This window comes from Streptomyces sp. ISL-96 (genome assembly GCF_018614035.1).
Classification (GTDB): Bacteria; Actinomycetota; Actinomycetes; order Streptomycetales; family Streptomycetaceae; genus Streptomyces.
On the sequence record NZ_JAGGPA010000027.1, the window covers coordinates 54,327 to 108,360 of the forward strand.

The window sequence follows — 54,034 nt, forward strand, 5'->3', positions numbered from 1 at the left end:
ATCACCGACCCGTCGTCCTTCATCTCGACCAGGGGCACGTGGTGCAGGAAGTGCCCGCCGTTGAACTTGTCGCACAGCTCGGCGTAGGCGACGGTGTCGAGGATGATCGTGTGGACGCCGATGTCCACGATCTTGCTCGGGGCAAGCCCCAGGCCCTCGCCCCGGTGGCTCATCGCGGTGAGCAGGTAGGCGTAGCCCTGGCCGAGGACACGGGTGGCCATGACCGAGTCGTACGGGTAGTCGCGCATCAGGAGTCCGACCTGCTTCTCCCAGAGGTCGGCCGGCACGATGTCGCGGGGGGAGCGGGCCGGGCCGGTCACCGGGTCGGTGACGAGGGGGGTTGCGGCTGCGGTTGCCATGGTGCCTCCGATGGACGGTGCCCCGCGAGTTCGGGGCGATGCATCGAGAACACCGCACCCCGCACCTTGATGGAGATCAACTCTCTTCTTGTGCAAGGCGTTTGCAGGATGTGCAAGCGGTCTCGACACCCTTGTTCCTGCGCCCATACCGTGGGTGGCCCCCGGTCGTGCAGCAGGGAGGGACCCGTGCCCGGTGACCCGCTCTGGAACAGCTCGAAGGCCAAAGAGTTAGTCGCGCGGCGTCATCCCGGAGGGCTCATCCGCCTGGGCCGCGAGCACCGAGGGTGGACGCTTGCCGACCTCGGTGGGCACCTGGGGTGCTCGGCCGCGACGGTCTCACGGATGGAGCGACGCAGCCACATCACCGACCTGACGCTGATTCACCGGGCGGCCTCTACGGTAGGCATCCCCCAACACGTCCTGGTGAGTTCCCTGGCGCCCCCGGCCCCAACGGCACCGGCCGCCACTAGAGTGTCGGCCAGTCCGCACGCCGAGGAGGACCCGATGCGCCGCCGCTCGCTGCTTGCCGCCACGGCGACCGTTCCGGCCGCCATGCTGCTCGGCATGGACCGGGCCCTGGCCGACACGCCGGCCCCCACCGGCAGGGGCGCGCTCGACCCCCGCATGGCCGCGGCCCGTGAGCTGTACGACAAGGGCGCCCACACCCAGCTCCTCGCCCTGCTTCCGGGCCTCATCGCCGACGGGCACGCCGCCGCCTCCTCGCGCCGTGAACTCGACCAGGCGCGGCTCTCATCCGCTTACAGCCTGAGTGCCGCCCTATTGATCAAGATCGGCTCGTACGAGCAGGCCCGCCTCACCGCCGACCGCGCCCGCACCTGGGCCGAGGTGTCCGGCTCCCCGCTCGCCGCAGCCGCCGCCTCTCGGGAACTTGCGATCGTGCTCCGTCACCAAGACCGTGGCGAGGAGGCGCAGCGCCTCATGGAGTCGGCGGCGGCCCGGGTGGAGGCCACGGGGCTACGTACCGAGGCGGCATCGTCGGCCTACGCGCAGATGCTGTGCACCCTGGCCTACACCGCCGCCCGGGGAGGGCAGCGCACCGAGGCCCTGGCCATGGCCGAGGAAGCCCGGCGCGCCGCCCGCCGGCTGCCACTCCTCGCACCTGCTGGACGCCTCTTCCCCCTCAGCCCGGCCGCCGTCGACCTTTACACCGTCGGCGTGCACTGGGCGCTCGGCGACGCGGGCGCCGCCCTGGAAGCGGGGCGAAACCTCCGCCCCGAGCATTTCCCGACGGCTGAGCGTAAGGCGCGGCTGGGCACCGACATGGCCCGCGCCTGGTGGGCATGGGGCCGCCCTGAGCAGACCGCCCGCGCACTGCTCGACGCCCACCGTGCCAGCCCCGGCGAGGTGAGGGACCGCCCCGCAATCCGACGTATCGTCACCGAGCTGGCGCAGCAGCACCTCCGGGCTGCCGGGGTGCGCGAACTGCACGCTGCCGTGTCAGCCCCCGCTGCCTGAACGGCTCCTCTACGGAGCAGAGCCGCACGGAACGTACGGTCTGCCGCCGCCCTCGCAATGGCGATGCCCCGGCACCGGGGGTGGGTGCCGGGGCATCGGTCTGCCCGCCGCGTGGGGGTTAGGCGGCGGGCGCGGCGGCGCTCTCCGGCAGGGGGACCTGGAGAACGCGGAGCATGTCGGCCGTCACGACGCGGAACAGGCGCCCGGTGCGGATGACGCGGCACGGGAACTCGTCGCTGCGGGCGAGGGCATAGGCGGTGGTGCGTCCAATCCCGAAGGCGCGGCCGGCGGTCTCCAGGTCGGTGGTCGGGGGGAGGTCCAGGAGGTCGCGTGTCGTCATCCCCTGGACTGCGGCGGTGGGTTGCTGGGTCATATTGGCGCAACTCCTGGTCTAAATCGGGGCGGCATTGGGTCCTGGAGGCGCACTGTACGTCATGGGTTGATACGGCACAACAGCGTCTGTACTTTGGGTCATCGTGGAGCAACTTGAGTGGTCGGCCCGAGTCAGCAAGACCGTGGCGCAGGAGGTGCGACGGCACCGCCAGGCGCGGCGCCTGAGCGCGCAGCAGCTCGCGGACGCGTGCGAGCGGCTGGGCGGCAACCTGCCCCGGACGGTCATCTCCAACATCGAGAACGGCCGGCGAGGCAACGTCACCGTCGCGGAGGTGCTGATCCTCGCCGCTGCGCTCGAGGTACCGCCGACCGCGCTGGTCTTCCCGGTCGGGTACGAGGCCGAGGTCGAGCACCTGCCCGGCAAGACGGCCTCTCCGCTGGAGGCCGCCGACTGGTGGAACGGTGAACCGGCCGCCGAGGAGTGGGCCCTGACCCTGCTCCGCAAGCACCGGCGGCTGGAATCCCAGATCCGCCGGCTCTACAAGCAGATCTGGGAACAGGCCATCGGGGACTACCGGTGGCAGGGGGAGCCGGGGGGCCCGGAGGCGGGCGCGGCCCGGGAGGTCGCGGAGGAGCTGACCCGCGAACTCCACGAGCTGCGCGACGAGATCGCCGGCCGCGGCCTGGTGCTCCCGCCGCTCCCTGGGCTGGACCGACCGGCCTAAGCGTCCAGGCGGGGACGGCCCGCCACGTACGGGCGCGGGGCGCGCCCTGGTCCTACGGAGGGATAGCCATGCCTGGAGCACGGCGTGCCGGTGGCATTACGAAGCGGTGTGAGTGCCGCGACGAGGGCGGCAAGCGGCTGGGGGTGCAGTGCCCGCAGCTGACCAAGAGGGCGCACGGCAACCACCAGTTGCGCCAAGAGCTACCGCCGGACGAGAAGGGGACGCGGCGCACGTTCCGGCGTACCGGGTACGCGACGGTGAAGGACGCCCAGACCGACCTGGACCGCATCCGCGCGATCCTCGACCTTGCGGAGGACGACGAGGACGCCGCGCGGCGGGTGGGCGACCTCCTGGCCGCCGTGATGCGGGACCGGGAGCCGATCCCGGACACCGCTGACGTGAAACGGCGCCTCGCCGGCGGCGTGCCCATGGACGTCTCCCTGACCGTCGGGGAGTGGCTGGAGACCTGGGTGGAGTCCAAGAAGACGAAGCGCACCACCACGGCCGGGTACCGGTCCCACATCCGCGTGCACCTGATCCCAGGGGTGGGGCGCTACCGCCTGGACCGCTTCAACGTCGCCCAGGCACAAGCCTTCTTCGACGGGATCACCGAGCAGAACGAGGTGATCGCGGCCGAGAACGCCGCTCGCCGGGAGCAGGAGGCGCGCTGCCGGTGGGGCAAGGCGTGCCGACCGCCGGCCGCGGAGTCCGCGCGCCTGGCGGTCGAGCGGGAGAAGCTGGCCGCGATGCCGCCATACCGGCTCATCACGGGGCCGGCGACCAAGCAGCGCATCCGGGCCACGCTGCGGACCGCGCTCAACGCCGCGATCCGCCGGCAGTACATCACGTTCAACCCGGCGGCCTGGGTGGAGCTGGAGTCCGGCAAGCGGCCGAAAGCCGTCCTGTGGACGGACCGGCACGTCGAGCACTGGCGGAAGACCGGCGAGAAGCCGAGCGCCGTCATGGTGTGGACGCCGACCCAGATCGGGGAATTCCTCGACGCCGCCGAGGAGTCCCGGCTTTACGCGTTCTTCCACCTGATCGCGTTCCGAGGCCTCCGCCGCGGCGAGGGTGTGGGCCAGGACGAGCGAAACGTGGACCTGGAGAACGGGTCCATCACCATCTCCAAGGAGATCGTGGTCGACAACTGGCAGGTGTTCGAGGACGACCCGAAGACCGACGGGTCGGCCGCGACGATCGCCCTGGACTCCCTCAACGTGTCCGTGCTCCGGGAGCACCGCATCCGGAAGGCCGCGGAGCGGGCGGCCTGGAACGAGCAGGCCGCGAAGGACCGCTCGGACGGCAAGGACACCCAGGACTGGGTCGACACGGGCAAGGAGTTCGTGGACGTCGACGGGTCATGGCTGCACCCGGAGAAGGTGAGCGAGGAGTTCCGGCGGATCTGCCGGAAGGCCGGCCTACCGTCGATCAACCTCCGGGACCTTCGCCACTGCGCGGCCACCCTCATCCACGGCGGCGGCGGCGACCTCCACGCGGTGAAGGAGACGCTACGGCACTCCTCCATTCAGCTCGCCGGCGATACGTACACGTCGCTGCTCCAGCAGGTCGACCAGGAGATCGCGGAGCGCGCGGCCGGGCTGGTGCCCAGGGCTCGGAAGCCGCTGGACCCGCCCCTGGAGGAGGTGCCGGAGCCGCCCGAGGACGAGCCCGAGGACGGGTCCGAAGATGGGCCGGAAGGCTCGCCCGCGCCCCCGGGCGAGTAGGCTCGTGGACGTCACCGACGGGTGGTGTTCCCGCAGGTGGCAGGAGGTCTCTGCTCGCCCGATGCTCGCCCGAACGCTCCATAACGGGGTGACCCGAGGCGACACGAGCCGACAGGAGCGGGGGAACGGCGCGGAGGGAATCCGGCCCGTGACCAGCACGTTCCGGCAGTGGCTAACATGGGGTGACATCAGCCGACACGAGGGGGAGCCCCCCGACAGGGGACTCATAATCCGTCGGCCGTGGGTTCGAGTCCCACCCGCCCCACCACGGAGTGGTCGCGCAGAATCGTTTCTACCTGGGGAAACGTAAGGACGGGAGCCACCGCGCAAGCCTTCGCGGCCCTCGCTGTAGCCCCGGATCAAGATCCAGTGGACATGCAGTGGACGCGGAGCGCCCGAAATGTCAACCATGCCTCCTAGGTCGCTTATGGCATGAAATGTGATCGCGAACGAGCGACTTGTCGCCCGCGGTGGGCGGAGCCTGCGGGTCTCGACTTCGTCCGGCGATCTCGTGCGTGCGTCGATCTTGCTCGAAGGGTGCCGCTGGGCGAATGTTGGTGATGTACCTTGAATATGTACGTCATGGACTCGTGGATGGGGTGGTCGGTATGTCCGTTACCCAGATTGACCTCGACGACGAGGCGCTGACTGAGGCGATGCGCCTGATGGGCGCGTCCACGAAGAAGGAGACCGTCAACGCTGCCCTGCGGGACTACGTTGCCCGTATCAAGAGGCTTGAGGCGGCCGAGAAGCTGGCCGCACGGGGCGAGCGGGGTGAGTTCGAGGCTGCGGCGGCCGCGCATGACGCTGCAAAGCGCGCGCGGCGGGCGGCCTTCGAGTGATCACGTATCTCCTCGACACGTCGGCTCTGTGGCACCTGTTCCGTACGCCGGGAGCCTTGCGGCCATGGGAAGGGCATATCGCCGCCGGCGTGTTCCATGTCTGTGAGCCCACGAGGGCGGAGTTCCTCTACTCGGCCACCAGTCCGGCTCACCGGGACGAGCTCGCTGAGGAGTTGGACGCCCTGTGTCAGCTCTCGCCAGTCCCGAAGAACGCGTGGCGCTGGGTCGACACCGCCCAGTACAAACTCACTCAACGCGGGCAGCATCGCGCCGCCGGCGCAATCGATCTCCTGGTGTGCGCGACAGCGATGCACCACGGTCACACCGTGCTCCACGTGGACAACGACTTTGTCGCCGTGGCGGCCGTACTCAAGGAAGTGCAGCAGCGGGACGTACGCGCCTGACCGCGGCACGCTTCAACAGCCCTACACTGTACGACGCTGAGACCGTCCAGGCGCTCAAAAAACGCAGCTCATCGACATGGAGGAGCCCCCGGGCGAGACGGAGTATGCACCCTCGTCTCGATGCGGGGCGCTGCCGGACCCGATGAACTAAGCGGCCTGTGCTCCAGGCCGTTTGAAGACCTGCGACCCGTGCCAGACGACGAAGTCGGGGTCGACGGCGGGTCGTCCGGGTTGGGGCGTGGACAGGGGCTGTCTGTGCAGGGCGTCGATGGTTTGTCCCGCCTGGCTACGGGCTACGTACATCTGGGAGACCTGGATTCGCAGGTCCGGCATCAGGCCGATGACGCCCAGGTCGAAGAGCGTGTGGTGCAGGGAGCACAGCGCGAGGCCGTTGTGCATCTCGTCCGGCCCGTCCTGGCTGTGCCATCGGACATGGGCGGCCTCGAGCCCCACAGGGTTTCGGCCGAGCGCGCCGTCGTAGCCGCACATGGCGCATGCGTACGCGTAGGCGTGCAGGACTTCTTCGGCGAACCCGGGCCGGCGCTTGCGGCGCTTCTTCGTGGTCGGCTGACAGGCGGCGTCCTCCAGGACTGCCAGATCGAGGCCGACGGCATCACAGATGGCGGCCTCCAGCGCGGGCGTGAAGTGTGGCTCCAGCAGGAGCCGGGCAGCCGCCGCGAGCGTGCCCGAGTCAGCCAGCAACTTCTCGACCGGGGTAAGCAGTTGGCCGTGAGCTCCCCGCATACGGAGCCAGCCCCCGCGCTCTGGGGCGTCCGGCCCGATGGGGTTGCCGTCGTGGTCGTGCAGGCCCCACAGCTCGCGCTCGAGATGTACGAAGGGCATCGCAGCCCGCTCCCGTGCCCTCGACCGGCTCATCACCGTGGGCCCGAAGTCGTTGATCAGACGGCTGACGGGCTCCTCAGCCTCGTCGTACGTCACTGTGGTACTGCCCGAGGTGCCGAACCGCCCGAGCAGCCACAGCAATAGCAGCGGCTTGTGCGGGGCGCGGCGACTACCTATCTGAGCACGCCGTAGCCCGGCCAAGGCGCTCATCAGTTCGTCACTGGTCACGGGACTCACTCTGCCATCCCACCGGAAGCGCGCACTGCCGCTCCGTGAGGGCGAGCGCGTCTGCGGCTGAGGGAGGGTGCCCTTCGCGCCAGGGTGCCGCAGGGGATGTTCAGGTGAGGGCTGGGGTGCCGTGACATTTCTTGTACTTGCGGCCTGATTCGCACCAGCACGGTCCGTTGCGGGGCGGGGGCCAGGACTTCGCTTGCCCTCGGGCTGCCAGGTCGGCGGTGAAGGAAGCACGCAGACCTTCGGCGGCGGGTCCTGGTCTTCGTCGCGGGCGTAGGCGGCGAAGTCGTCGACCGTACCGCGGACGGTAACCAGGCGCGGCTGTCCCTGGTCGGAGTAGGTACGCAGCAGCTCCTCCACCACACGCAGGTGGTGGACGTGGTCGGTGCCGTAGTCGTCGGCGAAGGCAGGCCAGCGGCGGAGCAGCTCGGCGAACTCCTGCTGCGGCCAGAACACCGCACAGGTCAACTGCGGTGCGCTCAGGGCGCTGCGACGCTGTTCGGCCTGCTCGGTGAGCCGGGCGATCTCGGCGCGCAGGACTTCAGGGGCGCCGTTGTCGAGCTGGGTGAGGCGCTTGGGGTCGTGGAGCTCGTTCAGGGTGTGAGTGCCGCGCATCAGCGGCGGGAGCTGGTCGTGGACCTGGTCGGCGACGTCGTCCCATCCGTCGTGTGGGTCGCCGAGTTGGCGTCGGACGCGGTGGCGGCCCGTGAGCAGCATGTCGAGGCCGGGCGGGCCGGTGCGTACGGTGTCGGCAGCGAGCTGGGCGGCGCAATCGAGGATGTCGGCGACCGTGGCGGGAGGCTTGAGCCGACTGTTGGCGATTTGCTGCACCTGGGAGTAGACGACGCGAGGATCAAGGTCAATCTGTGCGGTGACGGACGCGTCAGGATGCACGGCCTCTGCTTCCCGGGGCGAGAGATGTTCCGCTGGGAAGTCCTTCAGATTGAAGGTGACGACACCTGTGCTTTCGCACGTATTGCTGTCGGCGATGCCTGGCACTTCGTTGGCGAGACCTTCGAGGCCGCAGACGATCTGCACGCGGTCGCCGAGTGGTTCACCGCGGGAATCAGCCACATCCTCGGTGCCCTGGAGCGTGACGGACTCCTCGCCTTTGCAGTGCGAACCATGTGAAAACATCAGGTGCTCCCAGCGGCAGAGCCACCGGGTGGCACGCTGCACCGTGAAGCGTTGTGCGAACTGGACATCACCGTTGCCACCCGTGGCAGGAAAGTGCACAGCCCGGTCACAGAGCATTCGCCGTGCGGGCGCCGGACCTGGTGGGGCGCGAATTCGTTTGCGAAGGCCTCGAACCGGACCTGGACGAAGACTTCACGAGATCCGTCACGCACCGAACAATGAGGCACCCACCATAAGGAATGGCGTCTTTGGAAAGGATCCCTGCGCGGATTCCGAAAGGTCACCTTCCGCACGGGTTACGTCCTGGGACGTGGTGTACGGGTTCTGCCTGATCCGGGGGTCTGTTCCGACCACCCGGTGCCCCTCGATCGCGTCCAACCGGGACGCGTTCGGGCTAGCTGCAGGCCGTTCTTCCGGCACACCGATGCCAAAAGGGCCGCATGGAGTTCCGCATCCGCCACCGTAGATCCCCTCGGCGCAACTAGCCCGCCACCAGTGCGAACACTGATGCAACTCTGCAGCCCAGCACTCCACTTCACCCATCCCGTCCATGACCGGACAACAGCCGGAGCTCCACGTAAGCGGGTTCGCCGCCGCCGACGCGGGTCGAGGCTTCTGCGCCCCTGTCGTCGGGCGCCCGGCATTGGACGGTGTAAACGCCTTCCTCCTGGGCGGGGAACGAGAAGCGACCGTCTTCACCGGTCAGGGCGGCGATATCGAGGATCGACCCGGGTCCTTCGGCCAGGTACACACGTGCGTCCGGCACCGGCCCGCCGGCCTCGTCAAGCACGACACCGGTGATCAGCCGGCGGGCGGCGCTGCTGTGTGGAGTCATCGTGCACACCGCCGGGGCGACCGGCGACCTGGAAGAGGCGAGGTCATGCTTTCCAGGCCACGAGGTTGTCGTACACCGCTCTGGTGATCCGGGTTCCGGAGTTGGTGGTCGCGCCGCCGTAGGCGTGGACCGCGATCCCGTAGCGGCCGCCGTTGTGTAGACGGTAGACGGCGCTGCCGCTTTGTCCGCCAGCCGTGTCGATGTCGTAGTAGACCTTCAGCGGGTTCACCGAACTGATGCCTCGGCCGGCGTACCACTGGGTGCCGGTGGGCTGGTCGCCGGGATATCCGGAGATGTTGCCCGTGGTCTTTAGCAGGTCGGCGTCGGGCCAGACCCCGATTCCGAACCAACCGGTGGTGGAGCCCAGTTCGGTGGGGATGATGATCGCGCCGTAGTCGAAGTTCTCGTCGCCGGAGCCCGTCCAGCCGGTCACCGTCCGGAAGTTCGTGCTGGTGACGGAGCCGAAGGGCAGTGTCGCGCCATTGCGGCCTGGCATGACCTGGATGCTCTTGACCCAGCCGTCCCGTCCAGCCACGCCGCTGTTCTTGATGTAGACCACATGCCCGGCGGTCGCCAGCGTGTGGGGGCCGATGAACCACCCGGTGCCGATCCAGCGGGAGTTGTCGGCAGCGGTGATGAGCAGGGACGCGTGCACGCGCCACGGGTAGTTCGTCGTGTCCGCGATCTGGACACGATCGTCCGGTCCATGGACGGTCTCGGCGTGGGGCGCGGGGCCGTAGGACGCTTCGCCGATGTCCGGCAGCGGGGCGGTCGGCGGTGTCCACGTCTCGGCCGGGATGTTGTCGTACTCCGGGCGCTGGTAGCCCTCCACCGCTTCCAGGCCGTCGGGAGTGCCTTGGGCCGGTGTGCCCTGCACACCTTCGGAGGGGCCTTGGAAGACCGCTTGTTCCTGGGCGAGAGCGGCGAGCTCATCTGGCTGGTTGGAGACGGCTGTGTGCAGATCGCGTGTCATCAGAACTCCTTGGTGACCCCCCCGGCTTGATCCAGGTGGGGGTTACCTACGACGGAGGCAGCGGAAGGACTCCCGGAGCCGTTCACCGCCGAAAGGCTCCCCCTTCCATGAAACGGCGATCTCTCGTTGATCGCCATGCAGCCACGCTCGCTCCGGCGACCGCCGCGCGAGACTTCCCCGAAGTCCCGGCCACTCTGATCTGCCGGACAGGCTCCAGCGTTCCGCTCCGAGGCTTGGTGCGATGGGAACCCGCTGGCCAGCGGGTTCCCATCAGGCGGGCTTGGGCCGCACGGGCTAGCCTGGAAATGGACGGGAAGATCTACGTCCTGAAGTTTCAGACGCCAGGGGTAACTGTCGAGCCGGGAAACCAACTTGCTGTGGAACGCTTCGCCGTTGCGCGCCAGCACTTCCACAAGGAGATGGTGGATAATGTCGCACCAGCACGCAGGATTGGGAAGCGAACAGACCGAGGGACACCGTAAGAGCGCGGAACCGGAGAGGATCCCGTCCGGAAAGGCCGAGGGGTTGTCCACGCGGCCGGTACCCATCGGGCGTAAGCGTGAGTTCAAGCCCGACGTTCCCGTTGTTCTCGACGGAGAAGTTGTCGAGGACCTTGAGCGTATGAAGGCAGAAGCGACGGGGCCCTTGTCCATGACGCGCCTGGCGTACGGCTCGTCCCTGGCACTGGGGGCTTTCACCGACCGCGAGGCGATGCTCGCGGAGGTGGGCAGGATGTATCCCGACGCTGAGCACAGGTCCCTGGTGGCGCTCGAAGCCGTCTGCACGCAGCCGCCTGACTCCTTGCCCACACGTGTGTGCTTCTTCGAAGATGCCGACGAGCAAGGTGACATCAAGTGCCTGGAGGCAGGGTTCGGGTACAAGAACTTGAGTAATGTGCATCGAGGATTTCTGCTGACGCAGAACTGGAACGATGTCATCTCCTCCCTCAGCCAGTGCCGATTCGACGTCTCGCTCTTCGACGCCTTCGACTGGACAGGGAACGAGTTCTTCGCGCCCAAGGGCTGCAACACCCCGAATCTGGCCCGCTTCGGCTGGGGCGACCGAGCAGCTTCGATCGTAAACTGGGGGTCTTGAAACGGCGAGTGCGGATTGCCGTTAGTGCTCGGTCCCGATTTCCCTGGTGGAGCTGGCCGACGCCCCCGGACTCTTGCCGTCGCCTGCTGTCGGGCGGTCAGTCAGACTGCCCGACACAACCATCGCTCAGGTTTCCGATACCTGATTTCACCGTCAGAAGACGGGCGCCTGGCTAATACACGCGCTTTCCCCGCTTCTCGACCTCCCAAGCGTCGCTGGCGCGCGCCGCCGAGCCGATGCGTAGGCACTCACATTCCGGGTCCGCCGGACACGGCAGGATGCCCGGTTCCGGCGCAGGCTGCCCTTACTGCGGGGACAGTCCCGCCACACCCCCCCACAGTGGCGGACGCTTCCACCCCTCCCCGAACGGCGCGGCCGGTACTGGCTCATCCACGCCACGCACCTCTACCCCCGAGAACCGGTTCGACAACGGGGGCCGATCCGACCATCCGTACGGGGATCGAGAAGGGCATCGACCAGGACCAGTAGGCGTCCCAGTGTCGCCGAACGTGGACCACTGGTCGTCGTGTACCAACGTTCGCTCTGACTGGTCGGGGAGGGGGCCCGAGTGGCCGTCTAGCGGGGGCGACATCGGATTTTCAATCGTATGGTCCGAAATGAGTGCTCCACAAAGAGAGGTGGATGATGAGCAACGGCTACGATGCGGCAGCGATGGCGGATGCGGGTATCCCCAAGGGTGCTGGCACTGAATACACCGGGAGATATCTCGTCCTGCTCGACCAGGACGACCCCCAGTCCGGGCTCGACGCGCTCGCGTCAGGAGCGGGAGTCTCGTCGGCGGAGCACGTCCCAAGCGGCGACTCCGGAATCCATGCTTTCGAGCAGGGCGGAAGCGTGGTGCTGGATGACTTGGGCGTGGCCATCGTGGCTGCGTATCCTGACCAGCGATCGGCGTTGGAGATGACTGTCGCGTCGACGCCCAGTCTTCTGACTGCCGAGCCGGAGCGGGTGCTCCACGCGTACACGGCAAGCCTCGAGTTCCTCGAGGGGTACAAACAGGGTGTGATCGACGCCGTCGGTCGCGCGAGCGGCAACGGCCAACAGGGAGCCGTGCTCACGTCGGCTCCTGTGCCTCCCGCATGGGCCGAGACCCAGGCGACGTGGGGACTGCAAGCCATCCTGGCGACCGAGACGGCGCACACAGGCCGGGGCATCGGCGTCGCGATTTTGGACACTGGGGTACATCTTTCCCACCCTGATCTCGCAGGCAGGATCGCACAAACAGCATCCTTTGTGCCGGGCGAGTCGGTCGATGACGGGCACGGGCATGGAACCCACTGCGCGGGAACCTCATGCGGCCCGCAAAGACCTGCCAATGGGCCGCGTTACGGCGTGGCCTGTGAGGCCGACATCTACGTCGGCAAGGTGTTGAACAATCAGGGCCGCGGGAGCGACGGCCAGATCCTCCAGGGAATCAACTGGGCCGTGTCCCAGAAGGGCGTACGCGTCGTATCCATGTCCCTGGGGGGAGCGGTTGCGCTCGGCGAAGGGTATTCGCGCATCTATGAGCGTGCTGCCCGCCGTGCCCTGAGGCGAGGCGTGGTGATCGTGGCCGCCGCAGGCAACGAGAGCATGCGACCCGGGACTCTGGAGCCAGTGGGACAACCCGCGAACTGCCCCTCCATTCTTGCGGTGGGTGCCATCGCAAAGAACTACACCATCGCCCCGTTCTCGTGTGCCGGCCTTAATCCCAATGGTGGTGCGGTTGACCTGGTGGCACCAGGGGTCGACGTCCTATCCGCCTGGCGCGACGGGGGGTACCGTCGTCTCTCGGGTACCAGCATGGCGACGCCCCACGTCGCTGGCGTCACTGCACTGCTCTGGGAGCAAACTCCGGGAGTCACTGCTTCGGAGATCGTGAGCCTTCTTCGCACGGGCGTACGAGACCTGGGCCTCCCGGCGTCCGATGGGGGCAGTGGACTGGTGCAGGCACCCTAGGGGTAAGAGAATGGCGAACCACCTTGGAGGCCGATATGAAGTCCGTGAGCGGCGAATCACGCACCGCGAGCAGCGGCGCGTCGCGGGTCCGCGTCATCGTCGGACTCGACGTGGACCGCTTTGAAGAAGCTGCTCAGGCTGCCCGACGCGCTGGAATGATCATCGAGTCTGAGCAGCCGGAGATCGGCACAGCAGTGGGCACGGTGGCAAGGGATGCGCTAGCGGCGCTGGCTGCTGCGGACGGCGTCGAAGACGTGGAGCGGGAGCGTGTCTACCAGCTGCCCGACCCGGATGCGCCAGTGCAGTAGTCGGCCGATGGCTCACCGTCCTACCGCAGCGGAAGGGCGGTGAGCGGCGTCCAGGAAGAAGCTGCCAACGGCGCCGGTGGGCCAGTGCCCGGCCTGGGAAGGGGGCGTCTGCGCTGTACAGGTCAAATCCGCGGAGGTCGCGTACTGACGGCTCCGCGAAGTCGTCCTCCAGGTATCTGATGGTGACGTGAGACTTCGGTGCCCGCCGGACGGACCTGGTCCACGGAGCCCCCACGTTGCGGCGGAGTTACTTTGCATCGGCAAGGCACTTCGCTGCTCACCTGCTCATATCCTCCGACGCGCCGCGCCATAGCCTGCATCGATGTGCTCGGGAAGATCCCCAGAGGGCTCGGGGAGGGGCGCGCGTGGAGCCGTAGTGGACACGCAGTGGACGGAAGGATCAGAAAGGACCGGGAAGCCCACGGACCGGGCCGATGGCATGTAGCCGTCTGACCTGTGAAAACGGGCAGATCGCGGCAGGATCGGGAAGATCACGGTCGATCACGAAAGGACTCATAATCCGTCGGCCGTGGGTTCGAGTCCCACCCGCCCCACCGGATCGCAGGTCAGAAGAAACGTTCTGACCTGCGCTTTTGTCGTTCTGCAAGCTTGTGCTCACTGGTCTCTCGGTAGCTTTTGGTGGTCCGTAGTGGCCCCAGGGGACAGAACAGGGGGCAAGGTCCGCCCGATGTGACCGATTTGCCTCTTGAGTGGCGAGGGTCGAATGCCGAGATCCGGACGTGGTGAAACAGCCCGTACTGCAACGGCCCATGCCGACGCCGGAGGGGCATGAACAGGCTCAGGGCGCCGCACGGACTGGTGCGGGTCGTGCGGCGCCTGGCTCGATTGCCGATCGGACGCTCAGCCAGCCACTACCGCTACCGCCGAGGGGTGAGTGTCGGCGATGGCTGCGAGATAGCGTTCGGCGTCCAAGGCTGCGGCCGCGCCGGTGCCGGCCGCAGTGATTGCCTGGCGGTAGGTGTGGTCGACGACGTCGCCTGCGGCGAAGACGCCGGGGGCGCTGGTTCGGGTGGAAGGCGCCTGGACCTTCAGGTAACCCTCGTGGTCGAGGTCGAGCTGGTCGGCGAACAATTCGGTGCGTGGGTCGTGGCCGATGGCGATGAACAGGCCTGTAGCTGCCAGGTCGCGGGTCTTGCCGGTGAGGGTGTCGCGCAGGACGAGGCCGGCGAGCATGCCGCCCTCTTCCTTGATCTCGGCTATTTCGCTGTCGAAGGCGAAGGTGATCTTGTCGTCGGCGAAGGCCCGGTTCTGCATGGCCTTGGAGGCGCGCAGCGTTGAGCGGCGGTGGACGACCGTGACGGACTTGGCGAAGCGGGTGAGGAAGGTGGCTTCTTCCATGGCGGTATCGCCGCCGCCGACCACGACGATGTCGCGATCGCGGAAGAAGAAGCCGTCGCAGGTGGCACACCAGGACACGCCGCGGCCGGAGAGTGCGTCCTCCTTGGGAAGGCCAAGCTTGCGGTAGCCGGAACCGGTCGCCACGATCACCGTCTTCGCGCGGTGGACGGAGCCCTCGGAGTCCGTGACTTCCTTGATCTCGCCACTCAGGTTCACGGAAACAATGTCGTCGTCGATCATCTCCGCGCCGAACTTCTCGGCCTGGGCCCGCATGTTCTCCATGAGCACGGGACCGTCGACGCCCTCGGGGAAACCGGGAAAGTTCTCGACCTCGGTGGTGGTGGTCAGGGAGCCGCCGACGAAAATGGAGCTGCCGAACAGCAACGGCTTCAGCTGGGCGCGGGCGGTGTAGAGGGCGGCGGTGTACCCGGCTGGGCCGGAGCCGATGATGATGACGTCGCGTATGGCGCTCACGCGGTCTTGCCCGGGGCGATCTCGGCGATCAGGCCCTCGACGAGCGTCTTGATCTCGTCGCGGATGGGGCGTACGGACTCCACGCCCTGGCCTGCGGGGTCCTCCAGCTTCCAGTCCAGGTACCGCTTGCCAGGAAAGACGGGGCAGGTGTCGCCGCAGCCCATGGTGATGCACACGTCGGAAGCCTTGACGGCGTCGACGGTGAGGATCTTTGGGGTCTCGGCAGACATGTCGATGCCGACCTCACGCATGGCTTCCACGGCTGCCGGGTTCACCGAGTCGGCGGGCGCGGAGCCAGCGGAGCGGACCTCGACGCGGTCCCCGGCCAGGTGGGTGAGCCACGCGGCGGCCATCTGGGAGCGGCCGGCGTTGTGGACGCAGACGAACAGCACGGAGGGCTTGTCGGACACGGCGGGTCTCTTCTCGCGCAGGACGGGCGCAGGTCAGCACCCGGTGGTGTCAGCCACCACTGATGTGAGAGTATCAGTGCATGATGACGTCAGTCGACACTGAACTGATCCGAGTCCTGGCAGACCCCCTCAGGCTTCGGATCGTGACCCTGCTCGCCCGCGAGACGCTGTGCACCACGCACCTCGTGGAGGAGACCGGCGCTAAGCAGACCAACCTCTCCAACCACCTGAGAGTGCTGCGCGAAGCCGGGGTCGTGGAGACCGAGCCCTGCGGCCGCTTCACCTATTACAAGCTGCGACCGGACGTCATCGCCCAGCTCGCCGGTCAGTTCACCGATCTGGCCGCATCCGCCCGTACCGCTGCCGAAAACAAGAGGGCCTGTCCGTGACCCCCACGCAAGCACCAGCGACCGCCGAGGACTCTTCGGTCGTCCAGAAGCTGTCGACTCTCGACCGCTTCCTCGCCGTATGGATCCTGCTCGCCATGGCCCTGGGACTGGGCTTGGGGCGGCTGATCCCCGGTCTGAACGACGCCCTCGCCAAAGTCGAGATCGGTGGCATCTCGCTGCCCATCGCCGTGGGCCTTCTGATCATGATGTATCCGGTGCTGGCGAAGGTCCGCTACGACAAGCTCGACGCGGTCACCGGCGACAAGAAGCTCATGATCTCGTCGCTCGTCGTCAACTGGATCGCTGGTCCGGCGATCATGTTCGCGCTGGCCTGGATCTTCCTGCCCGACCTGCCCGAGTACCGGACCGGCCTGATCATCGTCGGCTTGGCCCGCTGCATTGCCATGGTCATCATCTGGAACGACCTGGCCTGCGGCGACCGTGAAGCCGCCGCCGTCCTCGTCGCCCTGAACTCGGTCTTCCAGGTCATCGCCTTTGGCCTGCTCGGCTGGCTCTACCTCGACCTGCTGCCTGGCTGGCTCGGTCTCGGTGAAGGCGAGCACCTCGACATCTCCATGTGGAAGATCGCGCTGAACGTCGTCATCTTCCTCGGCATCCCGCTCCTGGCCGGCTTCCTGACCCGCCGCTTCGGCGAGAAGAAGATGGGCACGGAGAAGTACGAGAACACCTTCCTGCCGAAGATCGGCCCCTGGGCGCTCTACGGCCTGCTGTTCACGATCGTCATCCTCTTCGCCCTCCAGGGGAAGACCATCACCTCGCAGCCGCTGGACGTGGCCCGCATCGCGCTTCCGCTGCTCGTGTACTTCGCGCTGATGTGGTTCGGCACCTTCCTGCTCGGCAAGGCGATCGGCCTGAACTACGACCGCACCGCGACCCTCGCCTTTACGGCGGCGGGCAACAACTTCGAGCTCGCCATCGCGGTCGCCATCGCCACCTTCGGCGTCACCTCCGGCCAGGCCCTCTCCGGGGTCGTCGGCCCCCTGATCGAGGTCCCGGTCCTGGTGGCCCTCGTCTACGTGTCGCTGGCCTGGCGAAGGAAGTTCACGGAGCAGCAGCTCACCTCATGACACATCTCACCGATGTGGTGGTGGTCGGCGGCGGCCAGGCCGGGCTCGCCGCCGGCTACCACCTGCGCCGCCTGGGCGTCGAGTTCGTCATCCTCGACGCTCAGGCAGCCGCGGGCGGAGCCTGGCAGCACACCTGGGACTCCCTGCGCCTGTTCTCGCCGGCCGCCTACTCCTCGCTGCCGGGGCGGATCATGCCCGCGCAGCAGGAGGAGACCTACCCGGACGCCGGGCACGTCGTCTCCTATCTCGCTGACTATGAGCAGCGGTACGAGCTGCCTGTCGTCCGGCATGTACGCGTGGCAGGCGTCCATCGTGACGGGGAACTCCTGCGGGTGGAGACCGACTCCGGCACCTGGCAAGCCCGGGCGGTCGTCAGTGCGACCGGCACCTGGGGCCGGCCCTTCATCCCCGTCGTGTCGGGCAACTTTGACGGTGAGCAGCTGCACACCGTCAACTACCGGTCGGCTGAGGATTTCGCCGAGCAGCGCGTCGTCGTGGTCGGCGGCGGCAACTCCGGCGCCCAGATCGCCGCCGACCTTGCCTACAAGACAGATCTGACCTGGGCCACCGCACGGCCGCCGCGCTACCTCCCCGACGACATCGACGGCCGCGCCCTGTTCGATGCCGCCACCGCCCGCCGCCGGGCGCTCGACGCGGGCCGCGCGGACACCGGCGGCGTCGCCGCGCTCGGCGACATCGTCGCGGTGCCCCCGGTACGTCAGGCGCGCGACGCCGGGCTTCTCGTGGCCGCGCCCATGTTCAGCCGCCTGACGCAGGACGGTGTCGAGTGGGCCGACGGCACGAAGGTCAGGGCCGACGTGATCATCTGGTGCACCGGTTTCCGCCCCGCCCTGTCCCACCTCGCGCCGCTCGGCCTGCGGGGCGCGCGGGGCCACATCCCCACCCAGGGCACCCGCGCCGCCGGTGAGCCGCGGCTGCACCTACTGGGCTACGGCGACTGGACCGGCCCCGCCTCCGCCACCCTCATCGGCGTCGGCCGCCCGGCCCGGGATGCCGCACGGGAGGTCGCTGAGCTGCTGCGCGCTTGACCTGCTGGGTTGAGGGTTGGCAGGTCATGGTGAACGCTGGAGGCATGGACCGGCAGGCTGTTCATGAGGACTATGAGCGTGCCCGGCGCACGTTCCACCAGCTGCTGGACGCCGCCTCCGAGGCGGATCTTGCCCGGCCCACCCGCGGCACCAAGTGGAACAACGAGCAGTTGCTGTGGCACATGCTGTTCGGCTACATGGTCGTCCGGCGTTTGCTGGTCCTGGGGCGTGTCTTCGCAAGGCTTCCCCGCAGAGTCAGTAAGGCGTTCGCCCGGTTGCTAAGCGCGTCGGCGCTGCCGTTCGACTGGGTCAACTACATGGGTCCGCGCGGGGCGGTGAAGATCTATGGGCCACGCCGCATGGGCGCCGCATTCGACCGCGTCATCGGCTCACTGCACCGCAGATTGGAAGCGGCGTCAGAAGTAGATCTCGCCCGGGGGATGCACTACCCCGTCCGGTGGGACCCGTTCTTCCAGGAGTTCATGACCCTCGCGGACGTCTACCGTTACCCAACTCAGCACCTCGACTTCCACTATGGCCAGCTGCCCCTGGACGGCGGCAGCTAACAGCAGCGGTGCGGGAAGTGCGTGCTTGCTCAGCTGATCTGTGAGCTGCGGCGTTCCAGCAGGACCACGTCGCGCCAGACGCCGTGATGTCGGCCGATGCGCTCGCGGGTGCCGATGACGCGGAAGCCGGCCCGCTGATGAACGGCGAGGCTGGCAGTGTTCTCGGGAAAGATCCCCGACTGGATTGTCCAGATGCCTGCAGACTCAGCGGAGTCGACCAGCGTGGCAAGGAGCCTGCCGGCGACGCCCCGGCTGCGTGCTCCGGGGTGGACATAGACGGAGTGCTCGATTACGCCCGTGTATGCGCACCGGTCGGACACCCTGGTGGCCGCCACCCAGCCGAGGACCTTGCCCGACGCGTCGAGGGCCACGAAGCGGTGCTCGACGAGCCGGGTGGCGTCGAACGTCACCCAGTCGGGGGCCGTAGTTTCGAAGGTCGCGTTTCCCTCGTCGATGCCGGCCTGGTAGATCGCCAGGACTTGTTCGGCATGGAACTCGGTCATGGGGGCGATGTTCACGGCTGACCGCCGAGGATCGCGGTCACGGCGGAGGGGAAGCACTCCAGGCATGCGGTGTTGAGCCCGTACCTGGTGGAGGTGCCCTGCCGTTCGGACAGGACGAAACGAACCTCGGCCAGGACCTTGAGGTGGTGGGAGACGGTCGACTGGCCAATGGGCAGCCGACCGGTGATCTCCCCCACGGCCATCGGGCGTCGTTCGCGGGCCAGCAGGCTCAGGAGCTGGACGCGCATGGGGTCGGCGAGGGCCTTGAACCAGCTGGCGTACAGAACGGCGTCGTCGTCCGTCAGTGGCTGCTGGTTTTGCAGAGTCGCTTTCATCGATTATCGACGATAATCGACGAAGTATAGGAAGGGAAGTCCATGCGCTGGCCGAACTGTTCGCCTGCCTCCTTATCGCCGGGGCTGGCGGCGCAACCCGTTGAGGACGTACGCGGCGTCTCTGCCGACGCCGCGCAGGGTTTTGGAGGAGAAGCTGCGCTGGAATTCCATGCCGACGTAACCGAGCCCAGGCACTGTGGTGGAGACGCCGTTTCGGTGCAGGGGCAGGCCCTCGCTGTCGAGGGCGTTGCTGTCGGCCAAGTAGTCGAGCCCGGTGCGGTATCCCGTCGCGAGTACCACGGCGTCGATCTTCTCCCGCTCGCCCTCGCTCCAGATGACGCTGTCGGCGTCGAGCCTGACGAACATCTCTCGTCGGTTCACCCCTCCGGATCTCAGAGCGGCGCGGTACGTGCCGTCGTCGAGGACGGACACAGGAACTTTCTCCAGCCAGCGTGCGAGCGGGGCGATGTCGAGCCGGGTGTGCTTGAGCCACCAGTGCAGATCGCGGCCCAGAACGTGCTGCGCCATCCAGGCCAGGGGGCGGCGGGTCGCGAGAGTGGTGTCGGCGACGGTGCCCAGTTCGGCGGCGATCTGGACCGCGGAATTGCCCCCGCCGACCACGATGACCCGCTGGCCGGCGAACGCCTGCGGGCTGCGGTAGTCGGCTGCATGCACCAGTCGGCCGGTGAACGTCTCCTGTCCCGACAGACAAGGCAGGTCCGGCGCCTCGTAGTTGCCCGTCGCGGAAACGACGGCGCGCGCCGACCACGACGCACCTTCCTGCGCTGTGACGCTCAGGGCCCCGCCCTCGCTGCGCACGGAGGCGACGCGTGTTTGGGTGCGGATGTCCGCGTCCAGTCGGGCGGCGTAGTCGCGCAGGTAGGTGACCACCTCGTCGCGGCCGGGGTAGCGGCCCGGGTCGCCGGGGAAGGGCTGGCCGGGCAGAGCGGAGTACCGGGCGGGGGAGAAGAGGGTGAGGCTGTCGTAGTAGCGCGGCCAGGCTCCGCCCGGCTCCGCGTCCGCCTCCAGGATCAGGGGCGTGAAGCCGTGCCTGGGCGCCAGGGCGGCCGCGGCGAGGCCGGCCTGGCCTGCGCCGATGACGATGAGGTCGGCATGTTCCATGGGATGCTGATCCTTCGTACGAGTCGTTGTTTCGGGAAATGTCGAAATGTTAGGGGTGGGGTGGTGGCGGACAACGCGGCGGGAGTCGATGGTGCGACTGCGGATTTCCTGAAGGCGCTGGCGAGCGAGACGCGTCAGCGGGTGATGCTGCAGTTCACCGGCGGTGTGGAGTTCACCGTGGGTGAGATCGCCGAGCGGTGCGGGCTGAAGCCCTCGACCGCATCGGAGCACTTGAGTCTTCTGCGCCGGGGCGGCCTGGTGCTCTCACGGCGTGAGGGCAAGCAGGTCTTCTACCGGGCCGACGGGGCCACGATGGCCCAGCGCCTGTCCGCCCTGCAGGAGTATCTCGCGCGCTGCTGCCCCCCGGGCTGCGGAAGCTGACCTCCGCCGACGGGTCATTTCGGCAGGTCGAGCATGGTCGACATCGCGGCTACGACCGACGGCTCGACCTTGTAATAGACCCAGGTGCCGCGGCGCTCGGAGGTGAGCAGACCGGCTTCGCGGAGCTTCTTCAGGTGGTGGGAGACGGTGGGCTGCGAGACGCCGACGTCGGCGATGTCGCACACGCACGCCTCCCCGGCAGCGTGCGAGGCGACCTTGGAGAACAGGCGCAGCCGCACCGGATCCGAGAGCGCCTTGAACATGCCAGCCATCTTCTCCGCGTCCGCCTGTGACAGCTCGGCAGAGGTGATCGGCGGGCAGCACGGGACAACCGGCTCGAGCGACAGGACCGGGAGTTCAACAACCTGAGACTTCGACATGCGTCTATGTTGACACTCGTCGATGCAAGTGGCAAGCTCCAACGCATCGACAGGCATCGAATCAAGGGGTTCGTCATGGTCACCACGATCCGCACAGCCATCTCCGCAGCCCGCGACCGGCGCACCGCCCGGCGGCTGGCCGACGTCCGCTTCTGCGACGGCTGCGCCGAGGTCTGCGACGGCGCCTGCCGCTCCGCCGCCCGTCGCCGGCGTGTACAGACCCCGACCCTCGCTTCCGGCCCCCGCTAACCAGCCCGGCCCCATCCCACCCGCCATCACCCCGCTTTGAGGAGACACCCGTCATGACTGAGCAGCAGCTTCCCGTAGTCGTCATCGGAGCAGGCCCGGCCGGCCTGGCCGCCGCCGCCCACCTCACCGAACGCGGCATCGAAGCCCTGGTCCTGGAGGGCGGGCCCGCCGCAGGCAGTGCGGTGCGCGAGTGGGGGCACGTGCGTCTGTTCTCCACCTGGGGTGAGCTCGTCGACCCGGCTGCGGAGAAGCTCCTGGCACCCACTGGATGGGCCAAGCCCGACGCTGCTACCTACCCCACCGGCGCCGACTGGGCCGAGAACTACCTCCAGCCGCTCGCGGACACCCTCGGTGAGCGCGTCCGCTACGACATCACCGTCACCGACGTCTCCCGCCGCGGACGCGACCGGATCGTCGACGCCGACCGCGAGCAGCAGCCCTTCACCGTCCGCGTCACGCTCGCCGACGGCACCGAACAGCGAATCCTCGCCCGTGCCGTCATCGACGCCTCCGGCACCTTCTCCACCCCCGGCCCCAGCGGCGCCGACGGGCTGCCCGCCCTCGGCGAGCATGCCGCCTCGGCCCGGATCTCCTACCGCATCCCCGACCTCAAGGACCCGGCCGTCCGCGCCCGTTACGCCGGCAAGCGCACCGCCGTCATCGGCTCCGGCGCCTCGGCCTTCACCACCCTGGCCACCCTCGCCGACCTCGCCAAGGACGAAAGCGGCACCCACGCGGTATGGATCCTGCGCCGTGGCATCTCCGGCTCCACCTTCGGCGGCGGAGAAGCCGACCAGCTCCCCGCCCGCGGCGCCCTGGGCCTGGCCGCGAAGGCCGCCGTCTACAACGGGTACGCCGATGCTGTCACCGGCTTCCGCACCGAAGCCATCGAGCGCACCGACGACGACCGCCTCATCCTGGTCGACGAAGACGGCCGCCGCCTCGACCCCATCGACGAAGTCATCGTCCTGACCGGTCTGCGCCCCGACCTGTCCTTCTTGTCCGAGCTCCGCCTCGCCCTGGACGAGCGCCTCCAAGCCCCTCTCGCCCTCGCCCCGCTGATCGACCCCAACCAGCACTCCTGCGGCACCGTCTACCCCCACGGCCACCGCGAACTGTCCCACCCCGAACAGGGCATCTACCTGGTCGGCATGAAGTCCTACGGCCGCTCCACGGCCTTCCTCGCCATGACCGGCTACGAGCAGGTCCGCTCGATCGCCGCAGCCCTCGCCGGTGACCTGGAGGCCGCCGACCGCGTCGAACTCACCCTCCCCGAAACCGGAGTGTGCGGCGGCGCCGGACTCTTCGACGACCCCGAAGCCGGACAGAGCGACGGTGGAGGCTGCTGCGCCCCGGCACCCGCCCCCGTACAGATCAGCGTCGGCACTTCAGCCACGGCTGCCCCAGTCATTCCGCTCGCTCCGACTGCGTCGGTCGCGGACATCGAAGAGCCGGCCCCGTCCGGCGGCTGCTGCTCGTGACCGAGCTGAATACTCGCGGGGCCTCGACCGGAACAGGGGACCGGTCGCGGCCCCGCGCCGTACTCCCAGCTTTGTGCGCCACCCAGATCACCAGCTGGGGCATCGTCTACTACGCATTCCCTGTGCTGAACCCACAGATCACCGCCGACACCGGCTGGCCGGTCGGGGCGACCACGGGCGCGTTCTCCCTGGCCCTGCTCGTCTCCGCGTTCGCCGGGATACGCGTCGGGAGGATCATCGACCACGGTGGTCCGCGCACCGTCATGACGGCCGGCTCCGTCCTCGGCGTGCTGAGCATCCTCACTGTCGCCGCCGCCCCGAACCTGACGGTGTTCTTCGCCGGTTGGCTGCTGGCGGGGTTCGCGATGGCAGCCACCTTCTACCAGCCCGCCTTCGCTGCCATCACCCGCTGGTGGGCCCCTGACCACGTCCGCGCCCTGACCATCGTCACCCTGGCCGGCGGACTGGCCTCCACCCTCTTCGCACCCCTGACCGCAGTTCTGGCCGATCACCTGTCCTGGCGCACGACCTACACCGTGCTCGCCCTCATCCTTGCCGCAGTGACCATCCCCGCCCACGCCATGGCGCTCAAAGCCCCATGGCCACCCGCGCCACCGCCCCTGCCCGTCCGCGCCGGCGAATCCGCGGCCGCGGCGGCCCACAGCCGACCGTTCTGGATGCTCGCCGCAGCCCTCACCCTCTCCGCGTTCACCGTCTCCGCCGTCGTCGTCGCCCTAGTCCCGCTCCTCCTCGATCGCGGTTACACAACCAGTGAGGCAGCCTGGGCACTCGGCCTGGGCGGCGCCGGACAAACCCTCGGACGCACCCTGTACGCGGCCCTCGCCCGCCGCACCGGGGCAACCGCCCGCACAGTCGCGCTGATCGCCCTCGCCGGACTCACCACGGCCGCCCTCGCGTCCGTCCCAGGCCCCTACGCCCTGCTGATTGCCCTGTCAGTCACAGCCGGGATGGTCCGCGGCAACCTCACCCTCCTACAAGCCACCGCCATCACCGACCGATGGGGCACCACCCACTACGGCCGTCTGTCCGGACTCCTCGCAGCACCGACAACCGCCGCCTCCGCCCTTGCCCCATTCGCAGGCGCTGCCCTGGCCGCACAGCTCGGGGGCTACCCCCCTCTGTTCGGGCTGCTGGCACTCATCTCCGGAATCGCCGCATTCCTCGCCTTTGGGACCCAGCTACGCCGTACTGAACCACTGCGGCTGCGGTAGCAACTAGCGCGCACATACCAAACCGTCCTCCGGCTACGCCCTGCACCGAGCCGGGCCAGGCAACTCGCCCAGGTGTGGTCCGTCACCGATGGGTAGCCTGTACGCAGATGTTCTGGCCTGCGACAACGGCCTCAGAGGCTCCGAGCGTGAGGACGAGGCCGGCAAACAGCAGTCCGGCCGCCCGGTGGAGGGGCGGCCGGGCCCCAGGGGTGGGGCTGGGGGCAGGGGAGGTCACGGTCTGATGGTCTCCGGTCGCCGTGAGGGCGCGGCAGCGGGGTCTGTTTCAGCGGCGGAATGGGCGCGCAGGAGGTCCAGTTCCTCGCGGGTGCGGCGAATCTCCTCGTCGATGCTCTGCCCAGTGTGCTCGTGAGGGGTCGGGCTGCAGGCGTCGTGTCGGCGCATCGGGCGAATACAGCACACATAGGTGAGGGCTGCGGCCAGCGCGGTCGCCGCCAGAGGAGGCCAGGTACCGGTCATGCCGAGGAGCCCTTGCGGAGGTCAGCCTTCGGGGTCTCGTCGCGCAGGGCCTCGACCTCCTTGCGCAGGCGGCCCAGCTCCTGCTCCTGCGCTGAGGTGCGGGCGGTGTGCGACTGGTCCGGGGCGAGGCGCTTACCGCGCATCATGAACCACATCATCAGTCCCATGCCGACAGGGCAGGCCAGCGCGGGGAGTATGTACAGCAGGTTGTCCATTGCGGGGTCCTTGAGTTGGTGCCGGTCGGTCAGTGGACCTTGGTCATGGGGTGCCCGGAGCAGCAGGTGGGGTTCTGGTCCCCGCCGCGTCCAAGAGCCGCGCCTTTGGTCACGGTGATCTCACAGCCGCACTCGGCACGCCGGTACACCTCGCCTGTCACCAGTGCCATGACGGAACCTCCCCCGTACTTCGGTCCTACGCTCACGACGCTAGAACCTTCCCCCAAGGGCAAGGTCAAGGAAGCCGCGCAGAGAGTTCACCGTCCGCCTTCGCCGTCTAGTCTTGGGAGGGGCTTTTCGTCCGAGATGTCAACTTCTGGGTCTATTGGCGTTCGCCCGGGAAGGCAGGGAGCGCATGTCCCGAACCCCCTCAGTAAGGGATCGGAGAGCCGCCGCGCCCGGGCCGCCGCACTGCGCGAGCAGGAGACCCGCGCCGAGCGTCGCCGTCGCCTGCTGACCATCCTGGGAGCACCGGTGGCGGTGCTCGCGATCATTGCCGGGATCACCATCGCGCTGGTCTCCACCTCCGGCGGCGGCCCGTCGGGCCCTCGCACAGCGCCCGAGGCGGGCATCCCAACCACGCCCATCACTACCGCGTCGGGCCGTACAACCGACCCGGCCTGGAGCGCCCCCGGCGATCCCGCCGCGCGCGTCGAGGCGGCCGGGCTGCCGATGCTGGGTGAGGAGGGCAACGTGGAGCACATCCACGCCCACCTGGACGTGATCGTGGACGGCAAGCCGGTCCCCGTCCCCGCGAACATCGGCATCGACCAGCAAGCGCAGCAGATCAGCCCGCTGCACACGCACGAGGCGAACGGCGTGATCCACGTCGAGTCGCCGGTCAAGGCCACTTTCTCCCTCGGCCAGTTCATGACCGAGTGGGACGTCGCCCTCACCCAGGATGCGATCGGCGGGCTCAAAGCCGATGGTGGCAACAACTTCCGCACGTACGTCAACGGCAAGCCGTACACCGGCAACCCGGCCGCGATCGAGTTCACGGCGCACGACGAGATCGCGATCGTCTACGGGCCGACGGGCCAGAAGGTCGACGTGCCCGGCAGCTACGACTGGCCGCAGGGCGAATAGCCCAGCCGCGTGGCCACGCTCACAGGCTCCCGAACCGCGATGACGAGCAGACCGGCGGCATCGGCAGCGCATGGCCGACGGGCGTGCCTTAGCATGGCGCGCATGTTGCGACCCATGCTGAGGCCGCTCCGGACGTGGTCCGGGGCGCTGTTGGTGTGTGCGCTCATGTTCTGCCTGGCCGGGCTGGCCCGTCCGGCCATGTCGATGCCCTCCTCGATGCCAGCGATGGAGATGGCCGCTTCGCCCGCGACCGGCGGCCACGCCCCTGGGGTGGTGCAGGCCGAGGCGGCCGGGCAGGCGGCAGCGATACCGATGGCGGCCGGTTCGGTCGAGCACGACACGCGCTGCCCGATGGTCGAGAAGCAGTGCGCGGCGCCCAAGGCCACCCTCGTCCACCACGTTCAGCCGGGCACGGCCCAGACCGATGTGCCGACAGTGCCGGCCTGCTCCCACACGGCCGTCATGGCCCATCCCAACGCGCCGCCCCCGGCGCCGTCGCCTCCTGATCTCCACCGGTTGTGCGTGTCGCGGACGTGATGGTTCGTCGCCCGTGAGGCAGTCGCCTCGCGGGACGCCGACATTCCTCACGTCCGCCGCGGCACGCCCGTAACCCATATCTGTGCGCGTGCCGTCGTATCCGAACAGGAGTCACGACGCATGCCGTCGTCCATCACCTTGCTCATCACCGGTGTCAGCACCGGTCTGCTCGCCGGTGGCGCTTCGTGCGCCGCCGTCCAAGGCGGTCTGCTCGCCGGAGCGGTCACCCGCCGCGATCCCGCCCAGGCCCGCGTTCCCGCCCGTGCGTCTTCCTCGTCCGCCAAGCCGTCCGCCAAGAAGCGGCCCGGAGCCGCGAGCCCGGCCCGGCGCGCGGCATCGGCCGCGTCCCCGGAGCCGACGGCCTTGCATCTGGCCCCGGTCGGCGCGTTCCTCGCCGGGAAGCTGCTCTCCCATACGATCCTCGGCGCCCTGCTGGGAATCTTCGGCGCCGCGCTGCAGCCCAGTCCCCGCACACAGGCGGCGCTGCTGATCATTGCCGGGGCGCTGATGGTGCTCTTCGCCCTCGACCTCTTCGGGGTCAAGGCGGTGGGCCGGCTCGTCCCCCGGCCCCCGGCCTCCTTCGGACGGCTGGTGCGGCGCAGCACCAAGACCGCTTCGATGGCCACTCCCGCGCTGGTCGGCTTCGCCACCGTGCTGGTGCCGTGCGGGGTGACGCTGTCGATGGAGCTGGTCGCCATCACCTCGGGGTCCCCGCTGGCCGGGGCGGCGGTGATGGCCGGGTTCGTGCTGGGCACCGCCCCGCTGTTCGCTGTCCTCGGCTACCTCTTCCGCCGCTCCAGCCGGGCGCTGTCCGGCCGCCTGGGCATCGCCACCGGCATTGTGGTGCTGGCCGTCGCGGCCTGGACCATTGGCTCCGGACTGCAAGCCGGCGGCTGGGCATCCTTCAACACCGGTTCCACGACTGCGGCGGCCGCCGCTCCCGCCCCGCCGGAAGGCGGTGCGGGGGCGTCGGACGGGCCGGTGCGCATCGACGCCTCCGGCAAGCAGGTGATCACCCTGACCGTGACGGACTTCTACGTTCCCACCCAGTTCACCGCCAGCGCCGGCGTGCCGACCACGCTGGTGCTGCACGGCAAGGACTCCGGCGGCTGCGCCCGCGCCTTCACCATCCCCGAACTCGGTGTCCAGGAGATCGTCCAGCGCAACGGTGACACCGAAGTCGATCTGGGCACCCGTAAGCCCGGCACGCTCCGCTTCTCCTGCGCCATGGGCATGCAGACCGGCCAGATCACCTTCCGGGGAGACACCAAGTGAAGCTCTTCAACCGCAAGAAGGAGGCCGAGACCGGCCCACAGGTGGTGCTTCTCGTCGAAGGCATGCACTGCTCCAGCTGCGGCCTGCTCATCGACGATGAGCTGGAGGACCTCCCCGAAGTCCGCTCGGCCGGCACCGACGTGAAGGCCGGACGTACCACCGTGCGCTTGGAGGAGGGCGCGGTCGTCGAGACCGCCACACTCATCGCGGCAGTGGAGCAGGCCGGCGACTACAAGGCCCGGCCGGTCGACTGACGCGACAACGCCCAACAACACGGGCGCGGGCCAAAGCTCCGCCACACGGCCCGGCCGGGAGGGTGTCCTCCCGGCCGGGCCATCGGCATTGCTACCGCGAGGTGCGGGTAGGGCAGGCCACGGTAGGGGCGGGGGCCGACCCGTGCGTCGCGCGAGGCGACTGGCTGGTGTTCCGACGCGCAAAGCATCCTGGTTCTGCGGGCCCACGCCGCCAGCCGTACGCGCTGCGACGTGCGGGGGAGGCTGCTTGCACCTTCGAGAGCGCGTAGCGTTAAAGGTGAAGAAGCTCCCGGTGGCCTGAGGCATCCGGTGGAGCGGAGGCGGTGATGGATGCTCCCACCGCGCCGGTGTTCATGCCTGCGTGGAATTATTGCGGGCAGCTCGATACGTACGTCGTACCGAGACGTCCGGGGTCTTCCGTATGCTCACCGCCGACCGAACGCTCCCCACCGCTCACTCGCGATGTCGGCATCGTCCGTGACATCGGGCGATGGAGATCGAGCGGGGAGCAGGAGGAGTCATGACGTGGAGTATTTCGGGCAATTACCTTGCCGGTTGTTCGTGTGTGATGGTCTGTGGGTGCGCCGTCGACGCGAAGCCCCGTGATGCGCAGGGGCGTGAGCAGTGTCTGGGCATGGTCGCGTTCCATGTGGCCGAAGGACGCCTGGATGAGCTGGACCTGTCCGGGGTCGACTTCGCCCTCTACAACCACTTTCCCTCGAACCTGACGTCAGGTGACTGGAAGGTGGGCATTGTCGTCGATGAGGGCGCCAGCGATCAGCAGGCCGCTGCGATCGAGCGCATCCTGTCCGGTCGCGAAGGCGGGGCATTCGGCGAACTCTCGCAGTTCTTCGGCGAGTACCGGGGCATGGAGCGGGCGAGCGTCTCCCTGAGTGACGGGGAGAAGCCCAGCCTCAGCGTCGGTGGGAAGACCGAGCTCGCCTTCGAGCCTCTGACCGGGCCCGACGGAAAACCGACGACGGTCAAGAACGCATTGTTCGGGTTCGCGCCGGAGTATGTGGTGGGTCGCGCCAGCGGGCGTTCCGACGCCTTTGGTCTGTCCTTCGAGGCGGCGTACGGCGAGAGGGCGGACTACGCCTTCTCGAGCGAGGCGCCTGAGGGCGCACCCGCCGGGCGGGTCTAAGCGAAGGACACCGAGTGGGAGGAGGACCGTATGTCTCCTCCCGCGCCTGCTCCGCCGGGGCTTCTGGCGACTGTGTTCTCGCGCGCGTCGCTGTCCCGATGCGTGCCGATCGCGCTTGCCGTCGGCACGCTGTTGTCTCTGGTGAACCAGGGTTCCGTCATCGCGTCCGGCGATGCCACCACGGCCACGGTGGTGCGGGTCCTGGTCAACTATGTGGTGCCGTTCTGCGTCTCGAGCGCGGGATTCTTCAGCTGCCGGCGTGCGACATGGCGGGCGGGGAAGCAGGCGCTCAGTACGGCAGGCTCATCATCGGGTCAATCGACGGCCCGGACATCTGAAGGCCGGGCAGCATCCAGTCCTGGAACGGGGCCAAGGCGGCCAGTACGAGGAAGGCGAGGCCGACCGCCCAGGTGAGCCAGGGGCCTTGCCGCCACAGCTTCTCCAGGAAGATCACCGCGGCCAGCCCGGCCATGGCCGCCACGTTCATCACCCCGAGCGGGATGAGGACGATCATCAGTCCCCAGCAGCAGCCGAGGCAGTAGAGCCCATGGTGCATGCCCACGCGCAGGTCGCGGGCCCCCGGCCGGAAGCGCGAGTACCGGAGCAGGTGGGAGAGCGGGTTGCGGCAGTGGCGCAGACACACGCGCTTCAGCGGCCCGAACTGGTGCACCCCGGCGAGGAAGAACGCGGCAGCGCCGAGCCAGCGACCTGCGTCGGGGTTGTCGTCCACCAGCCGCCCGGTCGCGGCCAGGCCTGCGTACGCGAGCAGTCCGAACGCGGTCCAGACGAGCAGGTAGCCGCCTGCGAACTGGGTCATCCGGGCGGCGCGGACCGCCCCCGCCGACTGCCGACTGATCGCACGCGCCCAGGTGATCGCGATGGGGGCCATCGAGGGCAGCATCATCGCCACCATCATGACCACCCAGAGCAGCAGAAAGAGCGGGAGTGCCAGGCCCATGGTGCCGGGTTGCGTTCCCATGTCGCGTGACTGGCCGACCGTGAGTATCCATGCCAGCGCGGCGATCAGCACCATCAGGATCCAGGCGACCGCCAGATCACGCCTCGGCAGGAGGACTCCGGGCCGGGTGGGCGCCGGCGCAGCCAGTCTGAGGTGCGGCATGGCACTTCCTCCAAGAACGTGCGCTGCCACGGCCTGCCCGGTGGCCCCGTTGATGCCTGCGGCATGCCACGGCGAGCGACGGACATGTGGATGACATCTCCAGCAGATCACAGAACCGGAGGACTCAAAAGCGGGGGATCCGCAGGGGCAGCGGCCGACCGGGAGAGGCCCGGTCGGCCAACTCGCGCTGTGCCCTGGGGTCAGCGGTGCATGGGCTGGAAGCGGCGCAGCCGCAGGCTGTTGGAGACGACGAACACCGACGAGAACGCCATCGCCCCTCCGGCGATCATCGGGTTCAGCAGTCCGAGCGCGGCCAGCGGCAGCGCGGCCACGTTGTAGGCGAAGGCCCAGAACAGGTTGGCCTTGATCGTACGCAGGGTACGGCGGGCCAGCCGGATCGCGTCCGCCGCCGCCCGCAAGTCACCCCGTACCAGGGTCAGATCGGATGCGGCGATCGCCGCATCGGTGCCGGTGCCCATCGCCAGGCCGAGGTCGCCCTGGGCGAGGGCGGCAGCGTCGTTGACGCCGTCGCCGACCATCGCCACCACGCGGCCCTCCTGCTGCAGCCGCTGAATCTCGGCGACCTTGTCCTCGGGGTGGACTTCGGCGATCACCTGGTCGATTCCGACCTCGGCCGCCACCGCGCGGGCCGCGGCCGTGTTGTCGCCGGTCAGCAGGACCGGGGTCAGCCCGAGCCGCTTGAGGTCGGCCACCGCCTCGGCGCTGGTCGGCTTGACGGTGTCGGCGACCACCAGCGCGCCCCGCACCTGCGAGTCCCACGCGGCGAAGACGACCGTGCGGCCTTCGGCTTCGGCCTCCTTCTGTGCGCGGCCGAGCTCGTCGGGCAGTACATGGCCCTGATCCTCCAGCCACGCGGCCCGCCCCGCACGGACCGTACGTCCCTCGACCTGCCCCCTCACGCCCCGGCCCTGGGTGTTGGCGAAGCTGGTCACGGCGGGGAGCGAACCGAGGCGCTCCCGGGCAGCGTTCGCGATGGCAGCGGCGATCGGGTGCTCGCTGGCGTCCTCCAGCCCGCCGGCCAGCCGTAGCACCTCCTGCTCGTCCTCGCCCTCGGCCGGTACGACGTCGACCAGGCGCATCTTGCCCTCGGTGACGGTGCCGGTCTTGTCCAGCACGACGGTGTCGATCCGCCGCGTCGATTCCAGTACCTCGGGCCCGCGGATCAGCAGCCCGAGCTGCGCACCGCGCCCGGTGCCGACCATCAGCGCGGTGGGCGTGGCCAGCCCGAGCGCGCACGGGCAGGCGATGATCACCACGGCAATGGCCGTGGTCAGCGCGGTCGACGCCGCAGCTCCGGTCAGCATCCACACGCCGAACGTGCCGATCGCCAGGGCGATGACGACCGGTACGAACACCGCCGAGATCCGGTCCGCCAGGCGCTGCACCGCGGCCTTGCCGGTCTGCGCGCGCTCCACCAGCGCGGCGATCTGTGCCAGCTTGGTGTCGGCCCCGACCCGTGTCGCGCGCACGATCAGTCGGCCGTGGCTGTTGACGGTCGCGCCGGTGACCTGCGAGCCGGGCTCGACCTCCACCGGGACGCTCTCCCCGGTCAGCAGCGACTCGTCCACCGCCGAGGCCCCCTCGGTGACCTGCCCGTCCGTGGCGATCTTTTCCCCGGGCCGTACGACGAAGAGGTCGCCGACCGCCAACTCTTCGACGGGGATACTCACTTCGGACCCGTCGCGCAGCACCGCGACATCCTTGGCGCCCAGGTCCATCAGCGCCCGGATCGCCTCCCCGGCCCGCCGCTTGGCCCGCGCCTCGAAGAACCGCCCGGCCAGCAGGAACGCCGTCAGCACGACGGCGACCTCCAGATACAGGTGCTCCCCGCCCACGGCCAGGGTGCCCGCACTCCACAGATAAGCGGCCAGCACACCCAGCGACACCAGCGTGTCCATGGTCGCCGAACCGTGCCGCAGATTCACCGCCGCCGCCCGGTGGAACGGCCACGCGCCCCACGCCACCACCGGAGTCGCCAGCACCAACGCGACCCACTCCCAGCCCGCGAAGTGCAGCGCGGAGATCATGGATATGACCACCACCGGCAGCCCGAGCAACGCCGAGCCGACCAGGCGGCGCCGCAGCCCGGCCACATGCGCCTGTTCGGCGTCGACGGCCTCGCCTTCCTCGGTCTCCGGTGCGCCGGTCCCGGCCACCTCGGCGCCGTAGCCGATGGCCTCGACGGCGGCCACCAGCTCCGCCACCTCGACCGCCTGGTCCTCGCGGGTGACGTGCGCGGTCGCGGTCGCGAGGTTCACCGTGGCGCTCACCCCGGGCAGCTTGCCCAGCTTCCGCTCGACCCGCGCCACGCACGAGGCACAGGTCATCCCGGTGATCGACAGTTCTATGGGGCCGGTGCCGGTTTGTGTGGTGGTGGCCATGGCAGGGATTCCTCTCTTATTTGAGTGTCGTACGGGAAGGGGAACCGGTCACGGTCCGGCCGGAGTCACCACGGCGAAGCCCTGCCCGGCGGCCGGCCGCCAGCCCAGCCCACCGGCGTAGAGGCGGCGCAGCACATCGGGCGGCTGGTGGTAGCAGAAGACCGACGCCTCAGCGCCGACGATGGACGGGGTGTCGAGAAACAGCGGCAGCTCGGCCAGGAAATACCGCACCGCCCGCTCGACCTGCTCCGCGTCCGGCCGCTGCCCAGCAGGCAGCTTCCCCGCCAGCACCCAGCCGGCCGCCTCCTGGCACGCATCCCGGAAGCCCGAGTCTTCGGCATACCGCCTCAGCCCCTGCTCGTGGAGCCGGCCGAAGCCCGCGTTGCGCTCCAGCTCGGGCCAACCCAGCACGCGCTCGTCCGGATCGGCCACACCGAGTGAACCCAGCGCCGCGGCGATCTTGTTGCGGGTGTACTGGCCCTGTCTGCGCGCCTTCCACGCGGCCTTCTCGGGCGCGTACCCCAGCGCCTCGAAGGTGAATGCGCTCGGCGCGTCCGGCACGAAGAAGTCCACCCGTTCGAACCGCCCCAGCCCCCAAGCCGCCAGCTCCCGGATCCGGGCTGTGGAGAAGTAGCTGTTGAACGGGCTGATCCCGAAGCAGGCGTGCTCGGCCCGCTCGATGGCCTCGGTGCACCGGCCGCTCAGCGGTGTCACGGCCATCGGCGCCGCACAGCCCTCGCCTTGATCTGTGCCCATGACCGGACGCTAAAACCTTGCCCTTAGGGCAAGGTCAAGCGCAGACTGGCGACATCCCCACGAACGGAGTCACCCATGCTCACCGTCGGCCGCATCGCCGCCCAGACTGGCCTGAGCCCCAAGGCCGTACGCCTCTACGAGGCCAACGGCCTCATCGACCCGCCCGAGCGCACCGCCGCCGGCTACCGCACCTACACCGATAAAGCGGTCCCCGTCCTCGGCTTCATCCGCCAGGCCCAGGCCCTCGGCCTCAGCCTCAAAGAGATCAAGGACATCCTCGACCTCCAGCGCCGCGGCGAGCAGCCCTGCGCCCTCGTCACCGATCTCCTGGACCAGCACCTCGCCGACATCGACCGCCGCATCGCCGACCTCGAAGCCCTCCGTACGACGCTCCGGCACGCCCGAGCCCAGGCCGACCGGGCAACCGAGCGCGGGGAAAGCGCCATTGTCTGCCACATCATCGAAAGCACCACCGCGGGGGCTTGACCGGCGGCGCGAGGGCCGCGGCGGGGCGACTGCGGCCACCGGCTAGGCTCGCGGCATGGTCACGGCCTGGTCGTCCTCCGGCAAGCCCCCGGACCCGCTGGAGTGCCGGAAGAACACGCCGAGTCCGGCTGACCTCTGCCGGGACCGCCACACGGCCCGCCGCCCTCATGGGCGGCGGGCCGTTCCGTATGAAGCCACGCTTGACACAAACTCACTTCAGCTCGAAGACGAGCCCGACAACGTCGGTCGCACCGGTGTTCTTTGCAGCATGTTCTTGCGACTCCTGCCAGATGGTGTCGCCGGTGCGTAGCTCGACTTCTTGGGATTCACCCGAGGGCGAACTGAATGTCACTTTCCCCTCGCTCAAGCAGTAGATGAGGCAATCCGGATGCCCGTGCAGGGCCGATTCGTCGCCCGGCTTCTGGCGCACCTCAAGCAGCCGCACTCGGTCGTTCTCGAACAAAACCTTGTACAAGTTCGGTGCTACCTGTACCGGATCTTGCGCCAACGTTGCCTCCATGGTGAGCGGACACCCCTGACGCCGTCTAGCCGATGGCTACCCAGGCTGTCCAGGGCCTTTTCGTGGACATCAGGCTCCTTGTGCGGGTGCCTCCACACAAGGAGACACACCGGTGATCCTCCAGGCGCAACTCTGACAGCTCCGCGCCGGGAGGGCGGTCTTCAGAGTCTTGCTTGAGCCCCGAGGCGGTGAGCCGATCCAGGTTCCCGGGAGCGCCGGGACGCCATCAGCCCCTTCAGGTCTTCTGACACCGCAGTGCCGTCATTTCCCATGAACATCCGCGAGCCCGGTGATCGCCAACCGCTGCTGAAAACCATCGACAAACGCTGTCGCTGAAAGCGAACGAAGCCACTGCCGGCCTCGTTCCGTTTGCTCCTCCCCGAGGAGCTTGTGCTTGATGGCGCTCCCCTTGGCCGCCGCGAGCGTTGCCATGCGCTCCGCGGTGGGAATGTCTTCCGGACCGCGCTTTTGTTCGGTCATGACAGAACCCTTCTTGACCTCTCGCTCTCCAAGACACCGCGCCGACACGTCGGCGTCGGCCGCTCATGAGCCCGGGTATCTGCGGGGAGTCCCCGTAATCGGCTGGCCGCTGGACTTCGAGCCGCGTCTGGCAAGGGCCGCGGTCATGCCTTCACAAGGCCTGACGGTCTTTTCAGAATGTGAGGACCTGGTACCCCTTGCTGATCAGGCTGCGAAGGCTCGGATGGCCCTCGTACTCGTCCAGCATGGGGACCTCCGCCTGGCGGGCGCTTTCCTCGGCTTCGAACTGCTGGGCGCAGAACTTGCAGGTCCCCGCCACAACCGCGGTGACAGCCTGATAAGCCTGGTGGGCATCGTGCTTCGGGTCGGCGAAGACACCCGGCCACTTCGTACCCGCACCATCAAAGATGAGCCGTACGTCATCACCTGCTTCCATACATTCCTTGGCTGTGACGAGGGCGTTGTACGACCGGCCCAAGTCGGCATGCGTTTCCGTGTCAGCGAGAACGATGAGGGCCACCTTGCTCATTACGCACCATCCTTTACTGTTCAGTCGCTAAGGGTTCTGAGAGCCCGCCTTCACTTACGCGCGTCAGCCTTGAGAGAGCTGACCTGCCGTCATCACCTTGGCGGGTAATGACGTCGAGGGCGACGGTGCCGGGGTGGTCACCTCCTCCGCCACTGGATCGTGGACAACGCGGCTTGTGCTTCCGTAACGAGGCGCGGCACAGCGGCGAGATGGCAGGCCGCAGCCAGGGTGCACCAGGAGCAGACCCGGCGGTGCTTCATCAGCTGCTCGACGAACAGCACAACCGACATGCCCGCATCCGCGACGTCCTTTCCTGCGGCCGCCAGCGCGACCCACGGGTGCTCCCGATGCCGTCGGCGGTGCACCCCATCCCGGTGAGTACCAAGGTGATGCCGGCGCTGGTCAGTCGGAAACCTGAAGGCATAGACGTGCGCTGTGGTCGTGCTACGTGGTCACGTCCTCGCGGCGGTGCTTCATCAGTCCCATCACTCGTGCCATGGCATACATGGGAGGCGCGGCCTTGCGGACGTCGCGCCGGGCCGTGGGTCCGGAGAGTGTCAGCATGCGGTCCATCTCGGCGACGCCGCGAAGCATCGGCACTACGCGACCTTGGTGTTCGCCCGCCAGAGAGCGGCCGGACAGCACATTCTCAAGGGCCGCGCGCAGGATCGGCTCGCGGTCGTCGGACCAAAGGACCCGGAAACCGACCCGGCCGTCTCTGCCCATCAAGTAGGCGGCGTTCGGCTTGGGGTCGAGCATGCGGTGGAGCGTCCCGTCGAGGTCGTCGACAGCGACGGGCCACGGAAGCTCGTCGCGGGCCTTGAGGTCGCGTGCGTGGTCCATTTTGCGATCGAGCCGGTCCGGCTGGGGGTATCGGTCACCGGGATGGGCTTCGCGTACGTAGAGCGTCACGAACGCCACGCGGTCACGGAATTCGGCGTGGAGCCGCTTGAGGGCAGGGTCGGCGGCCGCGGTCATCGGGCAGGTCACCGACCCCATGGTCAGCAGCAAGGGAGTGCGAAGTCGGACTTGGCGACTCGGCCACCGTCCACCGTGGGGAGGTCGAAATCCGGCATCTCTTCGCCTGGCTGCGGTCCTGCGTGGAACCGCATGTCTTCGACCACCAGTCGGGTATGGAAATGCGGGTATCGGTACGTCATCGTCTCCGGGTTCCTTCCGGGTGCAGGAGCTTGCGTCCTGGCCGGCTGCATGGCCCTTCGGCTCTCCCAGGGCAACGCCGCCGTACCGAGACGGAATCCACCTGTACGGGGAGCATTACGGCTCCATGGGTCCTGGCCGGTTCGACGTGCCAGGAGTTGTGCCGCCGGTCGCAGTCGCGGTGAGTTGCGGCTCGGCTCGCCGCGTCCTTTCGAACGGCCGTCCAAGGAAGAACGGCACCAGCAGCAGCCCGAAGATCAGCGGGTGAACGAGTGCTTCGAAGAGCTGATCCGGCCCCTGAGGGTTGGTGAAGAACTCGAATACGGTCCTACCGAGGATCTGGAAGTTGAGCACATACAGGGCCAGTCCGTAGGCGAGAGCACCGATCACCAAGGCGGGTATCTTGCGCAGCAGCGGGACGAGGAGTAGCGCGAAGCCCATGCCGAAGCCCAGCGAGAGTGCGATGTGGACCGTCAGGCCGAGTATCGCTTCAGTGGGGTTCGCAACCGGTACGTCCGAGGCGTGGAAGACGGTGGACATGGCATACAACGGGGAGATCCCCGGCATGCCCTGGCTCACGGCGAACCACATGTTCGCCAGCAGGAATCCCATACCGGCGAAGAACCCGGCAGCCGCCCCGCGCGCGAGCAGGCCGCCCAGGTCGAGGGGACGGAGTTCGGGCTCGCTGATCACATGAGGCATGTGGGGCATGTGCATGTGCGGCGCGTGGGGCCGCTCTTTCAGGAGCGCCATGCTGACTCACCTTCTCTCTGAGAGGGAGGGTGGACGCCCGCACGGTGAAGCCCGTTGTACGGGAGCCACCTCCAAGGGATGCCGTATCCCGGGAACCCGGTCAGGCGCTGCACCCATTCCGTTCCGGGAATTTTTTCTTCCCATGGCTCGCAGCCAGGCTCACGTAGTTCCTTAGGTATCCGTAGCGATTCGTTGTGTGTTGTCGTCGTGGTGTCGGTCTGCGTGGCTGCCGGATATGGGTTCGTGGATCGAATGCGTGACCTTTCGTGAGGGGTGTCGTTGATCGGATGACAGCACCGGCAGTGGTGGGGAGGGTGAGCGATGGGGCGGAAGGTGCCGCTTGCCGTGGGCGAGACCGCCCGGACCGCTTGCGCCCCTGGTCTGCTGCGTACTGGTGTGGATGAGAAGACCGGGGAACTCCTGCCCGCCGCTACGCTGGCCCAGCGCGTGGGCTGGGCCGTGGAGTTGGTGTGCGGCATGACCGCTGGTCTGCTGGCCGCGCACTGGAACGCCGCCGACGTGGATGTGCTGGCCTCGGGTGCGGATGCCGGGGGCCGCAGGCTGCCGTCGAACGCGTGGATGGCGCTGCGCCGCCTGGGCTGGACCGCCGCACCGGATGAGGGCGTCCGGGTCAATGACCGGATCGTGCGCATGGCGCAGGAGCAGGCCGGACGTGTTTTGCGTGCGGCGACGTGGCGTGCCGACCTGACCGCCGGAGTCCTTGGCACGTGGCCTGTTGATCCGGCGAAGCGCACTCCCGAAGAGTGGGACCGGGTGCGTGAGGCGGTGCCCGGCGGGCGGTCCCTGCCGTCCAGTGTCATCGCCTCCCGCACCCGGCAGATCGCTGCCTTCGCCAAAAGGCATCGTCGGATGCCGACCGACGTGTTCGAAATGGAGGCCGCGCCCCGCACAGCGCGCATGCTGCTGCTCTCGGGATGTGACGGGCAGCAGGCCACCATCGAACGGGCGGATGAGCCGAGCCGGGCGCTGCTGCGCCTTCAGCTCCCCACCCGGCCCGATCCACGGTCGTACCGGGACTGGACATGGGTGGCCTGCCCCATCAAGCTGCCCCCGCCGATCCCGGCCTCGGCGGTGCTGCACCTGCCCACCCTGCGCGTGACCGGCGGCCAGGTGCGAGCCGATCTCACCTACAGCCACCCTGTTGCGAAGACCGCCCGCACTGGGCACACGGTCGCGCTGGGTGTGGACTGGGGCCTGAACACCCTGCTGTCCGCCGGCGCCGCCCGGATGCATGACGACGGGCGGATCACCGCCCTCGGCGCCGGGGGCATGTTCCGGGCCGCCGGCGTCCTGGCGAAGCAGCACCGCCTGCGCCGCGAGAGCGAGCATCTGCACGCCAAAGCCGACCACTACCAGCGGCTCATCCGCGGCAACGACGGCCATCGCCTGGCGGCCGGGCACGCCGTTCTGACCGACGAGATCCGCTGTGTGTCCGACCGGCGGTCGAACCTCAACGACGCCCTGGCATGGGCTGCCGCCCGCTGGGCGGTCGATCAGGCCATCACCGCGGGGGCCACGGTGATCTATGTCGAAGACCTCCGCTCGATGGAAGCGCGGGGGATGGGCCGCACCCACAACACCCGCCTCTCGCAGCAGGTGCGCGGGCAGATCGTGAACCGCATGCGGCACCTCGCCGCCGAAGTGGGCATCGCCGTCGTCACCGTACCGGCCCGCAACACCTCCAAACACTGCCCCCAGTGCCTCGTTCCGCTGCGGCACCGCAAAGCACCCGACCGGCTCACCACACCCGGCTGGAAATGGGCCATCTGCCCCTCCTGTCGCTGGCAGGGCGACCGCGACAACGGGGCATGGCAGCGCATCGCATCGCGCGGCCTCACCCACCAGGCCAAGACCGTCACAGACCGCGCCAGCGGCACCATGGTCATCCGCACGGTCGCAGACAACCTCGAAACCCACGCGGTCATCACGCCCACGAAGACCAGCCGGACGGACCGGTCCAAGACCGGCCCCACCCGGCAACGGACCACACGTCCGACGCCCAGGCGACGCCGGACACCCTCCCCCGCCGGGCCGCCAGGCCCGGCGGGCAAGCGTCCGGAGGGACACGCTCACACGGACCGGACCCGGCTGCCCCGCGCAGCCCACCGGCACCAGGACGTGACGACGATCAGCACACCCACCAACCGGCACCATCCCCGAGGAACAGCACTGGGCGCGGGCTTCCACCTCCACGCCCACGCCACCCCTCCACGGTGGGAAACCCCGTCGCCAGACACTATGTCTGGCATGGGATCACTTAGCTGATCAGAGACGCTGTCCACTGAATGCCGTCGCAGACAACCGGGTTCCCCGCGGGACCCTTCTGATGCGCCCATGCTTTCTTGCGCCACCTGCGCCGGCACAACCCATGCCGCTGGCTCGTGGATGGATGCCTGACCGCGCAAGGCCGGGGTCCTTGATCTGGCCCGCAGGGCTGCGGAAGGCCCATCTTTCGTTCCGCCGTGCTTACGCTGCGACCGTTCATACCACTGGGTTGGAGCCCGCATGGTCTCCGTGGTGCCCCTGCGGGTCAGCTTCGGCGCAGCCCCGCGAGGGCGTCTTCCACGGTCCGGTGGAAGGTGGGGTAGGCGTACATCATGTGCCGCAGCCGGTCGACCGGGACTTCGGCCTGGACCGCCACAACGAGTCCGTAGAGCACCTCGCCGCCCATGGGGCCGACGGAGGTGGCGCCGACCAGGACCCCGCGGTCGGCGTCCTCGACGAGTTTGATCAGGCCCTCGTTGCCCGTCTTGTGGATCCAGCCGCGCGCCGAGGACGGCACCTGTGCGGTGCCGGTGCGTACTTGCAGGCCCTTCTCCCGCGCCTGGGCCTCGGTCATTCCTACGGAACCGACCTCGGGGTCGGTGAAGGTGACCCGGGGCAGGGCGCGGTAGTCCGCGTCCGGGCCTGATTCGCCGAGGATGGCGCGGACGGCGATCTCGGCCTGGTACATCGCCACATGCGTGAACGCCCCTCGCCCGGTGACATCTCCGACACCCCACAGGCCGGGACCGGCACGCAGCTGCTCGTCCACCTGTAGGGCGCGGGAGTCCGGGTCGAGGCCGACCGTCTCCAGCCCGAGCCCCGCCAGGTTGGCGCGGCGCCCGGTGGCCACCAGGAGCCGCTCGGCGGTCAGTTCCTCGCCGCCGTCGAGGGTGAGGGTGAAGGTGTCGCCGTCGTGGCGCGCGTGGGTGGCCTGTGCCCCTGTGCGTACGGTGATGCCCTCAGCGCCCAGGACATCGGTGAGCAGGCTGCCGGTCTCGGGCTCCTCGGCGGGCAGCAGCCGTTCCGTAGCTTCGACGATCGTGACCGCGGTGCCGAAGCGTGCGAAGGCCTGGGCGAGCTCGAGGCCCACAGCTCCTCCGCCGAGCACGATCAGCGACTGCGGGCTTTCCTTGGCGGCGATGGCGTCACGGTTGGTCCAGTACGGCACCTGGTCCAGTCCCGGCACCGGGGGGATCTGCGGGCGGCTGCCGGTGGCGAGTACCACCGCGCGCCGGGCGCTGAACGTCTGTCCGTCGACCTCGACCCGGCCGGGGCCGCTCAGTCGCGCGCGCCCTCGGATGAAGTGCCCGCCCTTGCCGGTGAACCGGTCCACGGCCACCTGATCGTTCCAGTCGTCGGTCGCCTCGTCGCGGATCCGGGAGGCGACCGGCCCGAAGTCGGGGCTGACCTGTGCTTGCCCGGCCATGTTGGGGATGCGGCGGGCCTCGGCGAGCAGGTTGCAGGCGCGGATCATCATCTTGCTCGGGATGCAGGCCCAGTACGGGCACTCCCCGCCGACCAGCTCCGCCTCGACCCCGACGACGTCCAGTCCCTCCTCGGCCAGGCGCTCGGCGACGTGCTCGCCACCCACGCCCATCCCGATCACAATGGCATCGGTCTCCTGCGCCATGTCTGTCTCCTTGCTGGTGGTGCGTCCGGGTTTCCCGGCGTATACCCGGAACCCGGTCGGCGGTCCCGCGCCTTCCCTCCTTGGTCCCCCGCGCGGCGGCGCTGCCCCGGGGGCGGGTCCCCGCAGCTCTGCGGACCAGCGCGGGCACGGCAAAGGCACAAACGGTCTACCGTGAAAAAGGAGGCCTGGAATGTCGTCCCTGCCTGTTGGTCACGCAGAACGTGCACAAGCCATCGAACGCCTGAAGGCAGCGCATGCCGACGGCCTGTTGGATCATGCCGAATGCGAGCAGCGGCGCCGCCAGGCCATGCAAGCCCGTACGCAAGACGAGCTGCGCCCGCTCCTGGCGGACCTGACCGGTCATACGACCGGTATCGAGCCGCCGGCTGCCACGCGTCTCGCCTCGGTACGTGACCGCATAGCCGACTGGCTGGTCAGGGCTCTCAGACGCGCGGTGTTCTGCTGGCTGCCGCCTCCTGGAGGACGCCGATTACGGGCTGGGGCGTCGCTGGGGCGAGCTACCGTGTCCGGGATGGCGGCCCGTCCTGCTGCGGATCGTGGTTCGCAAGATCACTGTCCGAGTGGGCGGCGTTCCTTCCCGCGCCCTCGTCCGTCGCCGGGCGCTTGCTGAGCCGGGACGCGCCCCACACCAGAGTTCCGGTCAGCAGCAGAAGCGTGAGCGGATAGAAGACCGGGCGCAGCGGGATCAGCACTGGCAGGAGCGCCGCGGCGGTGCCGCTGCCGAGGACGAGCAGGAAGGTCGGTACGCAGCAGGCGAATCCCAGCAGGAACGCCGGGAGCACGGCGAGCAGCCGCGCGTACCGGGTCCGTCGGCAGGAGGCCGCCTGCAGGGCCGCGAGCCCGGCGACCGCGACATTGGACCCCACCAGCGCGGCCACGATCGCGCCGAGCAGCAGGTTGAGCGGGCTGAGGAACACCGCCACGTGCTGAGTGGGATGCACCGCGAGCACCGGCTCGAACAGGTACGGAGCACGGGCTTGGAACAGCTGCTCCCAAGCGGTCTGGAACACCGGGACGCCCGTGAACCGGCCCGAGGCCGACACCACCAGATCACCGATGGACGCCAGGTACGCGAGCAGCACCACAGCGGCCGCGACCAGCCCGACCCGCCGGTGGCGACGGACGGCAAGGGCGGCGAGCACGCGGCGGGGAGTTACCACGGTGGCGGTCACTGTGGCGTCCCAGGCGTCGCCGACCCTGGCGACGGCCGCTAGCGCCCTGTTCATTGCCGCACCTGGGTGTTCGGGTAGAACGCGTACCACGCGAACCACATGGAGTCGAGGAAGTCGGCCGGCTTCCACTGGTCGCCGACGCGCTGGAAGACCCGAGCGGTGTCGAGCTGGTCGTCCCATCGCGCGACCACCTCTGTACCTCCCACTGTGGCCTGCACGGTCTTCGCCTTGCGGACGAGGTCCTTGTGGATCGCAAGCCGCTGCTCACCGGCCCGTACGCCGATCACGACGTCCTTGTCCGGGAGGCGGTCGTTCATGGTCAGCACCGGGAAGAGCGTGCCTCCTTCGACGTAGTAACCGCTCTGTCGCGGGTAGGAGCCGTACGGATCGCTGCCGTAGTTGCGCAGGGCGCCGGTGTCGGTGGACAGCACGCGGGTATCGGGATGTGCGGCCCGCCAGTCCTTCCAGGTGCTCCACACCAGGGGGACGGTGTCCAGCCGCTGCCCTTTGAGCGGTCCGCTGATGGCGGTGCCGAGCAGCTGCGGCCACTCAGAGCCGGTCTGCCGGTCGTACATCAGCAGGTTGGAATTGACGAGTTTGCCAGTGGTGCCGAACGTCAACTCAGGTATGCCGGGCGGGCTTGAGAACCCGATCACCGTGCCGGTGAGCGGGCAATACGTGACCGCCAGCGGCTCTCCGGCCACGGTGTCGTTGACGATCTCGTGCCACACCAGCACCTGCTGGGGGTACGCCCGGAACTCGCCGCGGTACTCCAGCCCGAACACCGGCTCGTCGTCCTTGAGGAAGTCCGCGTCCCGTGCCGGGACGAACTTCGGCCGGTCGACGGAGGGGATCCCGTCCTGGCCCGGACCGCCGGAGACCGCGGCGCCGGCCAGTGTCTCCAGCGATGGATCCTGACCGGGCTGCACAGCCGGGGGCGAGTCGGCGGGGCGGTCGGAGATGGCCTGCCAGCCGACAAAACCTCCGCCCAGGAGCAGGCCGATGAGCCCTCCGATTACCCCGGCCCCTTTGAGGACCTGCCGACGGTTGCGCTTGGGACGCTGCTGGCCGTTCACCGGACATCACCCCTGACCACGCCCGGATACGAGTGATGTTCAGGGAACCCGCCGGCCCGCGTCCACTCTTCCCCTGGACCCTCTGTTCTTGGAAGGCACGCATCCGCGCTCTGATTGAGCTGCCGTACGCACACCAAGAACCGTTGGTACTCCAGGGAAGTGAGCAGGTCGCTGCAGCGGTGGTGTGCGGCTACGAGGAACGGCCGGGTAACAGCAGCTCGAACGCCACCACCGGGCTTGAGCCCGGCGCGCCAGCTTCTGTACGCCGGACGGGTCACACGAATTGCCACGTCATTCGGGCTGCTCCGTAGTGGAGGAAGGTGGCCGAGGAGGCACTTGGCTACGCACCCGCCCCCGTCCGGCCCGGGCAGGGCGATCCCGGCCGCAGGAGCCCACGATGAAGCACACCTCCAAGGCGAGAACAGCGGCGATCACCGTTGCGCTGATCGCCGCTGTCTGCAGCGGATGCGGTGATGACGACGAGGAACCGGTCCCGCCCGCCTTCGTCCCGACCACGCCAACGAGTACCGGTACCGCAAGCCCCGGAGGTGCAGCCACTGTGGCTGCGCGCTCCAGCAAGCTCGGCCGGATCCTGGTCGACGGGAAGGGCCGGACTCTCTATCTGTTCGAGGCCGACAAGTCGGAGAAGTCAACCTGCTCCGGCGCATGCGCGCAGGCCTGGCCGCCTCTGACCACCTCCGGCAAACCAAAGACGGCCCAAGGCGTCAAGCCGGACCTGATCGGCACGAGCCCCCGGGACGACGGCAGCACAGGAGTCACCTACAACGGCCACCCGCTGTACTACTACCAAGGCGACAAGAAGCCCGGCGACACGAACGGACAGGAACTCGACCAGTTCGGCGCCGAGTGGTACGTGCTCAATGCGGACGGCAACAAGGTCGAAGGTAAGGGAACAGGTGAAGACGGTGGCGGCTACTGACCCGGTCCTGACGGGCAGTGGCTTGATTGGAGTGCTCATTGCGACCGGCTGCTGTTGGGATGGGGCGGTGCGCCATGGGCCTGGTCGATGGCGGCGGCCGCGTTGATCAGTCCGATGTGGCTGAAGGCCTGCGGGAAGTTGCCGAACAGTTCACCGCTGCGCGGATCGATTTCCTCGGCGAGTAGCCCCAGGTCGTTGGCAAAGCCGGCGACGCGGTCGAAGAGGGCCTTCGCGCGGTCGGGGTGACCGGCTTGGGCGAGGGCGGAGGCGAGCCAGAACGAGCAGAGCGCGAAGGCGCACTCCTTGCCGGTGAGTCCATCGACGCTTGGATCCCCGGTTGTCCGGTAGCGCAACACCATCTCGTCCTCGGTCAGCTCCCGGGCGATCGCCTCGATCGTCGCGTACATGCGCTCATCGTTGGCCGGCAGGAATCCGTACAGCGGCATGAGCAGGGCGGCGGCGTCGAGCTCGTCGGAGTCGAACGCCTGGGCATAGGCCTGTCGGCGGTCGCTCCAGCCCCGTTCGAGCACCGCCGCGCGGATCCGGTCCCGTTCTGAAGACCAGGATTCGGTACGCGCGTGCCGGCCCAGGCGTGGGGCGAGCTTCACCGCGCGGTCGAGCGCCACCCAGCACAACACCTTCGACGACAGGTGATGGCGCGGTTCGCCACGCATCTCCCACATGCCGGCGTCCGGTTCCGTCCAGCGGCGCGCCGCAGTGTCTGCCAGCTCTGCGGCGAAACGCTGGATTTCCGGGTGCAGCTGTCCGAGCTGTTCCCTGTACAGGTGCAGAGCGTTCAGCAGTTCGCCGTAGAGGTCGAGCTGGCTTTGCGCCCATGCGGCGTTGCCGGCCCTTACCGGGCGGGAGTCCCGCCATCCGCGAAGATGGGGAAGTACGCGCTCGGTCAGGTCGTGCTCGCCGCCGACGCCGTACATGCACTGCAGCGACGATTCCGCTCCGGCGCTTCCGCCTGCGGAACTGGTCATGAAGGAGACGAAGTCAACCGCCTCGTCGGGGCACGAGCCGTGGTAGAGCGCCTCCAGGGTCAGGCTGGCGTCGCGGATCCACGCGTAGCGGTAGTCCCAGTTGCGCATCCCTCCCACGGTCTCCGGCAGGGAGGTCGTCGGTGCGGCGACGATGGCGCCGGTCGGGCGGTACGTCAGCCCCTTGAGCACCCGGGAGGACAGCAGCACCAGGTCGTGGTGCGGGCCCTGGTAAATGTCATGCTCGGCTTCCCAGGACCGCCATGCTTCGACGGTGTCCGTGATCCGTGCCGTCACCCGCTCGGGAGCGGTCGGCTCGGGTGGGGCTACTTCGGGGGGTGCCCACACGAGGGAGAAGCCGAGTCGCTGACCGGCTGCCACTCGTAGCCTGGCGCGGGCACAGGCTTCGCCCGCCTCCAGCGGGACGGGGGAGCGCACGGCGATCTGGTTGGGCCCGCCGAACGTACGTGCCCCGCCGTCGGTGAGGCGCAGGAGCGGACGTACCAGCCCGTACTCGGGGCGTGGCACCAGGTCGATGTCGAACTCGACCTCGCCGAGCAGCCCCTCGATCTCGCGCAGCAGCTCGTGTGGTGGCCGCAGGCCCAGATGGTGGCCTCGCTGGCCTTCGGCGACGGCGAGCGCGTCGCGCAGACGCGCTGCGCCGGTGGCGGTAGTGAACGTGGTTTCGATGACGAGGGTGCCCGGCAGGTAGCGGCGTCGCACGTCGAACCGCCCTGTCGGGGTGATCGACCAGTGACCGGCTTCAGGGTCGAGCAGGCGCGCGAACAGCGCCGGGCTGTCGAAGCGCGGGAGGCACATCCAGTCGATGGAACCACGCCGGTCGACCAGGGCGGCGGAGCTGCCGTCGGCGAGCATTCCGTAATCGGCGATTCGAGTGGACATGGCTAGTCGAACCTTGGGTAGAGCGTCATGCCGCCATCGACGAACACCGTCGAGCCGACGATGTAGTCCGCCCGCTCGGAAGCGAGGAACGCCACGACGCCCGCGACATCCGAGACGTTGCCCCACCGCCCCAGCGGGATCTCATCCTGGACCGCCTTGCGCCGCTGTGGGTCGGCGACGACGTCCTGGTTGATCGGGGTCTCGATCGCCCCGGGCGCCACGGACACCACCCGGATGCCGTACGGGGCGAGTTCGCGCGCGATGCTCTGGGCGAACATCCGTTGTCCACCCTTGGACGCGCAGTAGTGGGAGTACTCCGCCCAGGGGATCGTCTCGTGGACGCTGGTGATGTTCACGATCGTGCCGCGTGAACCCCGCTCCAGCATGATCCGTGCCGCCTCCCGAGAGCACAAGAACGTGCCGGTGAGGTTGACGTCGATGACCTTCTGCCACCACTCCAGCTCCATGTCTACGAGTCGGACGGGGCGTTCGATGCCAGCGTTGTTGACCAGAAGGTCGAGGCCGTCGAACGCGTCGGCCGTTAGGGCGAACGCGCGCCGCACCTGCTCCTCCTGCGTGACGTCCATGGGCACGCTGATCGCCTTGCCACCGGCTTTCTCGATCTTCTGGGCCATCGCGTCGGCGACCTTCGAGTCCCCCAAGTGGTTGATCGCCACGGAGGCGCCGTTGGCGGCAAGCTGATAGGCGATTGCCTGCCCGATTCCGGAGTCAGCGCCGGTCACCAGGGCTTTGCGGCCGTCCAGCAGCCGTGTCTCGGGTGGCTCCATCGCGAACACGTCAGCCGCGGGGGTGCTGCTCACAGCGGTCTCCCAGTCATTCCGGCGGCGAGTACGTGAGCCCATTTACACAAGGGCGGCGTAGAGCAGGGCGACCACCACGCCGTAGATCAGGTGACCCACGAGCAGGCCCATCGGTGTGCCCTTGCCGTATCCGATCCCCATGAACCCGGGAGCGCCCAGCCGGAAGCCGTCGCCGGAGCCGCGCATCCGCGGGTGGACCTCGCCCATCATGGGCATCGCGATCACGCCTACCGCCAGGCCGTGGATCAAGCCGACCACCAGGCCGGCGAGCCAGCTGGCCGAGCCGGTCCAGTGGAAGACAGCGGCGTAGATCAAGCCGAAGACCACGGTGCCCATGACGACAAAGTGGATCACCGTGCCCACTGTGCGTGCGCGGCGTTCGTCTCCGGTCATCATTCCGCCGGTGATGAGCGCGATATCCATGGACGTCATTCCCATGGCACGGCCCATCATCATCGCGGCCGTCATGGCGACGGTGCCCACCAAACCGGCCAGCAGCGCCGGGCCAACTGCAAACTCCATTGCCCTCAGCCCTCTCGTCCAGGGGGCGGGGATATCACACCCCGCACGGTGGGAACCCGGTGTGGGCGGCGCTGACTTCCCCGACCAGCGCAGTCGTCGACATTCTCGGCGAGCACGGCGGCGCCGCTGCCCGCCGATTGATTCCTCTGGTTGCCGCAGTCCGGCACGAGCACCACGGCCCGCTTGTCCGTGTTGCTTCGCTTGACCCTGCCCCTGGGGCACGGTTCTAGGCTCGTACGGAACCCGCGGGAAGGATGTCTCGGATGGTGCGGTAAGGAAGGAAATATCTTCCGGGGCTCGAGATGGGCAGAGGCAGCTGAGCCGACGGCGGGGTGGTCATGCGTTCTGCGGCGGGAGTTCCCACGCTGGGGACGGGTACCTGATGGTGACGTCGTCGTAAACAGTCACCCTTCGGATCAAGACTTGACGGCCGCGGTCGAGGAAGGCACATGTACAGGGCGGCGGGTCAGCCCGGAAGGAGTGCCATGAGCGCAACCGACTTTGGGGTTCTCATCGGAGCCGCCGGGCTGATCGCGCTGCTTGCCTGGTTCTTCCTGGGGCCCAAGAAGACGCGGGTGGCCGAACTCCAAGGTGGTGTCCAAGAGATTGGGATCACGGTGAAGGGCGGGTACTCACCGAATCTGATCCGCGTACGCCAGGGAATCCCCGTGCGTCTGATCTTCGACCGGCGGGAGAGCGGCGAGTGTACGTCCCGCGTGCTCTTCCCCGACTTCGCTCTGGCCAAGTCGTTGCCGGCGTTCGGCAAGGCCACCGCAGAGTTTGTCCCCCACAAAGCGGGCCGGTTCGGCTTCGCCTGCGGGATGAACATGGTGCACGGCACGCTCATCGTCGAGCCCGCCGACGACGGGAGGGCAACCATCAGGGAACCGGCCGTCGGCGAGGAGGAACAGCCGGCCGAAACCGCTGTACCTGGCGGTGCCAGGGCGGAGGACGGTGAGGCCGCTGCGCGGCGCGCGGAGATCGCTGATCTGTCGCGGCGGGTGATTCTCGGGGCGATTCTGTCCGCTCCGGTGGTCGTGGTGGTCATGCTGCACGAGCTCTTCGCCGTTGCTGTGCCGGACGTACTCCTCAACCACTGGGTGCAGTTCGCGCTCATCACGCCGGTGATGTTCCACACTGGCTGGCCGATCCACCGGACGGGGTGGCTGGCCTTGCGGCACCGCTCTGCCGAAATGAACGCGCTGATTACCCTGGGGACCTCCGCGGCGTACGGCTACAGCCTCCTGGTCACGGTGGTGCCCGGCCTGCTGCCCGCAGAAGTACGCGATGTCTACTACGAGGCCGTCGGCGTCATCCTCACCTTGATTCTCCTTGGCCGTCTGGTCGAGGCGAAGGCAAAGGCGGGCACCGGACAGGCGATGCGCGAGCTGCTGAACCTGCAGGCCAAGACTGCCCGGGTGGTGCGGGACGACGCGGAGGTGGAGGTGCCGGTCGATGAGGTCGCGCAGGGCGATGCCGTCGTAGTGCGCCCCGGCGAGAAGGTGCCCGTCGACGGCCGGGTCATCGACGGCCGCTCCACCGTGGATGAGTCCATGGTGACCGGGGAGTCGATGCCGGTGACCAAGGGGCCTGGCGACGACGTCGTGGGAGCGACCATCAATCAGACCGGCGTCTTCCGTCTGGAGGCGACCAGGGTGGGCGCGGACACGCTGCTTGCCCAGATCATCCGGCTGGTCCAGCAAGCACAGGCGTCCAAAGCGCCCATTCAGCGGATCGCGGACCTCGTCGCCGGCTACTTCGTACCCACCGTCGTCTTCATCGCCATCGCCTCGTTCGCCGTGTGGTTCGTCATAGGGCCTTCGCCGGCCCTGACACTGGGACTGGTCGCCGCCGTGGCGGTGCTGATCATCGCCTGCCCCTGTGCGCTCGGTCTCGCAACGCCGCTGTCCATCATGGTGGGCACCGGCAAGGGCGCAGAGGCCGGCGTCCTCATCCGCTCCGCCGAGTCGCTGGAGACGGCTCACCGGCTCGACACGATCGTGCTGGACAAGACCGGGACGATCACCAAGGGCGAGCCCGCGCTGACCGACGTCGTCCCGGCGGACGGTTTCGCCGAGGAGGAGGCTCTTCGCCTGGTCGCCTCCGTCGAGCACGCCTCCGAGCACCCCCTCGGCCAGGCCATCGTCCGCGGCGCGGCCGACCGGAACATCCGCCTGGCTGAGGTGACCGACTTCGACTCGGTCACCGGCCAGGGCGTCACGGGCACCGTCGACGGCCGCCGTGTGCCGGCGGGGAAGCCCAGTCTGCTCACCGAGGCCGGTATCGATACGGAACCGCTTCAGGGGGAGGCGGAGCGGCTGGCCGCCGAGGGCAAGACCGCGGTATTCGCGGCGGTGGACGGGCGGCTGCTCGGCGTGATCGCGGTTGCCGACACCCTCAAGGAGGACTCGCCCACTGCCATCGCCGAACTGAAACGTCTCGGCCTGGAGATCATCATGATCACCGGTGACAACCGGCGTACCGCCGAGGCCATCGCTGCGGAGGTGGGAATCCGGACGGTCCTGGCCGAGGTGCTGCCGGAGCACAAGGCCGACGAGATCCGCCGCCTGCAGAATCAGGGTGGACGCGTCGGCATGGTGGGGGACGGCATCAACGATGCCCCGGCACTGGCTCAGGCGGACGTGGGCTTCGCCATCGGCACGGGGACCGACGTGGCCATCGAGGCGGCCGACATCACCCTTGTCTCCGGCGCCCTGAGCGGCGTGGTCACCGCGGTAACCCTCAGCCGGGCCACCCTGAGAAACATCCGCCAGAACCTATTCCTGGCCTTCTTCTACAACTCCGTCGGCATCCCGCTGGCCGCGGGCGTCCTGTACCCCTTTACCGGATGGCTTCTGAGCCCGATCATCGCCGCCGCAGCGATGGCTTTGTCGTCCCTGTCCGTCGTTGGCAACGCCAACCGCCTCCGCGCAGTTGCCGCTCGGTCACTACTCCCGGTCGCACTGCGGTCTGTGGAGGGAAAACCCTCCGTCGGGATGCCTGCTTCGTGATGGGCGGGACTGGTCACCGAGGACTCGCAGGTACGGGCTGATCGCGCGCCTCAGCGGGCAGCGCCCTGTGTGAGTGCTGCTGCAAGGTCACGCAGGTCCTCAGCCGTGTACGTGGGAGACAGCATGGCCTCGGGATAGGCCGATGCGCCGCGCCGCAACCATGCGCCGCCCAGTCCCGCGCGCTGCGCGCCGTCGATGTCCCACGGGTGGACGGCGACGAGTACGGCCTGATCCGGCCGCACCCCGGTGTGCTCCACGGCGTACTGGTAGGCGGCGCGTGCGGGCTTCCAGCACTGCGGCCCGCTCACGTCCAGCTGCGCTTCGAAGCAGTGCAGTAGTCCGGCTCGGGAGAGGAGCCGCTCGGTGAGGGCGGCGCGGCCGTTGGTCATGGTCACCAGGCGGAATCCCGCCTCGTGAAGAGTCCGCACGCCGTCCGGGACATCGGGGTGCACCTCAAGCTCGGTGAACCCGGCCAGCACATGACGTGCCGCTTGCTCGACGTCTCCCGACCATCCCGGGACTCTGGGCAACAGCGCCCGGATTCCATCCTGGGCAACGGCCGAGAAGTCCGCATAGGCTCCGGCAGCGGTGAGTGCGAAGCCGTCGCGCAGCACGCCGGCGAACCATGGGCGGAGAAGGTGTGGGGGAGCGCCGATCTCTTCGAAGCGTGTCCGTAGCGGACTCATGTCGCTGAGTGTCTCGTTGACGTCGAAAACGAGCACCTGAGCGTTCCGGCTCGGCACTGTCTCCTCCATGGGGCAACCGACGAAACGCGCTGATCAGCGACGATGACGCCACCACAGCTACCGGTTGAGGCGTGGCGACCTCGTTCCCCGGCAGATGCGAGGACACCACTCCTCGGCCCGTACAGCGCGCGTCCCCCACACGCGGCGGGCTCAGGGATCAGAGCAGCGCCTTCATGCGCAACCGCACGGCCGTCCAGCCGGTGCCCTTCAGAAGCAGGCCCGTGAAGCGGACTACGACCAGTTCGGCACAGGCGGTAGCACTCTCCAGAGACGTGAGGGTTGCAGCAAGGACGTACGGCTATCCGCCGCCTGTCCACGGCCCTGACCAGCAGATTCTGATGTTGAGATGTTTTACCAACTTTGCTCTCTCGTTAGAGTATATTTACCCGACGGCTGACTGGCCCGCGTTCGCGTGCCCCGTCCGGCTCGGGGGGGCCATCCCGCGATCCTTCGCGCCCTGCGGCGAACCATTTGGCTAGACGGAATGGATACACGTTCATGCCTACACCCGATATCTCGGTGATTATCGGTGCATACAATGCGATGCCGTACCTGACTGAGACCCTGACTTCAGTGGTCGGGCAGAGCATCGGCCGCGACCGGCTGGAGGTCATCGCGGTCAATGACGGCTCGACGGACGGCACAGGCAAGGAACTTGAGCGGTTCGCCGAGCTCTACCCGGGTTTGTTCCAGGTGTTCCACCAAGAGAACTCCGGGGGCCCATCCGCTCCACGCAACGCGGGTCTGGATCAGGCGCGTGGACGGTATGTCTTCTTCCTGGACGCTGACGACTATCTCGGCGAGGAAGCACTGGAGCGCATGTTCCAGATGGCCGAGGCCAACGGCACCGATGTGGTGCTCGGCAAGATGGTCGGGGTCAACGGACGTGGCGCGCCGGCGTCGATGTTCGCCCGTAATCAGCCGCGTACCGACGTCTTCAATTCGCGGGTGTACTGGGCTCTCAACCCGCTCAAGTTGATTCGCCGGGAGCTCGTGGAGCGGCACCAGCTGCGTTTCCCCGTCGGCTACAAGGTCTGCGAGGACCAGCTCTTCACGGCCCTCGCCTATCTGCGCGCCGACGGCATCTCGGTCGTGGCCGACTACGAGTGCCTGTTCATCGTCAAGCGCGACGACGGTCAGAACATCACTGTGACCACGCGGGGTGCGGAGCAGCGCATCCGGACGCTTGGGATGATGGTCGATCTGGTCGAGGAGAACGTGCCTGCGGGCCCTGACCGTGACACGTTGATGAACCGGCATCTGACCATCGACTTGTACCACGCCCTGATCCATCTGGCCGGGGAGAGCGACCGGCAGGTTCAGGAGTCAGGATTCCACGAGCTGCGTGAGCTGCTGACGCGCTCCTACCCCGGCTCTCTCCGGGAGCGGGTCAACGCGATTACGCGGTTGCGGTGCGAGCTGATCCTGCGGGGCCATCTTGATGAGCTGGTCGCCATGGAGCGGCTCGGGCTCGGTATCCGTTCCGCAGGCAAGCACCCCGACATCCTCGTGGAGAGCGGGCGCGCGTATGCCCGGCTGCCACATTTCCGGGATGGCGTGCTGGACATTCCCGACCATGTGTATGACGTTACGCGGGACCTTTCGGTCCGTCATCGGCTCGATTCAGTGACCCTGGAGGACAGCCGGCTGACCCTGACCGGTCACGCCTTTCTGCAGCACGTCCTCGCCGTGCCCTACAGCACGGAACTCGTGCTGCGTGAGCGGAACTCGGGGGTCGAATACCGAGTCCCAGCTGAGGCTGTGGCCACTCCCGCTCCTGACGACATTGCCGGGAGTGGGCAGCAGGCTGCGCCTCCTGGTGGCTTCACTGTGACCGTCGATCTTGCTTCAGTTGCCGACGGTGGGCGCCTGCGGAAGGGGCTCTGGGACGTCCTCCTCGCTCTCGATGCCGCAGGGGTCTGCAAAGAGTTCCGCATCGGTCATCAACGGCTGCCCGCAGTCAGCACCAAGCCAGAAGTTCATGTCGTCGCAGGTGCTGACGGCATCTTCGCAGCGGCCCTGTACTACACCCAGCCGTACGGCAACTTGACCGTCGATGTCGGTGAAAACAAGCACCGCGTGCCCCGCCGGCTCCTCAAGACCGAAGTCACGTGGATGCCGGCAGACGAACTGCACGTCCGGGGAGACTGGACGCTCGCAGCGTTCCCTGCTTCCGCGCTCGGCGTACGACTGGAGAACCAGGACGGCGAAAGCGTCGAATTCCTGGGATCCGGTGTTCCGACCGCCACAGGTTTCGCCGTCTCCATTCCCGTGGCTGGGCTCGCACACGGCACGTGGCGGATGGCCGTCCGGCTTGCGGTCAGCGGACGAGACACCAGAGCCTGGTCGATCGAGGTCCCGGCCACGACGCCCCTGCCGCCAGTGCACCGAGACCTGATGAGATACGTGAAGCCGGAGGCGCACGATGGGCAGCTCGCCCTGCGGGTAGACCGGCTTCGGCTGCGC

58 protein-coding genes, 1 tRNA gene and 1 pseudogene (2 of these 60 only partly in view) are annotated in these 54,034 nt (G+C 68.4%); 29 read left to right on the forward strand and 31 right to left on the reverse strand.

Annotated features, from left to right (window positions below; genetic code table 11):
• Positions 1 to 359: the 5' portion of a hypothetical protein gene (locus tag J7E96_RS19580; RefSeq protein ID WP_215132944.1), read on the reverse strand. It extends 106 nt beyond the left edge of the window; only the first 359 of its 465 coding nucleotides appear in the window; its start codon is at positions 357 to 359; its stop codon lies off the left edge, out of view.
• A gap of 186 nt (positions 360 to 545) precedes the next feature.
• On the opposite strand from J7E96_RS19580, the gene J7E96_RS19585 reads away from it, so the two are divergent.
• Positions 546 to 1,835, forward strand: a complete 1,290-nt coding sequence (locus J7E96_RS19585; RefSeq protein WP_308296040.1) for a helix-turn-helix transcriptional regulator — start codon at positions 546 to 548, stop codon at positions 1,833 to 1,835.
• Between the two features lie 118 nt (positions 1,836 to 1,953).
• On the opposite strand, the gene J7E96_RS19590 is transcribed toward J7E96_RS19585, so the two are convergent.
• A complete protein-coding gene (locus J7E96_RS19590; RefSeq protein WP_215132946.1) occupies positions 1,954 to 2,208 on the reverse strand; it encodes a DNA-binding protein in 255 nt (84 codons plus the stop codon).
• Between the two features lie 103 nt (positions 2,209 to 2,311).
• Between J7E96_RS19590 and J7E96_RS19595 the strand changes: the two genes are divergently transcribed.
• The 4 genes from J7E96_RS19595 to J7E96_RS19610 all read left to right on the forward strand — a co-directional run bounded on the left by J7E96_RS19595 (position 2,312) and on the right by J7E96_RS19610 (position 5,863).
• The gene (locus J7E96_RS19595; RefSeq protein ID WP_215132947.1) at positions 2,312 to 2,893 is read left to right on the forward strand and encodes a helix-turn-helix domain-containing protein; all 582 of its coding nucleotides are present in this window, start codon (positions 2,312 to 2,314) and stop codon (positions 2,891 to 2,893) included.
• Positions 2,894 to 2,961: 68 nt separating this feature from the next.
• Positions 2,962 to 4,617, forward strand: a complete 1,656-nt coding sequence (xerC, locus tag J7E96_RS19600; protein WP_215132948.1) for a tyrosine recombinase XerC — start codon at positions 2,962 to 2,964, stop codon at positions 4,615 to 4,617.
• 608 nt (positions 4,618 to 5,225) lie between these two features.
• Positions 5,226 to 5,459 carry a type II toxin-antitoxin system VapB family antitoxin gene (locus J7E96_RS19605; RefSeq protein ID WP_215132949.1) on the forward strand — a complete coding sequence of 78 codons (234 nt, stop codon included), beginning with the start codon at positions 5,226 to 5,228 and terminating at the stop codon, positions 5,457 to 5,459.
• The gene (locus tag J7E96_RS19610; RefSeq protein WP_215132950.1) at positions 5,456 to 5,863 is read left to right on the forward strand and encodes a PIN domain nuclease; all 408 of its coding nucleotides are present in this window, start codon (positions 5,456 to 5,458) and stop codon (positions 5,861 to 5,863) included. The genes J7E96_RS19605 and J7E96_RS19610 overlap by 4 nt, the downstream gene beginning before the upstream one ends.
• A 147-nt stretch (positions 5,864 to 6,010) precedes the next feature.
• Here the strand turns inward: J7E96_RS19610 and J7E96_RS38850 are convergent, their stop codons facing one another.
• The 4 genes from J7E96_RS38850 to J7E96_RS19630 form a co-directional block, all read right to left on the reverse strand.
• Entirely contained in the window at positions 6,011 to 6,934 is a 924-nt protein-coding gene (locus J7E96_RS38850) for a phosphorothioated DNA-binding restriction endonuclease (protein ID WP_374196698.1), read from the reverse strand.
• 109 nt (positions 6,935 to 7,043) lie between these two features.
• Entirely contained in the window at positions 7,044 to 7,403 is a 360-nt protein-coding gene (locus J7E96_RS38855) for an SEC-C domain-containing protein (protein WP_215133021.1), read from the reverse strand.
• Between the two features lie 1,209 nt (positions 7,404 to 8,612).
• The gene (locus J7E96_RS19625) at positions 8,613 to 8,912 is read right to left on the reverse strand and encodes a carboxypeptidase-like regulatory domain-containing protein (protein ID WP_215132951.1); all 300 of its coding nucleotides are present in this window, start codon (positions 8,910 to 8,912) and stop codon (positions 8,613 to 8,615) included.
• Between the two features lie 43 nt (positions 8,913 to 8,955).
• Positions 8,956 to 9,885: a serine protease gene (locus tag J7E96_RS19630; RefSeq protein WP_215132952.1), complete on the reverse strand. Its 930-nt coding sequence runs from the start codon at positions 9,883 to 9,885 to the stop codon at positions 8,956 to 8,958.
• Positions 9,886 to 10,314: 429 nt separating this feature from the next.
• On the opposite strand from J7E96_RS19630, the gene J7E96_RS19635 reads away from it, so the two are divergent.
• From J7E96_RS19635 to J7E96_RS19650, 4 genes are all read left to right on the forward strand, one after another.
• Positions 10,315 to 10,980: a hypothetical protein gene (locus tag J7E96_RS19635; RefSeq protein ID WP_215132953.1), complete on the forward strand. Its 666-nt coding sequence runs from the start codon at positions 10,315 to 10,317 to the stop codon at positions 10,978 to 10,980.
• Positions 10,981 to 11,622: 642 nt separating this feature from the next.
• Entirely contained in the window at positions 11,623 to 12,939 is a 1,317-nt protein-coding gene (locus tag J7E96_RS19640; RefSeq protein WP_251070143.1) for a S8 family serine peptidase, read from the forward strand.
• Between the two features lie 35 nt (positions 12,940 to 12,974).
• Entirely contained in the window at positions 12,975 to 13,247 is a 273-nt protein-coding gene (locus J7E96_RS19645; protein WP_215132954.1) for a hypothetical protein, read from the forward strand.
• Between the two features lie 484 nt (positions 13,248 to 13,731).
• Positions 13,732 to 13,801 (forward strand) — tRNA-Met (locus tag J7E96_RS19650).
• A gap of 307 nt (positions 13,802 to 14,108) precedes the next feature.
• Here J7E96_RS19650 and trxB read toward each other — a convergent pair.
• Together trxB and J7E96_RS19660 are read right to left on the reverse strand one after the other, a co-directional pair.
• A complete protein-coding gene (gene trxB / locus J7E96_RS19655; RefSeq protein WP_215132955.1) occupies positions 14,109 to 15,080 on the reverse strand; it encodes a thioredoxin-disulfide reductase in 972 nt (323 codons plus the stop codon).
• Positions 15,077 to 15,490, reverse strand: coding sequence for an arsenate reductase ArsC (locus tag J7E96_RS19660; protein ID WP_215132956.1), 414 nt, complete (start codon positions 15,488 to 15,490; stop codon positions 15,077 to 15,079). Before J7E96_RS19660 ends, trxB begins: the two co-directional genes overlap by 4 nt.
• Before the next feature lie 80 nt (positions 15,491 to 15,570).
• Here J7E96_RS19660 and J7E96_RS19665 point away from each other — a divergent pair, with 80 nt between their 5' ends.
• The 4 genes from J7E96_RS19665 to J7E96_RS19680 are packed head-to-tail and all read left to right on the forward strand — an operon-like array spanning position 15,571 to position 18,582.
• Positions 15,571 to 15,879 (forward strand): helix-turn-helix transcriptional regulator, encoded by a 309-nt coding sequence (locus J7E96_RS19665; RefSeq protein ID WP_215132957.1) that lies wholly within the window; start codon positions 15,571 to 15,573, stop codon positions 15,877 to 15,879.
• Positions 15,876 to 16,967: an ACR3 family arsenite efflux transporter gene (gene arsB, locus J7E96_RS19670; protein ID WP_215132958.1), complete on the forward strand. Its 1,092-nt coding sequence runs from the start codon at positions 15,876 to 15,878 to the stop codon at positions 16,965 to 16,967. The genes J7E96_RS19665 and arsB overlap by 4 nt, the downstream gene beginning before the upstream one ends.
• A complete protein-coding gene (locus J7E96_RS19675) occupies positions 16,964 to 18,016 on the forward strand; it encodes an ArsO family NAD(P)H-dependent flavin-containing monooxygenase (protein WP_215132959.1) in 1,053 nt (350 codons plus the stop codon). Before arsB ends, J7E96_RS19675 begins: the two co-directional genes overlap by 4 nt.
• 26 nt (positions 18,017 to 18,042) lie before the next feature.
• A complete protein-coding gene (locus J7E96_RS19680; RefSeq protein WP_215132960.1) occupies positions 18,043 to 18,582 on the forward strand; it encodes a DinB family protein in 540 nt (179 codons plus the stop codon).
• 29 nt (positions 18,583 to 18,611) lie between these two features.
• Here the strand turns inward: J7E96_RS19680 and J7E96_RS19685 are convergent, their stop codons facing one another.
• The 3 genes from J7E96_RS19685 to J7E96_RS19695 all read right to left on the reverse strand — a co-directional run bounded on the left by J7E96_RS19685 (position 18,612) and on the right by J7E96_RS19695 (position 20,542).
• Positions 18,612 to 19,085, reverse strand: coding sequence for a GNAT family N-acetyltransferase (locus J7E96_RS19685; protein WP_251070144.1), 474 nt, complete (start codon positions 19,083 to 19,085; stop codon positions 18,612 to 18,614).
• A gap of 11 nt (positions 19,086 to 19,096) precedes the next feature.
• A complete protein-coding gene (locus tag J7E96_RS19690; protein ID WP_251070145.1) occupies positions 19,097 to 19,420 on the reverse strand; it encodes a helix-turn-helix transcriptional regulator in 324 nt (107 codons plus the stop codon).
• A gap of 72 nt (positions 19,421 to 19,492) precedes the next feature.
• Positions 19,493 to 20,542, reverse strand: coding sequence for an NAD(P)/FAD-dependent oxidoreductase (locus J7E96_RS19695; RefSeq protein WP_215132962.1), 1,050 nt, complete (start codon positions 20,540 to 20,542; stop codon positions 19,493 to 19,495).
• 63 nt (positions 20,543 to 20,605) lie between these two features.
• Here J7E96_RS19695 and J7E96_RS19700 point away from each other — a divergent pair, with 63 nt between their 5' ends.
• Entirely contained in the window at positions 20,606 to 20,923 is a 318-nt protein-coding gene (locus J7E96_RS19700; protein WP_308296042.1) for a metalloregulator ArsR/SmtB family transcription factor, read from the forward strand.
• 14 nt (positions 20,924 to 20,937) lie between these two features.
• Here the strand turns inward: J7E96_RS19700 and J7E96_RS19705 are convergent, their stop codons facing one another.
• A complete protein-coding gene (locus tag J7E96_RS19705; protein ID WP_215132964.1) occupies positions 20,938 to 21,303 on the reverse strand; it encodes a helix-turn-helix transcriptional regulator in 366 nt (121 codons plus the stop codon).
• A gap of 75 nt (positions 21,304 to 21,378) precedes the next feature.
• Here J7E96_RS19705 and J7E96_RS19710 point away from each other — a divergent pair, with 75 nt between their 5' ends.
• Genes J7E96_RS19710 through J7E96_RS19720 form a run of 3 tightly spaced genes read left to right on the forward strand, consistent with a single transcriptional unit; the run spans position 21,379 to position 24,265 of the window.
• Positions 21,379 to 21,552: a hypothetical protein gene (locus J7E96_RS19710; protein WP_215132965.1), complete on the forward strand. Its 174-nt coding sequence runs from the start codon at positions 21,379 to 21,381 to the stop codon at positions 21,550 to 21,552.
• A gap of 53 nt (positions 21,553 to 21,605) precedes the next feature.
• Complete coding sequence (locus J7E96_RS19715; RefSeq protein ID WP_215132966.1) at positions 21,606 to 23,033, forward strand: NAD(P)-binding domain-containing protein; 1,428 nt, start codon at positions 21,606 to 21,608, stop codon at positions 23,031 to 23,033.
• Positions 23,030 to 24,265: an MFS transporter gene (locus J7E96_RS19720; protein WP_215132967.1), complete on the forward strand. Its 1,236-nt coding sequence runs from the start codon at positions 23,030 to 23,032 to the stop codon at positions 24,263 to 24,265. The genes J7E96_RS19715 and J7E96_RS19720 overlap by 4 nt, the downstream gene beginning before the upstream one ends.
• A gap of 231 nt (positions 24,266 to 24,496) precedes the next feature.
• Here J7E96_RS19720 and J7E96_RS19725 read toward each other — a convergent pair whose 3' ends face one another.
• The 3 genes from J7E96_RS19725 to J7E96_RS19735 are packed head-to-tail and all read right to left on the reverse strand — an operon-like array spanning position 24,497 to position 25,127.
• Positions 24,497 to 24,742: a hypothetical protein gene (locus J7E96_RS19725; RefSeq protein ID WP_215132968.1), complete on the reverse strand. Its 246-nt coding sequence runs from the start codon at positions 24,740 to 24,742 to the stop codon at positions 24,497 to 24,499.
• Positions 24,739 to 24,957: a hypothetical protein gene (locus tag J7E96_RS19730; protein ID WP_215132969.1), complete on the reverse strand. Its 219-nt coding sequence runs from the start codon at positions 24,955 to 24,957 to the stop codon at positions 24,739 to 24,741. The genes J7E96_RS19725 and J7E96_RS19730 overlap by 4 nt, the downstream gene beginning before the upstream one ends.
• 29 nt (positions 24,958 to 24,986) lie before the next feature.
• A complete protein-coding gene (locus J7E96_RS19735) occupies positions 24,987 to 25,127 on the reverse strand; it encodes a hypothetical protein (RefSeq protein WP_215132970.1) in 141 nt (46 codons plus the stop codon).
• Positions 25,128 to 25,437: 310 nt separating this feature from the next.
• Between J7E96_RS19735 and J7E96_RS19740 the strand changes: the two genes are divergently transcribed.
• The 6 genes and pseudogenes from J7E96_RS19740 to nrtS form a co-directional block, all read left to right on the forward strand.
• The gene (locus J7E96_RS19740) at positions 25,438 to 26,043 is read left to right on the forward strand and encodes a hypothetical protein (RefSeq protein WP_215132971.1); all 606 of its coding nucleotides are present in this window, start codon (positions 25,438 to 25,440) and stop codon (positions 26,041 to 26,043) included.
• 102 nt (positions 26,044 to 26,145) lie between these two features.
• Positions 26,146 to 26,580: a hypothetical protein gene (locus tag J7E96_RS19745; protein ID WP_215132972.1), complete on the forward strand. Its 435-nt coding sequence runs from the start codon at positions 26,146 to 26,148 to the stop codon at positions 26,578 to 26,580.
• Between the two features lie 120 nt (positions 26,581 to 26,700).
• On the forward strand, positions 26,701 to 27,855 hold the full coding sequence (locus J7E96_RS19750; RefSeq protein WP_215132973.1) for a sulfite exporter TauE/SafE family protein: 1,155 nt from the start codon (positions 26,701 to 26,703) through the stop codon (positions 27,853 to 27,855).
• Positions 27,852 to 28,109, forward strand: a complete 258-nt coding sequence (locus J7E96_RS38230; RefSeq protein WP_308296044.1) for a cation transporter — start codon at positions 27,852 to 27,854, stop codon at positions 28,107 to 28,109. The genes J7E96_RS19750 and J7E96_RS38230 overlap by 4 nt, the downstream gene beginning before the upstream one ends.
• 490 nt (positions 28,110 to 28,599) lie before the next feature.
• The gene (locus J7E96_RS19760) at positions 28,600 to 29,253 is read left to right on the forward strand and encodes a DUF1326 domain-containing protein (protein WP_251070146.1); all 654 of its coding nucleotides are present in this window, start codon (positions 28,600 to 28,602) and stop codon (positions 29,251 to 29,253) included.
• A 30-nt stretch (positions 29,254 to 29,283) separates the two neighbouring features.
• A pseudogene (gene nrtS / locus J7E96_RS38860) lies at positions 29,284 to 29,487 on the forward strand (nitrate/nitrite transporter NrtS); the annotation flags it as partial.
• Positions 29,488 to 29,542: 55 nt separating this feature from the next.
• Here nrtS and J7E96_RS19765 read toward each other — a convergent pair.
• The 3 genes from J7E96_RS19765 to J7E96_RS19775 form a co-directional block, all read right to left on the reverse strand.
• Positions 29,543 to 30,373, reverse strand: a complete 831-nt coding sequence (locus J7E96_RS19765) for a DUF2182 domain-containing protein (protein ID WP_215132974.1) — start codon at positions 30,371 to 30,373, stop codon at positions 29,543 to 29,545.
• A 200-nt stretch (positions 30,374 to 30,573) separates the two neighbouring features.
• Positions 30,574 to 32,775, reverse strand: coding sequence for a cation-translocating P-type ATPase (locus J7E96_RS19770; protein WP_215132975.1), 2,202 nt, complete (start codon positions 32,773 to 32,775; stop codon positions 30,574 to 30,576).
• Positions 32,776 to 32,823: 48 nt separating this feature from the next.
• A complete protein-coding gene (locus tag J7E96_RS19775; protein WP_215132976.1) occupies positions 32,824 to 33,531 on the reverse strand; it encodes a tRNA-dependent cyclodipeptide synthase in 708 nt (235 codons plus the stop codon).
• A gap of 75 nt (positions 33,532 to 33,606) precedes the next feature.
• Between J7E96_RS19775 and J7E96_RS19780 the strand changes: the two genes are divergently transcribed.
• Positions 33,607 to 34,017 (forward strand): heavy metal-responsive transcriptional regulator, encoded by a 411-nt coding sequence (locus tag J7E96_RS19780; RefSeq protein ID WP_215132977.1) that lies wholly within the window; start codon positions 33,607 to 33,609, stop codon positions 34,015 to 34,017.
• A gap of 211 nt (positions 34,018 to 34,228) precedes the next feature.
• On the opposite strand, the gene J7E96_RS19785 is transcribed toward J7E96_RS19780, so the two are convergent.
• The 6 genes from J7E96_RS19785 to J7E96_RS19810 form a co-directional block, all read right to left on the reverse strand.
• Complete coding sequence (locus J7E96_RS19785) at positions 34,229 to 34,537, reverse strand: cupin domain-containing protein (RefSeq protein ID WP_215132978.1); 309 nt, start codon at positions 34,535 to 34,537, stop codon at positions 34,229 to 34,231.
• 261 nt (positions 34,538 to 34,798) lie between these two features.
• Positions 34,799 to 35,017, reverse strand: coding sequence for a hypothetical protein (locus J7E96_RS19790; RefSeq protein ID WP_215132979.1), 219 nt, complete (start codon positions 35,015 to 35,017; stop codon positions 34,799 to 34,801).
• A gap of 172 nt (positions 35,018 to 35,189) precedes the next feature.
• The gene (locus J7E96_RS19795) at positions 35,190 to 35,546 is read right to left on the reverse strand and encodes a DsrE family protein (RefSeq protein WP_214973129.1); all 357 of its coding nucleotides are present in this window, start codon (positions 35,544 to 35,546) and stop codon (positions 35,190 to 35,192) included.
• A 137-nt stretch (positions 35,547 to 35,683) separates the two neighbouring features.
• A complete protein-coding gene (locus J7E96_RS19800; protein ID WP_215132980.1) occupies positions 35,684 to 35,836 on the reverse strand; it encodes a hypothetical protein in 153 nt (50 codons plus the stop codon).
• 154 nt (positions 35,837 to 35,990) lie between these two features.
• Positions 35,991 to 36,557, reverse strand: coding sequence for a deiodinase-like protein (locus J7E96_RS19805; RefSeq protein ID WP_285439486.1), 567 nt, complete (start codon positions 36,555 to 36,557; stop codon positions 35,991 to 35,993).
• 264 nt (positions 36,558 to 36,821) lie between these two features.
• The gene (locus J7E96_RS19810; RefSeq protein ID WP_215132982.1) at positions 36,822 to 37,457 is read right to left on the reverse strand and encodes a hypothetical protein; all 636 of its coding nucleotides are present in this window, start codon (positions 37,455 to 37,457) and stop codon (positions 36,822 to 36,824) included.
• Between the two features lie 345 nt (positions 37,458 to 37,802).
• Here J7E96_RS19810 and J7E96_RS19815 point away from each other — a divergent pair, with 345 nt between their 5' ends.
• Positions 37,803 to 39,743 carry a zinc ribbon domain-containing protein gene (locus tag J7E96_RS19815; RefSeq protein ID WP_308296045.1) on the forward strand — a complete coding sequence of 647 codons (1,941 nt, stop codon included), beginning with the start codon at positions 37,803 to 37,805 and terminating at the stop codon, positions 39,741 to 39,743.
• Positions 39,744 to 40,008: 265 nt separating this feature from the next.
• Here J7E96_RS19815 and J7E96_RS19820 read toward each other — a convergent pair whose 3' ends face one another.
• Positions 40,009 to 41,373, reverse strand: a complete 1,365-nt coding sequence (locus tag J7E96_RS19820; RefSeq protein ID WP_215132983.1) for an NAD(P)/FAD-dependent oxidoreductase — start codon at positions 41,371 to 41,373, stop codon at positions 40,009 to 40,011.
• 190 nt (positions 41,374 to 41,563) lie between these two features.
• Here J7E96_RS19820 and J7E96_RS38865 point away from each other — a divergent pair, with 190 nt between their 5' ends.
• Positions 41,564 to 42,004 (forward strand): DUF1707 domain-containing protein, encoded by a 441-nt coding sequence (locus J7E96_RS38865; protein WP_215132984.1) that lies wholly within the window; start codon positions 41,564 to 41,566, stop codon positions 42,002 to 42,004.
• Here J7E96_RS38865 and J7E96_RS19830 read toward each other — a convergent pair.
• Both J7E96_RS19830 and J7E96_RS19835 read right to left on the reverse strand, forming a co-directional pair.
• Positions 41,892 to 42,620 carry a hypothetical protein gene (locus tag J7E96_RS19830; protein ID WP_251070147.1) on the reverse strand — a complete coding sequence of 243 codons (729 nt, stop codon included), beginning with the start codon at positions 42,618 to 42,620 and terminating at the stop codon, positions 41,892 to 41,894. The genes J7E96_RS38865 and J7E96_RS19830 overlap by 113 nt on opposite strands.
• Positions 42,617 to 43,642 (reverse strand): DUF3179 domain-containing protein, encoded by a 1,026-nt coding sequence (locus tag J7E96_RS19835; protein WP_215132985.1) that lies wholly within the window; start codon positions 43,640 to 43,642, stop codon positions 42,617 to 42,619. The genes J7E96_RS19830 and J7E96_RS19835 overlap by 4 nt, the downstream gene beginning before the upstream one ends.
• Before the next feature lie 397 nt (positions 43,643 to 44,039).
• Here J7E96_RS19835 and J7E96_RS19840 point away from each other — a divergent pair, with 397 nt between their 5' ends.
• On the forward strand, positions 44,040 to 44,582 hold the full coding sequence (locus J7E96_RS19840) for a hypothetical protein (RefSeq protein WP_215132986.1): 543 nt from the start codon (positions 44,040 to 44,042) through the stop codon (positions 44,580 to 44,582).
• Between the two features lie 35 nt (positions 44,583 to 44,617).
• Here the strand turns inward: J7E96_RS19840 and J7E96_RS19845 are convergent, their stop codons facing one another.
• The 3 genes from J7E96_RS19845 to J7E96_RS19855 are packed head-to-tail and all read right to left on the reverse strand — an operon-like array spanning position 44,618 to position 47,811.
• A complete protein-coding gene (locus J7E96_RS19845; protein ID WP_215132987.1) occupies positions 44,618 to 46,468 on the reverse strand; it encodes a glycoside hydrolase family 15 protein in 1,851 nt (616 codons plus the stop codon).
• A gap of 2 nt (positions 46,469 to 46,470) precedes the next feature.
• Positions 46,471 to 47,289 carry a glucose 1-dehydrogenase gene (locus tag J7E96_RS19850; protein ID WP_308296046.1) on the reverse strand — a complete coding sequence of 273 codons (819 nt, stop codon included), beginning with the start codon at positions 47,287 to 47,289 and terminating at the stop codon, positions 46,471 to 46,473.
• Between the two features lie 42 nt (positions 47,290 to 47,331).
• Entirely contained in the window at positions 47,332 to 47,811 is a 480-nt protein-coding gene (locus J7E96_RS19855) for a DUF6789 family protein (protein WP_215132988.1), read from the reverse strand.
• Between the two features lie 485 nt (positions 47,812 to 48,296).
• Between J7E96_RS19855 and J7E96_RS19860 the strand changes: the two genes are divergently transcribed.
• Complete coding sequence (locus J7E96_RS19860) at positions 48,297 to 50,822, forward strand: heavy metal translocating P-type ATPase (protein ID WP_215132989.1); 2,526 nt, start codon at positions 48,297 to 48,299, stop codon at positions 50,820 to 50,822.
• A 50-nt stretch (positions 50,823 to 50,872) separates the two neighbouring features.
• Here the strand turns inward: J7E96_RS19860 and J7E96_RS19865 are convergent, their stop codons facing one another.
• Positions 50,873 to 51,577, reverse strand: coding sequence for a haloacid dehalogenase type II (locus J7E96_RS19865; RefSeq protein WP_215132990.1), 705 nt, complete (start codon positions 51,575 to 51,577; stop codon positions 50,873 to 50,875).
• Positions 51,578 to 52,066: 489 nt separating this feature from the next.
• Here J7E96_RS19865 and J7E96_RS19870 point away from each other — a divergent pair, with 489 nt between their 5' ends.
• On the forward strand, positions 52,067 to 54,034 hold the 5' portion of the coding sequence (locus J7E96_RS19870; RefSeq protein ID WP_215132991.1) for a glycosyltransferase family 2 protein. Its footprint extends 75 nt past the window's final position; only the first 1,968 of its 2,043 coding nucleotides appear in the window; it begins with the start codon at positions 52,067 to 52,069; the stop codon falls past the right edge of the window.

What these genes read in the sequence shown, in the direction of transcription:
- J7E96_RS19845 (WP_215132987.1), bottom strand. Translation starts at nt 46,468, where the DNA reads ATGTCCACTCGAATCGCCGATTACGGAATGCTCGCCGACGGCAGCTCC.
- J7E96_RS19695 (WP_215132962.1), bottom strand. Translation starts at nt 20,542, where the DNA reads ATGGAACATGCCGACCTCATCGTCATCGGCGCAGGCCAGGCCGGCCTC.
- J7E96_RS19770 (WP_215132975.1), bottom strand. Translation starts at nt 32,775, where the DNA reads ATGGCCACCACCACACAAACCGGCACCGGCCCCATAGAACTGTCGATC.
- J7E96_RS19715 (WP_215132966.1), top strand. Translation starts at nt 21,606, where the DNA reads ATGACTGAGCAGCAGCTTCCCGTAGTCGTCATCGGAGCAGGCCCGGCC.
- J7E96_RS19630 (WP_215132952.1), bottom strand. Translation starts at nt 9,885, where the DNA reads ATGACACGCGATCTGCACACAGCCGTCTCCAACCAGCCAGATGAGCTC.
- J7E96_RS19680 (WP_215132960.1), top strand. Translation starts at nt 18,043, where the DNA reads ATGGTGAACGCTGGAGGCATGGACCGGCAGGCTGTTCATGAGGACTAT.
- J7E96_RS19605 (WP_215132949.1), top strand. Translation starts at nt 5,226, where the DNA reads ATGTCCGTTACCCAGATTGACCTCGACGACGAGGCGCTGACTGAGGCG.
- J7E96_RS19675 (WP_215132959.1), top strand. Translation starts at nt 16,964, where the DNA reads ATGACACATCTCACCGATGTGGTGGTGGTCGGCGGCGGCCAGGCCGGG.
- J7E96_RS19645 (WP_215132954.1), top strand. Translation starts at nt 12,975, where the DNA reads ATGAAGTCCGTGAGCGGCGAATCACGCACCGCGAGCAGCGGCGCGTCG.
- J7E96_RS19790 (WP_215132979.1), bottom strand. Translation starts at nt 35,017, where the DNA reads ATGACCGAACAAAAGCGCGGTCCGGAAGACATTCCCACCGCGGAGCGC.
- J7E96_RS19810 (WP_215132982.1), bottom strand. Translation starts at nt 37,457, where the DNA reads ATGGCGCTCCTGAAAGAGCGGCCCCACGCGCCGCACATGCACATGCCC.
- J7E96_RS19830 (WP_251070147.1), bottom strand. Translation starts at nt 42,620, where the DNA reads ATGAACAGGGCGCTAGCGGCCGTCGCCAGGGTCGGCGACGCCTGGGAC.
- J7E96_RS19760 (WP_251070146.1), top strand. Translation starts at nt 28,600, where the DNA reads ATGGAGATCGAGCGGGGAGCAGGAGGAGTCATGACGTGGAGTATTTCG.
- J7E96_RS38865 (WP_215132984.1), top strand. Translation starts at nt 41,564, where the DNA reads ATGTCGTCCCTGCCTGTTGGTCACGCAGAACGTGCACAAGCCATCGAA.
- J7E96_RS19665 (WP_215132957.1), top strand. Translation starts at nt 15,571, where the DNA reads ATGATGACGTCAGTCGACACTGAACTGATCCGAGTCCTGGCAGACCCC.
- xerC (WP_215132948.1), top strand. Translation starts at nt 2,962, where the DNA reads ATGCCTGGAGCACGGCGTGCCGGTGGCATTACGAAGCGGTGTGAGTGC.
- J7E96_RS19735 (WP_215132970.1), bottom strand. Translation starts at nt 25,127, where the DNA reads ATGGCACTGGTGACAGGCGAGGTGTACCGGCGTGCCGAGTGCGGCTGT.
- J7E96_RS19690 (WP_251070145.1), bottom strand. Translation starts at nt 19,420, where the DNA reads ATGAAAGCGACTCTGCAAAACCAGCAGCCACTGACGGACGACGACGCC.
- J7E96_RS19840 (WP_215132986.1), top strand. Translation starts at nt 44,040, where the DNA reads ATGAAGCACACCTCCAAGGCGAGAACAGCGGCGATCACCGTTGCGCTG.
- J7E96_RS19745 (WP_215132972.1), top strand. Translation starts at nt 26,146, where the DNA reads ATGTTGCGACCCATGCTGAGGCCGCTCCGGACGTGGTCCGGGGCGCTG.
- J7E96_RS19710 (WP_215132965.1), top strand. Translation starts at nt 21,379, where the DNA reads ATGGTCACCACGATCCGCACAGCCATCTCCGCAGCCCGCGACCGGCGC.
- J7E96_RS19685 (WP_251070144.1), bottom strand. Translation starts at nt 19,085, where the DNA reads ATGACCGAGTTCCATGCCGAACAAGTCCTGGCGATCTACCAGGCCGGC.
- J7E96_RS19590 (WP_215132946.1), bottom strand. Translation starts at nt 2,208, where the DNA reads ATGACCCAGCAACCCACCGCCGCAGTCCAGGGGATGACGACACGCGAC.
- J7E96_RS19865 (WP_215132990.1), bottom strand. Translation starts at nt 51,577, where the DNA reads ATGGAGGAGACAGTGCCGAGCCGGAACGCTCAGGTGCTCGTTTTCGAC.
- J7E96_RS19820 (WP_215132983.1), bottom strand. Translation starts at nt 41,373, where the DNA reads ATGGCGCAGGAGACCGATGCCATTGTGATCGGGATGGGCGTGGGTGGC.
- J7E96_RS19625 (WP_215132951.1), bottom strand. Translation starts at nt 8,912, where the DNA reads ATGACTCCACACAGCAGCGCCGCCCGCCGGCTGATCACCGGTGTCGTG.
- J7E96_RS19855 (WP_215132988.1), bottom strand. Translation starts at nt 47,811, where the DNA reads ATGGAGTTTGCAGTTGGCCCGGCGCTGCTGGCCGGTTTGGTGGGCACC.
- J7E96_RS19765 (WP_215132974.1), bottom strand. Translation starts at nt 30,373, where the DNA reads ATGCCGCACCTCAGACTGGCTGCGCCGGCGCCCACCCGGCCCGGAGTC.
- J7E96_RS19775 (WP_215132976.1), bottom strand. Translation starts at nt 33,531, where the DNA reads ATGGGCACAGATCAAGGCGAGGGCTGTGCGGCGCCGATGGCCGTGACA.
- J7E96_RS19785 (WP_215132978.1), bottom strand. Translation starts at nt 34,537, where the DNA reads ATGGAGGCAACGTTGGCGCAAGATCCGGTACAGGTAGCACCGAACTTG.
- J7E96_RS19635 (WP_215132953.1), top strand. Translation starts at nt 10,315, where the DNA reads ATGTCGCACCAGCACGCAGGATTGGGAAGCGAACAGACCGAGGGACAC.
- J7E96_RS19640 (WP_251070143.1), top strand. Translation starts at nt 11,623, where the DNA reads ATGATGAGCAACGGCTACGATGCGGCAGCGATGGCGGATGCGGGTATC.
- J7E96_RS19800 (WP_215132980.1), bottom strand. Translation starts at nt 35,836, where the DNA reads ATGTCGGTTGTGCTGTTCGTCGAGCAGCTGATGAAGCACCGCCGGGTC.
- J7E96_RS19795 (WP_214973129.1), bottom strand. Translation starts at nt 35,546, where the DNA reads ATGAGCAAGGTGGCCCTCATCGTTCTCGCTGACACGGAAACGCATGCC.
- J7E96_RS19750 (WP_215132973.1), top strand. Translation starts at nt 26,701, where the DNA reads ATGCCGTCGTCCATCACCTTGCTCATCACCGGTGTCAGCACCGGTCTG.
- J7E96_RS19860 (WP_215132989.1), top strand. Translation starts at nt 48,297, where the DNA reads ATGAGCGCAACCGACTTTGGGGTTCTCATCGGAGCCGCCGGGCTGATC.
- J7E96_RS19780 (WP_215132977.1), top strand. Translation starts at nt 33,607, where the DNA reads ATGCTCACCGTCGGCCGCATCGCCGCCCAGACTGGCCTGAGCCCCAAG.
- J7E96_RS19730 (WP_215132969.1), bottom strand. Translation starts at nt 24,957, where the DNA reads ATGGACAACCTGCTGTACATACTCCCCGCGCTGGCCTGCCCTGTCGGC.
- J7E96_RS19725 (WP_215132968.1), bottom strand. Translation starts at nt 24,742, where the DNA reads ATGACCGGTACCTGGCCTCCTCTGGCGGCGACCGCGCTGGCCGCAGCC.
- J7E96_RS19705 (WP_215132964.1), bottom strand. Translation starts at nt 21,303, where the DNA reads ATGTCGAAGTCTCAGGTTGTTGAACTCCCGGTCCTGTCGCTCGAGCCG.